General features: G+C 74.4%; 33 protein-coding genes and 1 pseudogene. 14 read left to right on the top strand and 20 right to left on the bottom strand.

The genetic code is table 11. The annotated features are described in order from the left end of the window. Window positions 1–110: 110 nt before the first annotated feature. The 6 genes from ACPC54_RS34295 to ACPC54_RS34270 form a co-directional block, all read right to left on the bottom strand. The gene (locus ACPC54_RS34295) at window positions 111–1,673 is read right to left on the bottom strand and encodes a phage tail sheath family protein (RefSeq protein WP_498970369.1); all 1,563 of its coding nucleotides are present in this window, start codon (window positions 1,671–1,673) and stop codon (window positions 111–113) included. A 143-nt stretch (window positions 1,674–1,816) separates the two neighbouring features. After that, window positions 1,817–2,506, bottom strand: coding sequence for an eCIS core domain-containing protein (locus ACPC54_RS34290; RefSeq protein WP_498970368.1), 690 nt, complete (start codon window positions 2,504–2,506; stop codon window positions 1,817–1,819). A 140-nt stretch (window positions 2,507–2,646) separates the two neighbouring features. Beyond that, a complete protein-coding gene (locus ACPC54_RS34285) occupies window positions 2,647–4,758 on the bottom strand; it encodes an AAA family ATPase (protein ID WP_498970367.1) in 2,112 nt (703 codons plus the stop codon). Next, on the bottom strand, window positions 4,755–5,372 hold the full coding sequence (locus tag ACPC54_RS34280) for a Pvc16 family protein (RefSeq protein WP_498970366.1): 618 nt from the start codon (window positions 5,370–5,372) through the stop codon (window positions 4,755–4,757). Before ACPC54_RS34280 ends, ACPC54_RS34285 begins: the two co-directional genes overlap by 4 nt. Before the next feature lie 4 nt (window positions 5,373–5,376). Beyond that, entirely contained in the window at window positions 5,377–9,036 is a 3,660-nt protein-coding gene (locus tag ACPC54_RS34275; protein ID WP_498970365.1) for a DUF11 domain-containing protein, read from the bottom strand. A 162-nt stretch (window positions 9,037–9,198) separates the two neighbouring features. Next, window positions 9,199–9,867, bottom strand: a complete 669-nt coding sequence (locus ACPC54_RS34270; RefSeq protein ID WP_498970364.1) for a response regulator transcription factor — start codon at window positions 9,865–9,867, stop codon at window positions 9,199–9,201. 203 nt (window positions 9,868–10,070) lie between these two features. On the opposite strand from ACPC54_RS34270, the gene ACPC54_RS34265 reads away from it, so the two are divergent. Then, on the top strand, window positions 10,071–11,372 hold the full coding sequence (locus ACPC54_RS34265; protein ID WP_498970363.1) for a COG1470 family protein: 1,302 nt from the start codon (window positions 10,071–10,073) through the stop codon (window positions 11,370–11,372). 69 nt (window positions 11,373–11,441) lie between these two features. Here the strand turns inward: ACPC54_RS34265 and ACPC54_RS34260 are convergent, their stop codons facing one another. From ACPC54_RS34260 to ACPC54_RS34250, 3 genes and pseudogenes are all read right to left on the bottom strand, one after another. Further along, entirely contained in the window at window positions 11,442–12,086 is a 645-nt protein-coding gene (locus tag ACPC54_RS34260) for a hypothetical protein (RefSeq protein ID WP_498970362.1), read from the bottom strand. A gap of 89 nt (window positions 12,087–12,175) precedes the next feature. Next, window positions 12,176–15,925, bottom strand: coding sequence for a phage tail protein (locus ACPC54_RS34255; RefSeq protein WP_498970361.1), 3,750 nt, complete (start codon window positions 15,923–15,925; stop codon window positions 12,176–12,178). 280 nt (window positions 15,926–16,205) lie between these two features. Next, window positions 16,206–16,484 (bottom strand): annotated as a pseudogene (locus ACPC54_RS34250) (alkaline phosphatase family protein); the annotation flags it as partial. 475 nt (window positions 16,485–16,959) lie between these two features. Between ACPC54_RS34250 and ACPC54_RS34245 the strand changes: the two are divergent. Both ACPC54_RS34245 and ACPC54_RS34240 read left to right on the top strand, forming a co-directional pair. Continuing rightward, on the top strand, window positions 16,960–17,931 hold the full coding sequence (locus ACPC54_RS34245; protein WP_498970360.1) for a helix-turn-helix transcriptional regulator: 972 nt from the start codon (window positions 16,960–16,962) through the stop codon (window positions 17,929–17,931). 70 nt (window positions 17,932–18,001) lie between these two features. Then, complete coding sequence (locus ACPC54_RS34240) at window positions 18,002–18,760, top strand: class I SAM-dependent methyltransferase (RefSeq protein WP_498970359.1); 759 nt, start codon at window positions 18,002–18,004, stop codon at window positions 18,758–18,760. Between the two features lie 89 nt (window positions 18,761–18,849). Here the strand turns inward: ACPC54_RS34240 and ACPC54_RS34235 are convergent, their stop codons facing one another. Beyond that, the gene (locus ACPC54_RS34235) at window positions 18,850–19,719 is read right to left on the bottom strand and encodes a patatin-like phospholipase family protein (RefSeq protein ID WP_498970358.1); all 870 of its coding nucleotides are present in this window, start codon (window positions 19,717–19,719) and stop codon (window positions 18,850–18,852) included. 84 nt (window positions 19,720–19,803) lie between these two features. On the opposite strand from ACPC54_RS34235, the gene ACPC54_RS34230 reads away from it, so the two are divergent. After that, window positions 19,804–20,364 (top strand): TetR/AcrR family transcriptional regulator, encoded by a 561-nt coding sequence (locus ACPC54_RS34230; protein WP_498970357.1) that lies wholly within the window; start codon window positions 19,804–19,806, stop codon window positions 20,362–20,364. Window positions 20,365–20,394: 30 nt separating this feature from the next. Here ACPC54_RS34230 and ACPC54_RS34225 read toward each other — a convergent pair whose 3' ends face one another. Both ACPC54_RS34225 and ACPC54_RS34220 read right to left on the bottom strand, forming a co-directional pair. Next, window positions 20,395–21,924: a CoA transferase gene (locus tag ACPC54_RS34225; protein ID WP_498970356.1), complete on the bottom strand. Its 1,530-nt coding sequence runs from the start codon at window positions 21,922–21,924 to the stop codon at window positions 20,395–20,397. A gap of 144 nt (window positions 21,925–22,068) precedes the next feature. Next, window positions 22,069–23,244, bottom strand: a complete 1,176-nt coding sequence (locus ACPC54_RS34220; RefSeq protein ID WP_498970355.1) for an MFS transporter — start codon at window positions 23,242–23,244, stop codon at window positions 22,069–22,071. A 135-nt stretch (window positions 23,245–23,379) separates the two neighbouring features. Here ACPC54_RS34220 and ACPC54_RS34215 point away from each other — a divergent pair, with 135 nt between their 5' ends. Beyond that, window positions 23,380–23,709 carry an ArsR/SmtB family transcription factor gene (locus ACPC54_RS34215; protein ID WP_498970354.1) on the top strand — a complete coding sequence of 110 codons (330 nt, stop codon included), beginning with the start codon at window positions 23,380–23,382 and terminating at the stop codon, window positions 23,707–23,709. 23 nt (window positions 23,710–23,732) lie between these two features. Next, window positions 23,733–24,149 (top strand): hypothetical protein, encoded by a 417-nt coding sequence (locus ACPC54_RS34210; protein WP_498970353.1) that lies wholly within the window; start codon window positions 23,733–23,735, stop codon window positions 24,147–24,149. Between the two features lie 138 nt (window positions 24,150–24,287). Here ACPC54_RS34210 and ACPC54_RS34205 read toward each other — a convergent pair whose 3' ends face one another. The 5 genes from ACPC54_RS34205 to ACPC54_RS34185 form a co-directional block, all read right to left on the bottom strand. After that, complete coding sequence (locus ACPC54_RS34205) at window positions 24,288–24,731, bottom strand: hypothetical protein (protein ID WP_498970352.1); 444 nt, start codon at window positions 24,729–24,731, stop codon at window positions 24,288–24,290. 6 nt (window positions 24,732–24,737) lie between these two features. Beyond that, the gene (locus ACPC54_RS34200) at window positions 24,738–25,148 is read right to left on the bottom strand and encodes a cupredoxin domain-containing protein (protein WP_498970351.1); all 411 of its coding nucleotides are present in this window, start codon (window positions 25,146–25,148) and stop codon (window positions 24,738–24,740) included. Window positions 25,149–25,219: 71 nt separating this feature from the next. After that, complete coding sequence (locus ACPC54_RS34195) at window positions 25,220–26,026, bottom strand: ferritin-like domain-containing protein (protein WP_498970350.1); 807 nt, start codon at window positions 26,024–26,026, stop codon at window positions 25,220–25,222. Continuing rightward, the gene (locus tag ACPC54_RS34190) at window positions 26,023–26,790 is read right to left on the bottom strand and encodes a ferritin-like domain-containing protein (protein WP_498970349.1); all 768 of its coding nucleotides are present in this window, start codon (window positions 26,788–26,790) and stop codon (window positions 26,023–26,025) included. The genes ACPC54_RS34195 and ACPC54_RS34190 overlap by 4 nt, the downstream gene beginning before the upstream one ends. A 428-nt stretch (window positions 26,791–27,218) precedes the next feature. Continuing rightward, window positions 27,219–28,310 carry an ROK family protein gene (locus ACPC54_RS34185; RefSeq protein WP_498970348.1) on the bottom strand — a complete coding sequence of 364 codons (1,092 nt, stop codon included), beginning with the start codon at window positions 28,308–28,310 and terminating at the stop codon, window positions 27,219–27,221. A gap of 54 nt (window positions 28,311–28,364) precedes the next feature. Here ACPC54_RS34185 and ACPC54_RS34180 point away from each other — a divergent pair, with 54 nt between their 5' ends. Beyond that, window positions 28,365–29,426, top strand: a complete 1,062-nt coding sequence (locus ACPC54_RS34180; RefSeq protein WP_498970347.1) for a Gfo/Idh/MocA family oxidoreductase — start codon at window positions 28,365–28,367, stop codon at window positions 29,424–29,426. Beyond that, window positions 29,423–29,899 (top strand): heme-degrading domain-containing protein, encoded by a 477-nt coding sequence (locus ACPC54_RS34175; RefSeq protein WP_498970346.1) that lies wholly within the window; start codon window positions 29,423–29,425, stop codon window positions 29,897–29,899. Before ACPC54_RS34180 ends, ACPC54_RS34175 begins: the two co-directional genes overlap by 4 nt. Before the next feature lie 31 nt (window positions 29,900–29,930). On the opposite strand, the gene ACPC54_RS34170 is transcribed toward ACPC54_RS34175, so the two are convergent. The 3 genes from ACPC54_RS34170 to ACPC54_RS34160 form a co-directional block, all read right to left on the bottom strand. Beyond that, on the bottom strand, window positions 29,931–30,416 hold the full coding sequence (locus ACPC54_RS34170) for a DUF4231 domain-containing protein (protein WP_498970345.1): 486 nt from the start codon (window positions 30,414–30,416) through the stop codon (window positions 29,931–29,933). Between the two features lie 66 nt (window positions 30,417–30,482). Beyond that, the gene (locus ACPC54_RS34165; RefSeq protein WP_498970344.1) at window positions 30,483–31,583 is read right to left on the bottom strand and encodes a hypothetical protein; all 1,101 of its coding nucleotides are present in this window, start codon (window positions 31,581–31,583) and stop codon (window positions 30,483–30,485) included. A gap of 27 nt (window positions 31,584–31,610) precedes the next feature. Next, the gene (locus tag ACPC54_RS34160) at window positions 31,611–32,174 is read right to left on the bottom strand and encodes a zinc-dependent metalloprotease family protein (protein ID WP_498970343.1); all 564 of its coding nucleotides are present in this window, start codon (window positions 32,172–32,174) and stop codon (window positions 31,611–31,613) included. 346 nt (window positions 32,175–32,520) lie between these two features. Here ACPC54_RS34160 and ACPC54_RS34155 point away from each other — a divergent pair, with 346 nt between their 5' ends. From ACPC54_RS34155 to ACPC54_RS34130, 6 genes are all read left to right on the top strand, one after another. Next, entirely contained in the window at window positions 32,521–34,266 is a 1,746-nt protein-coding gene (locus ACPC54_RS34155) for a hypothetical protein (RefSeq protein ID WP_498970342.1), read from the top strand. 9 nt (window positions 34,267–34,275) lie between these two features. Then, on the top strand, window positions 34,276–35,646 hold the full coding sequence (locus tag ACPC54_RS34150; protein WP_498970341.1) for a peptidoglycan-binding protein: 1,371 nt from the start codon (window positions 34,276–34,278) through the stop codon (window positions 35,644–35,646). A gap of 831 nt (window positions 35,647–36,477) precedes the next feature. After that, on the top strand, window positions 36,478–39,051 hold the full coding sequence (gene lanKC / locus ACPC54_RS34145; RefSeq protein WP_498970340.1) for a class III lanthionine synthetase LanKC: 2,574 nt from the start codon (window positions 36,478–36,480) through the stop codon (window positions 39,049–39,051). Window positions 39,052–39,172: 121 nt separating this feature from the next. Beyond that, on the top strand, window positions 39,173–39,298 hold the full coding sequence (locus ACPC54_RS34140; protein WP_498970339.1) for a SapB/AmfS family lanthipeptide: 126 nt from the start codon (window positions 39,173–39,175) through the stop codon (window positions 39,296–39,298). A 232-nt stretch (window positions 39,299–39,530) separates the two neighbouring features. After that, entirely contained in the window at window positions 39,531–41,294 is a 1,764-nt protein-coding gene (locus tag ACPC54_RS34135; RefSeq protein ID WP_498970338.1) for an ATP-binding cassette domain-containing protein, read from the top strand. An 86-nt stretch (window positions 41,295–41,380) separates the two neighbouring features. Then, window positions 41,381–42,444: ABC transporter transmembrane domain-containing protein (locus ACPC54_RS34130; RefSeq protein WP_498970337.1), on the top strand; the 1,064-nt coding region annotated here is incomplete at its 3' end.

The following is a 42,444-nucleotide window of genomic DNA, read 5'->3' as shown; positions in this document are numbered from 1 at the left end:
AACCGCCCCAGCAGCGCCTCGCGCTGCTGAGACGAGGTGACCACCGGTGGGGCGACTCATCGGACACATGGTTAACCTCAAGCCCGGGACTTTAGTCCCGGGTCGTTGACTCACTCGTTGACGAGGCTGGTGCCGCCGGAGAACTGGGAGAGCCGGAAGACCACGAACTCGGCCGGCTTCACCGGCGCGATGCCGATCTCACAGATCACCTGCCCGGCGTCGATCCCCTCGGCGGGGTTGGTCTCCCGGTCGCACTTGACGTAGAACGCCTCCTCCGGGGTGAGGCCGAACAGTGCGCCCTTGCGCCACTCGTTGACCAGGAACGCCGAGATGGTCCGCCGGATGCGGGCCCAGAGCGCGTCGTCGTTCGGCTCGAAGACCACCCACTGGGTGCCGATCAGGATCGACTCCTCCAGGTAGTTGAACAGCCGGCGCACGTTCAGGTAGCGCCAGCTCGGGTCGGAGGAGAGGGTGCGCGCTCCCCAGACCCGGATGCCCCGGCCCGGGAAGGCCCGGATGCAGTTGACCCCGATCGGGTTGAGCTGGTCGTGCTCGCCCTTGGTCAGGTTGACGGCCAGGTCGACGGCGCCGCGCACCACCTCGTTGGCGGGCGCCTTGTGCACGCCGCGGCTCTCGTCGTTGCGCGCCCACACGCCCGCCATCGCGCCGCTCGGCGGCACGAACCGCAGCCGGCCGCTCCCCGGGTCCGCGACCTTGATCCACGGGTAGTACAGCGCCGCGTACTTGGAGTCGTAGCCCGCCCCGACCGTGCGCCACTCCTTGACCTGCTGCGGGGTCAGGTCGGGCAGCGGGTCGATGATCGCCACGCGGTTGCCCATCAGCTCGCAGTGCGCGATCTGCGCCAGTTGCACGGCCTTGACCTGTTCGGCGTCCAGCGCGCCCTGCTCGTAGGCGCTCATCAGGTCCGGGATCGCCACCATGGTGACCTCGTCGATCGCCTCCAGGCCGCCGAGGCCGGTGCGGTCCTCGGCGCTGCCGAGGTAGTCGGCCGGCGTCGCGGTGCCGGCCGCGTCGGCGGGCGGCTGTGCCGGGGCCGGTACGGCCACCTCCTGGTTGTCCGGGCGGGCGACGGCCTGAGCGGCGGTCTCCTCCAGGGCGATCAGCTTGGAGCGCTCCCGGACCACCGTCACGACGTAGCCGCGCTGGCCGCGCCTGGCGGAGACGTCGAAGCTCTCCTCGACCTGCTCGCCGCGCTTGACCCGCAGCGTGAACGCGTCCTCGGCCGCCGACTCGCCCCCGGCGTCCGCCACCTCGACGGTCAGCCCCTCCCCCGCGCCCGGCAGGGCGGCGACCTGGAAGGCGCCGAGCACCGCGCGCGGCCCGGCCGGCAGCGCGCCCCGGCCGCCGCCCCGCCGCACCGGCGCCGGGGACGGCTGCGCGGCCGCGGGCCCGTCCCCGATCCGGACGACGTAGCAGGAGCCGCCGCCGTTGAGGAAGTAGGCGTAGACCGCGTGCGCGAGGTAGCAGCCCTCGGCGAACTCGCCGAACTCCCTGGTGTACTGGCTCCAGTTGGTCACCAGCGTGGGCGTGTTCGGCACCCCCCGCGGCGCCAGCCCGACGAAGGCCGCGACGGCCGTCCCGGCCCCTTCGATCGGGCGCGAGCCTGCCTCGACCTCTTCGACATAGACGCCCGGCGACAGATACGACGGCATCCCTTCAGCCCCCTTCAGGCCCACCTGGTGACCCACAGCCTGCTGGCCCCCACCGACCAAGGTCATGGCCGTCCGGACGACGGGCGGGGAAGCCGTCCCTGCCCGAACGGGCAACCGGCGGCAGGCGGGTTCCCAGGCCGTCCCTAGGCGGGCGTCTCCTCCTCGTCCTCCGCCTCGGCCCGCTGCACGAACAGGCCCTGCACCGGGGTCTCCTCCTCGTCCTCCGCCGCCTCCCGCTGGACGGCCGGGGCCGGGGCCGGTTCGGCCATGGCCCGGTCGGCCGTGGCGGCCGCCTCCCGCTCGAAGCGGTCGCCGGGGTCGCTCACCGCGATGCCGCCCGGTGCGGCGGTGCCGTCGACTGGTCCCGACCGCTGCTGCACGACGTGGGTCAGCTCGTGCGCGAGTGTCGTGCGGCCCTGGTGCGAGCCCGGGTCGTAGGCGTCGCGCTGGAAGACGATGTGCGAACCGACCGTGTAGGCGTGGGCGTTGACGGCCTTGGCGGAGTCGTGCGCGGCGGCGTCGGTGTGCACGCGGACGTCGCCGAAGTCGTGGCCGAGCCGGGTCTCCATGTCCGAACGGACGTCCGCGTCCAGGGAGTTGCCGCCCGAGGCGACGACGTCGTGCACCGGCGAGCTTTCCTCCTCCAGGGCCGCGCCGACCGCGGCGTTGCCCACCGCGCGCTGCAGCCCGAGCAGTCCGCCGGCGCCCAGCGCCGAGGCACGTCCGCCGGCCGCCGCCCGGAACAGCAGCCCGGTGCGGTCGTCCTGGGGTGCCTGGTCTGTCCGGGGCTTGGCTCCGGCCTGCTGGTCGGCCCCGAGTTCGTGATCGCGCATCCCACTCCCCAACCCGCACGGCCGGCCACCACGGTCGTTCCACCGGACTTGGTCCACCGGTAGTCGCTCCACCAGACTTGCCGCCCGCCCGAGCCGGCCGCCAGGCACGCCGGGGCACCGCCCGGGCAGGCCCGGCTGCCCTATGGGGCATCGCGCGCCAGCGCCACGTACGGCCCGAACTCGCTCTCCAGGCACAGCCGTCCGAGCTTGCGGTACTCGCGGGCGACCGCCGCGATCAGGTCGGCCATGGCCACCGGGCGGCCCGCCTCGGCGGCGAGGTACGCGGCCGTGACGGCGGCCGAGCGGATGTCCCCGCCGGCCAGCTCGAAGGACGTGCCGCAGAATCCGAGGTCGAGATCGCCCGCGCGCGGCAGCAGCGGCCCGAGGCAGCGCTCCCAGAGTGCCGTCCGCTGCTCGGCCTCGGGCCGGGGGAAGTCCACCACGAGGTCGAGCCGGCGGGTGAACGCGTCGTCGAGATTGGCCCGCAGGTTGGTCGCGAGGACGGCCAGGCCGTCGAAGGACTCCATCCGCTGGAGCAGGTAGGCGCTCTCGACGTTGGCGTAGCGGTCGTGGGCGTCCTTGACCTCGGAGCGCTTGCCGAAGATCGCGTCGGCCTCGTCGAAGAGCAGCACGGCGTTGACCCCGGCGGCCTCGGTGAAGATGCGTTCCAGGTTCTTCTCGGTCTCGCCGACGTACTTGTCCACGACAGTGGCGAGATCGACCGTGTAGAGGTCGAGGCCGAGGTCCCCGGCGATGACCTCGGCGGACATCGTCTTCCCGGTGCCCGAGTCACCGGCGAACAGCGCCATGACGCCGCGCCCGCGCCCGCCGCCGGGCCGCATCGCCCAGTCGCCGAGCACCCGGTCGCGGTGGCGGGCCCGGGCCGCGAGCTCGTGCAGCCGGCCCAGCGCGGGCGGGGGCAGGACCAGGTCGGCCCAACCGGCGGTGGGCCGGATCCGGCGGGCCAGGCGCTCCAGCCCGGCGCTGTTCTGCGCCCGGGCGCCGTACAGCAGGTGGGCGGCGGTGAGCGGGCCGCCGGAGAGCACGGCCTGCTGGTGCGCGGTTCGGGCGGCCCGCTCCACCTGGTCCGGGGTGAGCACGAAGGCGGCCGCCGCGTCCTGGTCGACGGCCGTATGCTCCGGCGCCACCCGGCCGAGCGCAGCCCGCCACAACGCGGCGCGGGTGTCGGCACCGGTCCGGGCCACCTCCACGAGGAGCGGGACGGCGGGCGACCACTCGGGCTCCCAGGACACCCGGCCGGTGAACAGGACGGGTACCGGCAGCGCGGCCAGGGCCCGGACCAGGGCGGGCCGTTCGGCCTCCGGCGCCGTCACCGGCCCGGCCACCAGGCCGGCCCCGGCGAGGCCCGCCTCCCGGCCGGCCGCGACGACGGCCTCCGGCGCGGCCGGGTCCCGGGCGAGCTGGGTGAGGTCGAGGGCGAAGGCCCGGCGGCCGGCGACGCGCAGCGCCTCGACGGCGAGGGCGCGGGCCGAGCCGCCGGGGGGCTCCCGCAGGTACGCGAGGTGGAGGCCGGCCGCGAGGGCGGCTCCGAGGCGGTCGGCGGGGCCGCCCTCGCGGCCGTCACCCGCCGTCAGCGGTGCCAGCGGTGCCAGCGGTGCCAGTGGTTCCATTGGTGCCAACAGGTTGGCCAGCCGGTGGTCGGGCGTGTCGTCGCCGAGCAGGTGCGCGGCGACCCGGTCGGGCACCCGCAACGACCGGCCGAGGAACGGCCGTTCCGTCTCCTCCACCAGCAGCAGCCCCCGGGCCACCAGCGGCGCGGCCGGGTGCAGCCGTCCGCGCGCGGCGGCCGAGGCGGCCGGGACCCCGCACAGGGCCAGCGCGAGCCCGGTGGTGGGCCGGCGGCGGGTCACGTCGTCGTTGAGGTACCCGTAGAGCTGCTCGAAGCGGCTGTCCAGGTCGGGGGCGAGGGCGATCAGCAGCAGTTCGACGTCGAGCGGGGAGAGCCTGAACTCCCGGGCCAGGGTGCGCAGTCGGAGCCGCGCGCCGGCCTGCTCGGCGTCGTCGGCCCGGTGCTCGGCGGCCGCCTCGCGCTCCTCGTCGACCACGTCGGGCGCCGGGACGGCGTGCGGCTCGTCGAGGAGTCGTCGGACCGTCTCGTCGGAGAGGTAGAGGCCCCGGAACGGGTCGTCCGGTTCGGGATCGTCGGCCCGGCGGGCGGTGACGGCCCGGCGGACCCGTTCCTCGACCAGCGAGAGGCGTTCCAGCAGGTGGGCGAGGCCGGGGTCGGTCATCTGGCCCTCCGTCGGCCCGGCGCGGGCGCCGTGGCGGGGGATTCGAGCGCGTCGCTGCGCAGGACGAGGCCGTCCTCGACCGGCGGTCCGGCCTGGTAGACCGGGGCCGCGGTGACCGGCACGCTGACGACCACGTCCAGCGAGGGCTTCAGCTCCCCGCCGAGCGCCGTCCAGACGTCGGCGAAGGCCCGGTCCTCGGGCGGCGGCAGCGCGATGCCGAGCGGTATCGGCAGTTCGGTGGCCGCCAGGGCGGGGCCGAGGGAGTCGGCGGGCAGCGCGGGGTGGCGCAGGAAGCAGACGAGCAGCGCGGAGAGCAACCGGTGCTCGTCCTCGGGCCGTTGGGTCCAGGCGCTGATCAGGTAGGAGAGTTTGAAGTAGCGGGGCGGCAGCGTGCGGGCGACCACCGTGCCCTGGTCGTCGTAGACGTTCTGCCGCCCTCGGGAGGCGCGCCTGAGGTCCTCCCTGATGTCGTAGAGGTAGAGGTTGACGGTCGGTGTGTTGCGCCGGGCCGCCCACTCCCGGGTGGGTGCGTCGAGGACCACGTCGACGTCCGCCCCGGCCAGGGCTCCGGCCCGCACCAGCGTGCGCAGCGCCTCGTCGACCTCGTGGATCACCGGCCTACCGCCGTTCCTCGTAGGGCCGGGGCTGGAGCACTCCGGGGACGACGGTGAAGGGGCTGCGCACCTCGCCGAAGGCGGGCAGGTCGGGCAGGGTGGCGACCAGCTCGCGCGGGCCGAGGGTGTCCTGGACGAGCACCAGGGCGGGTGCCGTGAAGGTGCCGTCCGCGGCCACCACGACCGGCGCGGTGTCGGCCGTCACCCCGGCGCTCCAGCGCAGGCGGACGGTGGTTCCGGGCGGGAACTGGCTGCCGTGGGCGAGGGTGACGATCCCGGGCGGACCGACCTTCGGGTCGAGCAGCAGGGTCGGTTGCAGGACGGTGAGGGTGGTGGCGGCGGTGGCGGCGGTGCCCCGGTCGGCGGTCGCGGTGCCGCTGACGGTGGCGTTCCCGGCCGTCAGGCCGGTGACGGCGAGGGTCACGGTGGCCGATCCGCCGGGGTCGAGGGGGCCGAGCGGGCAGCGGCCGGCCGGGCAGGCGGGGGTGGCGGAGTCCAGCCGGAGGCCGGCCGGCAGGGTGAGGGCCAGGGCGGCCCCGGGCGCCGGGACGGCGCCGCCGTTGCGGACCGTCAGGGTGACGGTGGCCTGCTGCCCGGTCCGGATCAGCGCCGGTGCGGCGGTGGCGCTGACGGCGAGGTCGGGCAGCCGGTCGTCGGGCGGGGTGGTGGTGGTCGGGGTGGCGGTGGGCGGGGGTGCGGTCGTGGGGGTGGCGGTGGGCGGGGGTGCGGTCGTGGGGGTGGCGGTGGGCGCGGGGGCGGTGACGGTGACGGCCGCGCCCGCGGTGACCGGTTCGCCGTTGGCGCTGGTGACGGTGCCGGTGACCTGGCCGGTGAACGCGGTGTCGCCGGCCAGGACGAGCGTCGCCGTCGCCTCGTCCTTGGGCCGGAGGTCGCCCAGCGGGCACCCGGTGGACGGGCAGGCGGGCGTGGCCGAGACCACGCGCAGCTGCGGCGGCACGACGGGCGTCAGCGTCACGCCGGCGGCCGTCCCGTCGCCCTGGTTGCGGACGGTGAACGTCACCGTGATCGGCTCGCCGGGCGCTGCCGTGGCCGGTTTCGCCGACGCCGTGACGACCAGGTCGGGCGCGAGCACGGTGATCACGGCCTCGGCGCGGTCGTTCTCCGCCCGCGGGTCGAGGGCATCCGCGCCGACCTGGGCGGTGGCCTGCTGGGCGCCCGCCGTCACGCCCTTGACGGTGATCCGGACGGTGGCGCCGGCGCCCGCGGCCAGCCCGCCGAGCGCGCAGCGGTACGGCGCGGGCGGGCAGCTGCCCTGGGAGGGCACCGGCGCGCCGACGGCCTGGAGCCCCGCGGGCAGGGCCGGCTCGGCGGTGACGCCCCGGGCGTAGCCGGGGCCCAGGTTGGTGACGGTGAGGGTCAGTTCGGTGGTGCCGCCCCGGGAGATCCGCGGGTGGGCGGGCGTCAGGCTGACGGCGAGGTCGGCGGTGGGCTGCCAGGAGGGCCGGGTGTGGCTCGCGCCCGCGCGCACCGGCAGGGTGCGGCCCGTTCCGGTCGCCGGGTCGACGACCGCGATCCGGCGGTAGGTGGACGGGATGCGGCGGGGCGCGACGGCGAGGCCGGGCCGGTCGCCGCCGACCTCGACGTCGAGGGCGAGCTGTTTGCCGTCCGGCGACCAGGCCGGGTCGGCGGGCTGCCGGAGCGGCCCGTCCGGCAGTGGCGTGCCGTTGACGGGGCCGACGTTCGGGCAGCTCGCGGCGGAGGGCACCAGGCTGCGGCAGGCCCTGCCGTCGGCGCCGAGCTTCAGCACCACCCACAGCGGGGTGCGGGCGGGCGTCGGACCGGTGCGCAGGCAGCCGTCGAGGCACGGGGGCGGCGTGGGTGAGGGCGAGGTGTGCGTGGGTGAGGGCGACGGGTCGGGCCGGGCGGCCAGCAGTCGGCGGCCGAACGCCAGGCCGCTGCCGTCCGGGGCGTAGGCCGGGCGGGCGTCGCGGACCGGGCACTTCGGGTCGCCGCACTGGGCGGCGGTGAGGTCGCGCTGGTCGCCGCCCGCGCCGGTCTCGGCCGACCACAGGTGGCGGATGCCGTAGACGGTGTCCGGCGCCGGGGCGGCCTCGGCCGCGGTCAGCTTGATGATCGGGGTGCAGTCGCTCTCGCGGGAGAAGGCGAGCCGGCTGCCGTCCGGCGACCAGGCGGGATCGAAGTCCCGGGAGGTGCACCGGGATCCGCTCTCCGCCCGCGGGGGGACGGTGAGGACCGGCTTGGCCTTGTCGACGCCGTCTGTGAGGTCCACCACGACGATCCGCTGCTCGGCGTTGCACTCGCTGCAGGGGTTCTGCTGGACGAAGGCGAGCTTCTTCCCGTCCGGGGACCAGGCGGGCGCGGACTGTTCCCGGTCCTGGTCGACGCCGGGGCCGGCGAGCACGGTGGCGCGCGTCGGGTCGGCGGCGTCGCCGACCAGGATGCGGGTGGGCACCCGCCCGTCCGGGCCGAAGACGCTCAGGGTGTGGGCGAGCCGCCGTCCGTCCGGCGAGTAGGCCGGGTCCGCGGTGGTCTCCCGCCAGTCCGTCTGGGGCCGCAGGTCCAGCCGGTCCAGCGGGGGCGCCGGGTGGACGCCCTCGATCCGCGATCCGTACGTCAGCGCGGTGGTCAGGATCATCGGCGCGCCGCCCGCCGAGGCGTACCAGCCGGCCGACTCGACGCCGTCGAAGGAGCTGACGTCGACCTTGGCGCCGGGGCAGGTCGGGCAGGTGCTCGCCGGGTCGACGCGGAAGAGGTCGGTGGACAGGAACGCCAGTGACGCCCCGTCCGGGGACCAGCTGACGTCCTCGGTGGCCGCCGGGTCCTTGGCACCCCGGGCGATCGGCTGCGCGGCCCCGCCGCCCCGGGCCGGGACCAGGGCCAGCTGGCGGTACCCGTCCGCGGCGGTGATGAAGGCGATCCGGTCGTGTCCGGCCCCGGCCTGCGGCTCCCAGGCCGGGCGGTGCGCCTCGCCGGTGCCGGTGTCGACCCGCACCGCCGTGCCGCCCGGCGCGACCGGGATGCGGAAGATCTTCCCGGCCTGCTCGTAGGCGAGCGCGCCGCCGTCCGGCGACCAGCTCGCCCAGCCGCCGCCGACCGCGACCCGGCGCAGTCCGCTGCCGTCGGTCCTGGCCACCCAGACCGACGGGGTCAGGTCGTCGCTGCCCGAGCCCGCGGCCTGGTCCGCCGCGGCCGTCTGCCGGCACCAGTCCTCGGAAAGGTCCGTCCCGGCCGGGTTGCCCTGCCAGGAGGTGAAGGCCACCCAGGCTCCGTCCGGGGAGAGGGCCGGGTGTTTGATCCGCCAGCCCTGGCGCTCCAGCAGCACCTTGACCGGCCCGGCGCCCTGGCGCAGCAGCAGGCTCTCGCCGGTGCCGCTGCGGGTGCTGACCCAGACGACGGTGTCGCCCCGGACGGCCGGCTGGCAGTCGTCGCCGGCCCGGCCGCCGTCGAGCAGGGCCGTCGGACGGCCGGTGCCGACCAGGGCGAGGGTGCGGTGCGCCTGGTCGTCGGCGGTGTAGGCGATCCGGCCGGGCGCGGGTTCGGCCGCGGCCGGTGCCGTCGACTCCCGCTGCCCGGAGCCGATCGCCGCGGTCATCGTCGCCAGCAGTGCGGCCACCAGAGCCGTCGAGAGCAGCGCCGGCAGCGGCCGCCGGAGCCGGTCGTGCGTGAGTACGCGTCGTCGCACCGTGTCCCCCCGGACGGTTCCTCCCGCGCGCCCGGGGGGCGAGCCGACGGCATCCGGATATGCCTCCTCAGCGCAACCCTGACCGGCCCCGGCCCGGTCGGCAGCAGCGGCCGGGGCAGCGGTCCGGGTAGCGGTGGCTGCCCGAAGGGGCGGTCCGTACGCTCAGATCAGGCCCTCGCGCATCGCGTACGCGACCGCGTGCGAGCGGTTGCGCAGTTGGAGGCGGGTGGTGACCTCGTGCAGGACGTTCTTCACCGTCCGTTCGGAGAAGGACAGTTCCTCGGCGATCTCGGCGGTGTCGCGGCCCGCCGCCACCAGCCGCAGCACCTCCACCTCGCGCGGCGCGAGCCCGGTGAAGGCGAGGCCGCGCGGGTCGAGCACCTGGCGCTGCAAGCGGCCGACCTGCTCCAGCAGGCGGCCGAGCAGGTCCGCCGGGACGCTCCCCTCGCCGCGTGCCGCCGCCGAGATCACCTGCACCAGGCGCTCGGCCGTCGCCTCCTTCCGCCGGACCACCCCGACCACGCCGCACTCCACGGCAGCCACCAGGCCGGCGTCGTCCAGCTCGGTGCCGACCAGGACGATCCGCCCGGCCGCCGAGCAGCGGAGCTGCCGCAGCGTCCGGAGCTCCTCCTCGCCGACCCGGTCCACCGCGACCAGGACCACCACCGGCTCGGTGCCGGCCTCCGCCGGGTCCGCCGATCCGTCCTCCCCCAGCAGGCGGATCTCCGGGCGGGGGCGCAGCTGGCCCGCCAGCCCCGCGCGGGTGATCGGGTCCTGTGCACTGATCCGGACCGGAATCCAGGTGATGTCGCCGTTGCCGTGATACCGCATGCGTTCCCCGTCCTCCCGTGCCCGGCCGTCGCCGGGCGCCCAAGGTCCACGGGCCGGCGCAGCGCCCGCCGCCCCGTTCCCCGACGAGTCAACACCCGGCAAGTCATCAGGCACTTCACAAGGACTTAACGGGCAGCACAACTGCCCGGAAGTGTGACCGCCGGGCACCTGACCGTGGCCCGGCCGCTTCCTACCCTCGGCGCATGACCACCACATCGGCCCACCTCGACCCGTCCACCATCGCGGTGCTGCCCGGGGAGGAGGCCCAACTCTCGCTGGAGGTGCGCAACGGCGGTGAGCTCGTCGAGGCCTACCGCTTCGAGGTGCTCGGCCCGGCCGGGGCCTGGACGGTCGTGGATCCGGATACGCTCTCGCTCTACCCCGGGACGTCCGGCCGGGTCGTCCTGAAGTTCCGCCCGCCGCGCGACAGTTCGACGGCGGCCGGGCCGGTGGCGTTCGGGGTTCGGGTGCTGCCGCAGGAGCGGCCGGACCAGGCCGTGGTGCCCGAGGGCGTCGTCGAGGTGCTGCCGTTCGACGGGCTGACCGCCGAGTTGACGCCCCGGATGTCGCAGGGGCGCGGGCGCGGGCGGCACCAGGTGGCCGTGGACAACCGGGGCAACCGGCCGGTCTCGGTGACCCTCGCCGGCAGCGACCGCGCCGACCTGCTCACCTTCGCCCTCCCGGCCGCCGCGACCACGGTCGAGCCGGGCCGGGCGGCGTTCGTCCGGGCCGACGTCCGGCCGCGACGCCGGGTGTGGCGGGGCCAGGACGTGCCGCACGCCTTCCAGGTGGTGGTGACCCCGGCCGAGGGCGAGCCGATCCCGCTGGACGGCACGTACCTCCAGCAACCGATGCCGCCCAAGGGGCTGTTGAAGACGGCGATCGCCGTGGCCGTGGTCGCGGGCATGCTGGCGGGGGCCTGGTTCGGGGTGCTGCGCCCGGCCGTCCGCTCCACCGCGAAGAACGCCGTCGCCGGGTCCGTCACGGCGGCGGCCTCGCAGGCCTCGGAGGCGAAGCAGAAGGCCGCCGACGCCCAGGGCGCGGCCGCGGCGGCCCAACAGGCGGCGGCCGGCGCGCAGCAGGCGGCGGGCGGCGGGGCGAGCGGCTCCCCGCGCCCGGCCGCGAGCCCGGGCACCGGCCTGGTACCGGCGCCGGGGGCCGCGCTGTTCTCCCAGCGGCTCAAGGCCACCGCCCCGGCCGGAGCCACCCACGCGGAGGACTACCAGGTGCCGGAGGGCAAGACGCTGCGGCTGACCGACCTCGTCCTGGAGAACCCGCAGGGCGACTCGGGCACCATCACCATCGCGGTCGGCGACACCCCCCTGCTGGCCCCCGCGCTGGAGAACTTCCGGGAGCAGGACTTCCACTGGGCCTCGCCGATCCTGATCGGCGAGAAGCAGAAGCTGACCGTCACCGTCTCCTGCGGCCGCCCCGGCCAGCCGGTCAACGGCCCCGCACCGTCCGACTGTTCGGCGGCGGCCCTGCTGAGCGGGTCACTGGAGTGACGCCCGGCCATCAGGGCCGAGTCGGCCGACCGCGGGCATCGCGGTCGGCCGAATCGTGTTCGAGGACGGTCAGCGCGACCGCTCGGCCAACCGCGCCTCCAGCTCGGCGTAGCGGGGGTCCGGCAGGGCCTCCGCCAGGAAGTCGAGGCCGGTCCGGATGAGGTCGACCAGCGGGGCGTACGCCGGGTCGGCGAGGCGGACGTCCGCGTAGAGGAACTGCCAGCCGTAGAGGCCCCTGGTGAGCAGGAGCGCCTCCAGGTACCCGGGGTAGTCCAGTTCGAGCTCGAAGGCCCCGTGCGGGAACCGGTAGAACCAGGTCCGCGGCGCGATGGTGCCGCCGACCAGCCGGACGGCCGCGAACGCGATTGCCCCGCTGTCCGGCAGGTGGTCGATCACGCGCAGTTCCTTGAAGAGTGCGACCTGCTCGTCGTCGCGGACACTGCCGGCGTCGGGCGGCCCGGACATGAGCGCGTCGACCGGTTCATGAAGGACGAACTCCCCGCCGGCACCGACGGAGGCGCCGGCCTCGCCCCAGTGAACTCCGAGCTCCCAGTAGCGGACGTGGTGGTCCTTGAGACCGGGATCGAGGGCGATGCCGAACACCTTCTCCAGTGTGGAGAAGCCGGCCAGCGAGTCCTCGACGACCGTGCTGATGTCCTTCTTCCGTTCCCCGACGACGTCGATCGCGTCGTTCGTCCTCAGCGATTCGATCAAATCGAGAAATCGGCGCTCGATGGGGGTGGGGTCACGATCGACCATATCCGCTCAGTGCTCCGTCCGCTGGATCCGGCTTGAGATCTGGCTCAGATCTTGATTCGTCCCGCCTGGATGGCGTCCACCAACTTGCTGATCTTCTCCTGAATTCCGTCTATCTCACTCCCGCTTCTCCGGCGACTGTTGGCGCCCACGAGTCGAAGCCTCAGGACGGACATGTCATCCGTGAAGTCGCCGTTCGATTTTTCTCCAATAATCATGTTGCAGAAAGGCGATTCATCCTTCGAGCCGAATATCGCATTGCTGAGGCCTTTCCAGCCGTGCGGGCTGATCGCGTTCAGCATCAGCGGGTTGACCCCGGCCGGCGTCGGCTGACTGGCCGACGAAAGCTCCTGTTTCAGTGCGGAATTCGCCGACTTGGGATGCCAAGCGCCGTCCTTCACCTCGTAGCCGGCCCAGCGCACCGTAATGCTCTCCAGGAATCCCGCCGGGCTGGCATGCGTCTTGACGTCGACCTCGTACCAGATCATGTCCTCATGGCCGCCGCCCAGGGCTTGCGCGGCCGGGTCCTCGACGCCGTAGTGGAAGGTCGTGTTCGTCGTGGCCAGGGCCGGAACCAGGTTGGAGTCGGTGGCTTTGCCGCCAAGGGGATCCGGGAGCAGATGCATCTTCACCCATACGGTGGTATTGGGCGGATTGAGGCCGTTCAGGGCGACGTAGTCCCAGCCGGTCAGGGTCGCACCCTTGTTCTTTTCCGCGGCCTCGCCCGGATGGATGCTCCTGATGTTCCGGGGCAGGAACTCCGCTTTGAATCCCCCGGCCAGCACACCGTTGGAGAACGGCGGCAGCACGGGTGGCGGCAGCGGCGGCTTCGGGCTCCGGGCCGCGAGCAGCCGCGCGAGGGTGGTCATGTCGCCGACCAGCGCGTCGTAGTCCGTCTGCCGCTGCAGGCTGGCCGCGCCGTCCCTGCCCAGGGCGTCCTTCCGCTTCTCGACGTCGTCGGACTTCGCCTTCGCCGCGGCCAGTGCCTGGGACTGCTGCGCCTTCTCCGGGCTCGAATCGGGCAGCTTGCCCACTTCCGTGGCCCACGACTGGAAGAAGTCCGCGATGCGCTGCTCGACGCTGTGCACCTTCAGTTCCGCCGAGGCGCCGCGCCCGGTGAACAGCACCCGGTGCTGCTCCCCGTCGCGGGTGGAGAACGGCTTCGACGGGAGGGGAAGGTCCTTGGCCGGGCCGGCGTCCTTGCCGGGTGTCTTCCGACCGTCACCCTTCTTGCCGCCGAACCTGTCCTTGACCTTCTTGCCGGCCGCCTTGAGCTTGGCCCAGATGGCCTTGCCGAGTTTCACGATCTTGCGGACGATCCAGTCGACGGCCTTCATCACCGGTTTCGACAGGGCCTGGAAGAAGCTCTTGACCTTGTTGGCGATGCCGCCGATGCCGAGGATCGCGGCGAGGGCGCCGATCAGTACGGGGATGGACTTGGCCAGGGCGCCCTCGATCATTCCGGGTACGCCTCCGCCGCCGCCTCCCGCGATGGCGATGACGGAGTCGAGGACGGCGTTGACGAACTCGATGATCTGGGCGCCGCGTTCGACGATGAACGTGATGATGTCGATGATCATCTTGCAGGCCTTGATGAACGCGCTGGCCGGGTTCAGCAGGCTGATGATCCAGGTGATGCCGGCCATGAGCACGGTGGGGATCAGATACGACGAGATCTTGCCGAGCAGGTTCTCCTTCAGGTCCCCGACCTGCTCCTTGATCTCCTCCTCCACCCCCGCGACGCCCTCGGACTGCAGCTTCGCCACCATCGGCACGCCGGACTCGACCGCGCTCATCGCCTGTTCCGGGATGCCCTTCGCGACGATCCGGCCCCGGATCGCCCCCCAGGTGAGCCCGAGCAGGGAGGCGATCATCGTCAGGATGCCGCGCAGATCGAATTTCGCCGGCAACTGCAGTCCCGCGCCGGACATGGTGCCGAGCAGCCAGCCGATGAGGCCCTTCTTCAGATGGGTGCCGATGTTGGCGAGGAAGTTCCGCAGACCGGCGCCGACCGCGGAGACGAGGTGGCCGAGGAAGCCGATCGGGTCCTTGAGGATCGCCATCACCGCGTGCGCGGCCTTGGCGAGGACTCCGAGCAGGAGGTCCTTGAGGTGGAGGATGGTGGTGATGACGCCCTTGACCGCGTCGACGGCCTTGGCGATCAGGCCCTTGTTCTTCTCCTTCTCCGCCTCGATCTCCGCGTCCACCTCCTTGAGCGCGGAGTTGTACTTGTCCGCCAGGGTCTGCACCAGCTCCTGGCCCTTGGCGTCCACGCTCTCCGTGAGGGTGTCGAACCTTCCCGCGAACTGCCCGGCGGCCTCCTTGCCGATCGCCTGCAGGTCCGCCGGCAACTTCCGTACCTCGGCCTGCAGTTGCTGGCGCCCGGTGGCGATCCGCCGCTTCGCCCGGTTCAGTTCGGCGGCGATGACGTCCGCGACCCCGGAGATCACCGACTGCATCCGGGTCACGTAGCCCTGCCGGGCCACGACGAAGATCTGGTCGGCCTCCGCGGGCAGCCCGGCGAACTTGTCCTTGACCCACTTCAGCTTGCCGGTGAAACCCGAGTACCGCTTGTGCTTGTACTCGTCCATGCGGTGCTTGTGGTCCGCGGTGAAGGCGTCCCGCGCGGCCTTCTCGCCCGCGGTGAACGCGTCGTCGACCTTCTTGTCCAGGCCGGACAGGATGGCTTCGACCTCGGTCTTCGTCGCGTCGAAGACCGTCTGCAGTTTCGCGGTGACGTCCGCCCGCTTCTTCTCGTCGCCGGACCGGGTGTCCTGCTGGCCCTGCCGCACCTGGGTGTCGGTCTGCTGCCGGATCGCGGTCAGGCCGGTCATCGCGGTGGCCCCGGCGGTGGCGGCGGCGGCCTTCGCCGTCGTCAGGGTCCTGGCCTCGGCGGCCCGCACCTGCCCCGGGGCGGTGGCGGCGTGCTGCTCGCCGGCCTTCTTGTCCTTCAGCGCGGCGGTGAACGCCGGTTCGTTGGACTTGGCGAGCTGCGCCTCGGTGACCTGGGCGTCGGCCATCTGCTGGTCGACCTGCTTCGGCCCGGCCGAGAAGTCCGTGGCCGCGGGCGGGGCCTTGTCCGGCACCGCGTGCGAGGCGTCGGGGGCACCGGGGTTGGCGGCCGCGGGCTGCGGGGCCAGCGGGGTGACCGGCTTCTCCCTGGCCGCCGAGGTGTCGGGTGCCGCCTTCGTCGTGGTCTCGATGGCGGCGGCCGACTTCTTCCTGCCGTCCGCGACCTGACCCTGCACCTGCCCCTTGACCGCGGCGGCCTTGCCCGAGCGGCTGAACTTGTCCGCCTCGTCGAGGTTCTTGGGGGCCTGTGCGCTGATGGCCTCGTTCACGGCGCGCACGAAGGCGGCCTTGTCGAAGGTGCCCGGCTGGGCGGCGTTCATCTTCTCCGCGTTCGCCGCCTTGCCCTGCGCGATCCTGTCGTCGGCGGGTGGCTTCGCGGCGGCCTGCGCGGCGTTCGCCGCCGTCGCCGGCGGCGGATGCGCCGCGAGGGTCTTCTTCTTGCTCCGGACGTCCGACGCCACCGTCTGGAACTTCGCCGAGGACGCGGCGGGAGCCCGCGCGCCGGCGGCGCGACGCTGCACCGGCAGCGCGGCGGCGGACGGCGCGGCGGCGGACGGCGCGGGTGCGGCCTGCGCCGTGACGCGTGCGGGCCCCGGCGGGCCGGCCTCGGGCCCCGCACGGCGGGACGCCACCATCGCCGCGACCGCGCGGTTGCCCACCACGCGCTGCAGCCGCTGCGCGGTCGCCCGGCTCAACGGCGAGGACGGCCCGGCCCGATCCGGCACCGCCGGCACGGGAACGGCCGCGGATCCGCCCTCCACGCCAGGGCCGGGGGTCGCACCACGACGGTGCGGGACGGCTTCGCCGGCCCCTTGCCGGTCCCGCTCGGCCGAGGTCCCCATCCCCCGATCGTGGCCCGCGCCCGGGGCCTTCCCGTAGCCCTATCAGGCAGCCGAAGGGGCACACCTTCCGGGCCGCCGCGCGAGCCCGGCGCCGGCCCTGCGCGGGACCGGTCAGCGGGGACCGGTCAGCGGGGACCGGGGTCGCTGGTGCCGGGGCAGCCGTTCTGGGCATCGGCGGGACGACGTGGTCGAACAGGCCGTCGTTCTCGTCGTAGTTGACGAGGAAGACGGTCCGGCCCCGGACCTCGGGGTTGGAGGTGAGCGCGTCCAGCACGAGGTTGATGTCGTACGCGCCGTCGGTGGGCGTGGCGGAGGGGTGCTCGCTGTACTTGTACGGCGGGACGATCCAGGAGACCTGCGGCAGCCGGCCCTGCTCGACGTCGGCGCGGAACTCCTTCGTCGTGACTGCGAGGTTGCGAGCAGGCTCGAACCTACGGGCCACGGGCGATCCGTCCACGCTCCGCCGGGGAACAGCGCGTGAGCGTTCGCTCAACACTTGTCCAGCCAACCTCCCCGAGGCCGGGGAGGCGGTTCTTCGTCCCGACCGGAGCGGAGAGCGGGGACGCGTGCGCGGCCGCCCGGTCGAAGCTCATCCGGAACGGCTTGATCGACGCCATCCGTACGCCCTCGCACGTGCCGGTCGCCGCTACCCCGGACGTGGCCGCCGCCTGGGGAGCAGGCCCGCCACCAGGGACGCCGCCCGGATCCCGCGCCGGATGTCCGCAATCGGACCGATCGGATCCGGACAATCTGTCGGCGACCCGACACTTCCCGGCATCAAAACGGCATCGGCCCCCACTCATGTGGGCGCAGATCGTGACGAAGGCGCCGAATCGGATCTTGAGCCGATCACCGAAAGACTGTTTGATGCGACCGGCCGCCCATTCGGGAGGCGGCCGGTAACCCGGGGGGATGCCATGTTGGAAGTACTGGGCCTCACGACCGGCGCGACGACGGTGTACCAGGCCATGCTCGACCATCCCGCCTTCGGCGTGGACGAGATCGCCGCGCACTGCGGCCTGGCGTCCGTCGAGGTGCACGACCACCTCGACGAACTGGCCCGGCTCACCCTGGTCCGGGCCTCCGCCGAGCGCCCCGGCCAGCTGCGCGCGATCAGCCCGGACATCGGCCTGGCCGACATCCTCGCCCGGCAGGAAGCCGAACTCGCCGCCCGGCACGCCCAGTTGGCAGCCTCACGGGCAGCGGTGACACAGCTGGTCGCGGACCGCGCCGAGCACCGCACGACCCACGGCGAACGCCTGCTCGGCATGGACGCCATCCACGCCCGCCTCGAACGGATGGGCCGCAGCGCCACCACCGAGGCCCTCGGCAGCCAGCCCGGCGACCAGCGCCCCGAGGACCTCCTCGCCAGCCGGGCCACCGACACCGAGGCCCTCGCCCGCGGCATCGCCATCCGCACCCTCTACCAGGAGTCCACCCGCAACCAGCCGCACGCCATCACCTACGGCCACTGGCTGCTCAGCCAGGGCGGCGAGGTCCGCACCGCCGCCACCATCCCGCCGCGGATGGTCATCATCGACCGCAGCCAGGCCCTCATCCCGATCGACCCCGTGAACAACCGCATCGGCGCCCTCTACGTCACCGAACCCGGCATCCTCGCCGCCCTGATCGACCTCTTCGACCAGGCCTGGAACACCGCCGTCCCGCTCGGCGCCGCCCAGCCCGAGGACCCCCGCACCGGCCTCACCCCCACCGAACGCGAACTCCTGCGCCTGCTCGGTTCCGGCCTCACCGACGACACCGCCGGACAGCGCCTGGGCATCTCCTCGCGCACCGTCGGCCGCCACATGTCCTCGATCATGGAACGCCTCGGCGCCAGCAGCCGCTTCGAAGCGGGCATCAAGGCCGCCCACAAGGGCTGGCTCTGACGCCCGCGCCGCCGCCGCGGCCGAACGCACCGCGTGGCACGGCGGCGGCCGGCGGGACAGGATGGTCCGCATGACGCGCACGTTCGAGGACCTGGTGGACGAGGCGGCCGCCGCCCCGGTCGACGGGTGGGACTTCTCCTGGCTGGACGGCCGGGCCACCGAGCAGCGCCCGTCCTGGGGGTACCAGCGGCTGCTCGGCGAGCGGCTGGCGCGGGCCTCGGCGGCGCTCGACGTGCAGACCGGGGGCGGCGAGGTGCTGGCCGGGGTGGCCGACCGCTTCCCCCGGACGATGGTCGCCACCGAGTCGTGGCCGCCCAACGTCGCCCGGGCGAGCGCCCGGCTGCACCCGCTCGGCGCGGTCGTCGTGGCCGACCCGGACGAGCCGCCGCTGCCGTTCGCCGACCGCTCCTTCGACCTGGTGACCAGCCGCCACCCGGTGACCGTGTGGTGGCCGGAGGTCGCCCGCGTGCTGCGCCCCGGCGGCACGTACCTGGCGCAGCACGTCGGCCCGGCCTCGGTGTTCGAACTGGTCGAGTACTTCCTCGGCCCGCAGCCGCGGGCGCGCCTCGGCCGGCGCCCGGAGGCCGCCGTGGAGGCCGCCCGGGCCGCCGGGCTGGAGGTGGTGGACCTGCGCTCCGAGCGGCTGCGGATCGAGTTCCGCGACATCGGCGCGGTGGTCTACTTCCTGCGCAAGGTGGTCTGGATGGTGCCGGGCTTCACCGTCGACGCCCACCGCGAGCGCCTGCGCGAGCTCGACGCGCTGATCCGGGCCGAGGGGCCGTTCGTCGCCCATTCGGCCCGCTTCCTGATCGAGGCGCGCCGGCCCTGACCCGCTCCGGCGGAACGGCCGGCCGGACGGCAGCGCCGCTCCGGGGACCGGGCGCCGGCTCAGGTCGGGTCGGCTCAGGCCGGGCCGACTCAGGCCGGGTCGACTCCGGCCGCGTCGGCTCCGGCCGTCCAGACCGGGCGCAGCCGTTCCGCGGCCTCGGCGGCCTGGCGCAGGCCCTCCCGGTAGGCCGGCTCCCAGGCCGTCCGGTCGTTCAGATCCGGGCCGAAGGCGCGCAGCGCCGCCGGGTCGGGCTCGATGGTCACCACGGTGTGCGCCGCGGCGGCCGCCAGCTCCCGCCGGAGCAGGTCGCGGGGGAACAGGTGCGCCTGCGGGTCGATCACGACGAGCAGGCGGGCCCCGGCCGCGAGTGCGGCGTTGGTGGCCGACCGCAGGGAGCCGTCCAGGTAGCGGCGGCCGCCGATGGTGATCGGCGGGTAGATGCCCGGGAAGGCGGTGGCGGCCGCCACCGCGGCGGGCAGCGGTGCGCCACTCGCCCGGTCGAAGACCCTCTGCTCGCCGGTCTCGGCGTCCGTCGCGGGGATGAGCAGCCGCCGGTCCGGCCACTCCTGCGCGCCGACCATGCCGCGCATCCGGTCGACGTGGGCCTCCTCCGGGCCGGTCTCGGCGGCGAGCGCGATCCGCCCCACCCGGCGCCGCGCTCCGTCCGGGTCGTCGGCGGCGTTCCCCAGGACGGCGAACGCCTCGGCCAGCCGGCGCCCGTCCACCTGGGGTCGGGTGCCGGCTGAGCCGGCGGGGCGCACCGGGGTGGCGAGCCGGGCCGGGTCCTGGCCGGCGGCCAGCAGTGCGGCGGTGATCGCGCCGGCCGAGGTGCCGACGAACAGCTCGGCCTCCCCCGGGTCCACCCCGGCGCGGCGCAGCCCGCCGGCGAGCCCGGCCGTCCAGGCCGTGCCGACGAGACCCCCGGCGCCCAGGACGAGCGCCCGGTCGAGTGCGTTCATGACTGTCTCCCTCCCCGTTCTTGAAACAGTCGTACCATATACTGACGCCGGCTCACATCCGCACGAACGAGAGGACGGTCCGCCGTGGGGCGACCACCGGATCCCGCCCGACGGGAGGCCACGCTGGCCCGGGCCACCGACTACGTCCTGGCGCACGGCCTGACCGGGCTGAGCCTGCGGCCGCTCGCCGCGGCCCTCGACACCAGCCCGCGGATGCTGCTCTACGACTTCGGCAGCAAGCAGGAGCTGGTGGCGGCCGTCCTCGCCGAGGCCCGCCGCCGCGGCGCGGCCCGGCTGGCCGAGCACCTCCCCGCGCGCGCCGCCTCCCCGGAGGAGCGCCTGCGCGGCATCTGGGCCTGGATCAGCGCGCCCGAACGCGCCCCGTTCGTCCGCCTGTTCTTCGAGGTGCACGCCGACGGCCTCACCCACCCGGAGAACTACCCGGACCAGGCCGAGGCGATCACGGGCTGGTTCCCCACCCTCGGCGCCGCCTTCCACGAGGTCGCCACCGGCCCGGACGACACCGTCACCCCCACCCTGGTCATGGCCGTCGTCCGGGGCCTGCTGTTCGACCTCACCACCACCGGCGACCACGACCGCACCGACCGCGCCCTGGACCGCTTCTGCGCACTCCTGCGCCCCTGAGGCGAGGCCGGTCGGCCGGGCGCGGGCCGGTCAGGCGCCGTACGGGAGCCAGCAGGGGGCGCTGCTGCCGCGGGGGACGAGGACGGTGCGGAAGCGGCCGGGGGTCCGGGACATGGTCACCTGGTCGGTGACGCCCTGGTAGTGGCCGCAGGGGGTGGTGGCGGTGAAGGTGTCCGGGTCGAGGTAGGCGTGCGGGGAGGCGGGGTCGCCGGCGAGGGCGGTCGCGTGGGCGTAGTCGCGGTCGAAGACGCCGAGGCCGAGGATCCAGACGGCGACGCGGGTGAGGTTGAGGGTGACGCGGTAGCTGCCGCCCTCGGTGGCCCGGCGCACGAGCGCGGCGACCGCGCCGGTGGTGGCGAGCCAGGACAGCAGGTAGTCGTTGACGACGCCGATGTGGGGCATGGCGGGGGTGCTGGTCGGCCCGGCCGCGACACCGTCCGGGCCCTCCATCAGCATGATGCCGGTGAGCGCGCCGGCGACCTGGTCGAAGCCGACCCGCCCGGCCCACGGGCCGCTCTCCCCGGCGAGCGAGAGCCGGACGTGCACGAGGCCGGGGCGGACGGCCGCGGCCTCCTCGGCACTCAGGCCGATCCGCTCCAGGTAACCGGGGCGCCGGTTGGCGTAGAACACGTCCGCACCGCGCAGCAGTTCACGGATCTTCGCCCGCCCTTCGCGGCCGTAGGGGTCGATGGTGCTGGAACGGACGCCCACGTTGGCGGAGTTGTACGCGAGCTCGTGCTCCAGCTCGTCCGGGCGCCAGAGGTTCAGCACGTCCGCACCGTGAAAGGCGAGGTCGCGGCCGATGCCGGCGCCCGCGATGACGTGGCCCATGCCGAGCGCGCGGATGCCCGAGAGCGGCTGGGCCGCGGCGGCGGGCAGGGGCTCGGGCTCGCTGTCGCCGATCTTCTCGATCCTGATGAGCGGATCCCGGGCGAGGACCTCGTACGCGGGCTCGCGCAGGAACTCCTCGGTGGTGCGCAGCATCGGCAGGACGACGCCGAGTTCGGCGCCGGCCCGCTCCAGCTCGGCGGCGTCCCACCAGGCGACGGCCTCGGCGACGGCCTGCTTCTCGGGCCAGGTGCGGAGCAGCCCGTACAGGGCGTTGCGGATCTTCGGGTAGGGGTTGAGCGGCATGACCCAGCGGCCGTCGCGCGCCTGGTAGAACTCGAAGCCCAGCGGGCTCTCCGGGTCCGAGGGCATGCCGCCGGGGTGGCCGTTGAGCAGTTCCCACGTCCGGTCGTAGAAGGGGCACAGCCGGTGCGGGGCCTTGCGCAGGTCCATCGTGATGTCCTGGCCCTCGCCGGTGCGGTGTCGCCAGAGTGCGGCCAGGGCAACGGACTTGGCGGTGATGCCCAGTGCGGCGGCGCCGCCGAGGCGCATCACGCTCGGGACGATCGGGTCGCTGCCGAGGAAGGTGACGCTCCCGCCGCCGTCCTCGGGTCGCAGGCCGGCCGGGGCGAGGACCTCGCGCAGGGCCTGGTGGATGTCGAAGCCGTCGTCGCGGACCAGCGGGTTGGCCAGGGCCTTCCGGACGCGCTCGGTGAGTTGGTCGACGCTCATGGGATCCAGCCTTTGCTTCGTGTCGAAGTGGTCGGGGCGGAGCCGGTGTTGCACTCTGCAACACTAGGCCCGCGGCGACGGCGTTCGGGCGCGGATCGACCTGACGGCCACTCACCGCGGCACGGACGCCCGGCCCTTACGGGCTCAGGCCCGGGCGGGTGCGGCCGCCGCCCGGACGGCCGCGCGCTGGTCCCGGGTGGTGGCCGCCGCCGTCGCGCAGGCGACGAGCGCCAGCGCCGCCGCCGCGAACGGGAACCACCGGGCGCCCAGCACGGCGATCGCCGCCGATCCCGCCGCTCCCCCGGCCGCCGTGCCCAGGTAGAGGGCGCTGCTGTTCAGCGAGATGAGCAGCGGCGCGTTCGCCGGGTCGATCGAGGCCAGCCGGTGCGGCAGCGCGACCGACACCGCCCAGCCGGCCAGCGGCACCACCATCGAGTAGGCGAGCGCCCCCGGCATGCTGCGGCCCAGCCAGGGCAGGGCGGCGAAGGCCGCGGCGGCCACCGCCGAGCCGGCCAGCAGGACGGTGCGCACGCCCAGGCGGTCGACCAGGCGGCCGCCGAGCCAGCTGCCGAGGACGGACATCACGCCGGCGGTGAGCAGGATCAGGCTGAGCCGGTCGGCGTCGCCGCCGGTGGCGCCGGAGACGGCGGTGGCCAGGTAGATGTAGACGCACTGGAAGGCGAGGAAGAAGGCGAGCGTGGTGGCGGCCGCTCCGAGCACCTGGCGGCGGCCGAGCGGGGCGAGGCGGGCCCGGAGGGTGGGGGCGGCGGCGGGGGCGGGCAGGTCGCGCAGCAGGACGGCGAGGCCGGCCAGCGCGGCCAGGCCGAGCCCGGTGACCAGCCACATCGTCATCCGCCAGTCGGTGCGCCCGATCCAGGTGCCGAGCGGCACGCCGAGTGCGGTGGCGACGGTCATGCCGCCGAGCACGGTGGCGAGCGCCCGTCCGCGCCGTTCGGGGGCGACCAGGGTGGTGGCCACCGCGTTGGCGGTCGGCGTGTAGAGGGCGGCGCCGGCGGCGGCGAGGACCCGGGTGGCGAGCAGCAGCGGGTAGTTCGGGGCGAGGGCGCTGAGCGCGTTGGCGGCGCTGAAGACGGCGAGGGCGGTCAGCAGCAGGGCCCGGCGCGGCCAGCGGGCGGTGGCGGCGGCCAGCGGCGGGGCGAGCAGGGCGTAGCCGAGCGCGAAGACGGTGACCAGCTGGCCGGCGGCGCCGACCGACACCCCGAGGTCGGCGGAGACCGGGCCGAGGATGCCGGCGACGACCATCGAGTCGGTGCCCACGGCGAAGGTGCCGAGGGCGAGCAGGAGCAGGCGGACGGGCACGGAAATCCCCCCAAGGATTGTTGGACGAACATGCAACGGTTTGACGCTCGCCAAACAATCATCGATTGGTGGATGATTGTCAAACCATTCCTGTCCCGCCGTCCCCACTCCCCAGAGATCCGGAGCGCCGCACCCATGACCGACGTCGAACGGCTCCCCCAACCCGCCACCGCCGACATCGACCTCGTCACCGTCCTGCACGCCATCGGCGACCCGGTCCGCATGCGGCTGCTGCTCAGCTACGCCGACGACGCCGAACACTCCTGCGCCCCGCGGGACTTGGGCCTGGACCACCTGCACAAGTCGACCGTCTCGCACCACATGCGCGTGCTGCGCGAAGCCGGCGTCACCACCACCCGCGTCGCCGGCCGCAACCGCTTCGTCAGCCTGCGCCGCACCGACCTGGACGCCCGCTTCCCGGGCCTGCTCGACGCCCTCCTCGCGGCGGCCGGCGCCCCGGCCTGACGGGCAAGCCCTACGCTGCGGCCATGGCGAAGATCAGACTGAGCAACACCACCGAGAAGCCCCTCGGGATCTGGGTCGAACCGTGGGGCGAGGACTACTGGATGAAGCCCGGGGAGAAGTTCACGGTCGTCGCGGACACTCCCGAGGACGCGGACCCCGAGGAAGCATCGTTCGAGGTCGTTCTCCACGACCAGGGCGCCAGCGTATGGGTGACCACCGGCCCCCAGCCCTACGTCTACGGCAACGCCGGCAACGAGCTCGACTGCGGGCACCAGCGCCCCCTCGACGTACTGCGCACCTGGACCGAGAACATGGAAGCAGCTGCTGAACGCCCCCATCTGTCACCGAAACTCCGAGACTCGGTACGCGCCGAGGCGGAGATCATGCGGCGGGAGCTCTCCAGGGCAGAGGCTGCCGCGCGGGAGGCGCAGGACGGCTGACCGGGCCGTGACGGGTGCGCACCGCGGCGTAGCGGGAACAAGCCTCACCGCAACCTCACCGGCCCACAACGGCGTGCCGAGGCGGGGAGGGCGCGGCGGGGCGCCCAGGAGGCGCGCGGGCGTGCGAAGCCTCGCGCCTCACAACCGGGGTCGCAGCCGACGCCGTCCGCGGACGAGCAGCAGGGCGGTGAGGGCCGCCGTGGCGACCCCCTCGGCCCAGGCGGCGAGTGTCTTCTCGGCGAACCAGACGGGCTCGTACATGTTCGGCAGCGGTCCGATGGCGCCGACGTCCACGTAGCGGTAGAGCAGCAGCGCGCCGAGCGCGGACGCGGCGACGCTCCACGCGAAGACGTCGCCGCCGCGGTGCCGCCACAGAAGCACCAGGAGAGCGGCGAGGCTCGCGGCGGCGGACTCCAGGCGGAACAGGGTGCCCTGGCTGAGGGAGTCGCCGATGGCGTCGTACCGGTCGGCGAGCCGGGCGTGGACGGCCGCGTCGATCGCGAGTCCGGCCACCGCTACGAGGCGCAGGGCGAGGTGGGCGAGGCTCCGGCCGCGGCGGCGGCCGGCTTCGGGGGTGATCATGGTGCATCAGCCAACGATGAGGGTGCCGTGCATGAACGGGTGGATGGTGCAGATGTACGGGTGGGCACCCGTCTGCTGCGGCGCGGTGAAGGTCGCGGAGGCCCCCGGCGCGATCGTCCCGGTGTCGAAGGACTTGTCGGAGGCCGTGAGCGTGTGGGCGGTGGAGTCCTGGTTGACGACCGTGACGGTCTGGCCGGGCTTCACGGTGAGGGAGGCCGGCGCGAACGCGAAGTTCTTGATCGTGACCTGGAGCGCACCGGTGCTGCTGGGCGCGAGGGCACTGGCAGTGGCGCCGGCGGCCGGGGAACCCGCCGAACCGGTGGTGGGGCCGGCGGGCTTGCCGGAGCTGGAGCAGGCCGCGAGAACCGCGGACAGTACGAGGACGACGGCAGCCAGGAGGGGCCGGGTTCTGCTCACGTACGGTCTCCGTTTCGGGTGGGGGTGGGGCGCGCGCCCGGATGTCCTGCGCGCGCCGGCTCATGGGGTCGTCAGACGGTCAGCAGGTCCGGGTTCGCAGCCTTGTCGGTGGGCAGGAAGTCGTCGGGCACGGGGTACTGGCCGAGCACGTAGTTCAGGATCGCCGCGTGCATGGCCTCGACCGGGGCGACGCTCGCGGCCGTCGCGATGCCGGCCGGTCCGGTCACGCTGTACGTCGTGAAGAGGTACGTCTGGGCGGCCTGGTCCTCCAGTTCGAGCGCGAGTTTGGCCACGTCCCCGACGGACGCCGCCTTGGCGAGGGCCGCCATCGTGTCCGCCTGGTTGGACAGCGGCACGTCGTTGATCGCGGGCAGCCCGGCGCCGGTGAGGGCCGAGTTCCAGGCCTTCGCATGGTCGGCGTGCTGCGCCATCGCGGTGGTGACGAAGGTCGCGACCGCCGGCGGCACGGCGCCGAGCTTGCCCGCGCTCGCGGCGTCCAGGGCGGCCTTGTAGGCGCCGACCGCCTGGTTCTCCAGCGCGACGGCCAGCGCGACGACCCTCAGGTCCCCGGTGTAGCCGCCGGACGGGGAGGGCGAGCCGGGCGTCGCACCGGCCGGGCTGGTCGGCACGGGGTCCTTCACGCTCTTGCTGCCGGAGCAGGCCGCGAGCGTGAGGGCCGCGGCCGCGCCGCCCGCCCCGAGCAGGAACCGGCGCCGGCCCGGATCGGCCGGGACCGAGGCGCGGAGATCCTCCCCGAGGTCACGTGCGGCGGCCCGCATCAGCGGCAGGGTGGCCCGGTGGGCCTCGTCCATCTCCCGGGTGAGGCGGGCCAGTTCGGCCTCGCCGAGGGCGGGCTCCCAGGTGCGGTCGGCGGTCACTGGACGGCCCCTTCGGTGATCGGGGAGGCGTTGTCGGTCTTGTAGAAGGAGTCGGGGAAGCCCACGCTGCCGGCCGCGGCAGGCAGCTTTGCCGGGTCGACCGGGATGACGATCAGATCGGGGGCGTTGCCCGCCAGCAGCGCCTGCACGGCGAGCAGTACGGCGCGGTGCTGCGCCTCGACGGGGGCGACGGAGGCGAACAGCTTGCGCAGGTCGGGGCTGGAGACCTGGCTGACGTTCTTGGTGTAGGTCTGGGTGGCGACGTCCTCCAGGCTGATGGCGAGCTTCACCACGTCGGCCGACGTCTTGATGGTGGGCAGCGTCTGGTCGACCACCGCCTTGTACTTCGGGTCCGGGCCGGTCTGCGCCTTGCCGCCGGCGGCGGTCGCGGCGGCGTTGAACGCCTGGGCGTGCGCCTGGTGCTGCTCGGTGGTCTTGGCGATGAACGCGGCCACCGTCGCGTTCCCGCCCTTGATGAACGGCAGGCCGGCGGCAGTCTGGTAGACGCTCACCGCGAGGTTCTCCAGCGCCGCGCCGGTCTGGAGCGCGCGGATGTCGTCCGCCGTCACCGCACCGGAGACGGAGGACTGCGCGGAGGGCTGCACGGACGCCGAGGGCGACGGCGAGTCGGCCGCCGCCCGGGTCACGCCCAGCAGGCCCACCCCTCCCACCAGGGCGGTCAGCAGGCCACCCCGCCGCCACCACGCCCGCGACGGCCCGGCGGATTCCGCGAAGCCGGTCAGCGCGCCGCGGGTGATCCGCATGGCGTCACTGTTCAAGTCCTGTGACTGCTCAGTGAGTTCTTCCAGCAGTCGGGTGTCGATGCGCTCGTCGGCCATCATGTCCCGTCTCGGTCCGGCGACCCGGCCGGATGCCGGACCGCTTTCCCCTGCCCTTCGGTACGCGCCGGGCCCGGGCCCGGTTCAATGCCCCGGACGGCCCGTATTTTCATTCGCGCAAGTGAACACGAAGGCGCGCGATTGACGTCCCTCGCGTCGATCGACGGCCCTGGGCGAGCTCGGTCAGGTCTGCTGTCGCGCGGGCGCATCACGGTGACAGGCGGGACAGGCCCCGGCCGCCGAAAGGATCTCCGCTCCGCGACGGTCGGCGATGCGTGGCGTTGCCTCACACCGCAAACCGGCATGCGGAGGCGGCTGTGGACGTCGACCACAACCGGCGGACTTCGAGCGGTTCAGAGGAAGAGGCGGCCGAGCGCGAGCTCGGCGGCGCCCCGGGGGATGGCGAGGCGCGGCGCGCGGGTGAGGGTGACGCGCTGCCAGAGCGGGTCGGGCAGGCGGGCGGCGAGTTCGGCGCGGATGGCGGCCTCGAAGGGTTCGGGGTCGTCGAGGAGGGTCGCGCCGCCGAGGCTGACCTCCTCGACGTCGAGCAGCCGGACCAGGTTGGCGACACCGATCCCGAGCGCCCGGGCGGCCTCGTCCGTGCGCCCGGCCCGCAGGGCGGCGAGACAGACGGCCTCCAGACAGCCGCGCGCGCCGCAGGCGCAGGGCGGGCCGGCGGGGTCGACGCACTGGTGACCGAACTCGCCGGCGTTGGTGCGGGCGCCGCGGTGGACGCGGCCGTCCAGGACCAGGCCCGCGCCGAGGCCGTCGCCGAGGTAGACGAAAGCCCGGTTGTCGGGGCCGAGGCGGCTGAGGACGCCGGCGGTGGTGTTCTTCTCGACGATGACGGGCAGCCCGGTGCGGGCCCGCATCTCCTCGCGCAGGCGCAGGCCGTGCCAGCGCGGCATGCCGGTGACCTGGTGGAGGACGCCGTCCCGGGTGTCGAGGGGGCCGGGGCAGGCGAGGCCGAGGCCGAGAACGCGCCCGGCAGCCGCTCCGCCGGCCAGGTCGTGGACCAGGGCGGCGAGCCGGTCGAGGACGGAGCCGGGTTCACCGGCCGGGTCGACGTCCGCCCGGGCCTCGGCGGTGACGGCGCCGCTGAGGTCGACCTGGAGCAGGCGCAGTTCGCGGCGCCCGAGTTGGGCGCCGAGGGCGAACCGCGCCCGGGGGACGAGGCGCAGCAGGGTGCGGGGTTTGCCCGTCTGGCCGGCGACGCGTTCGCGGCCGGCTTCGGTGAGCAGGTCCTCGGCGAGCAGGCGGGCGGTGATCTTGCTGATGGCCTGTGCGGTGAGGCCGGTGTGCACGGCCAGTTCGACCCGGCTGATCCCGTTCCCGGCGCGGGCGCGGACGGCGCGCAGGACGGCGGCGTCGTTGCGGTCGCGGACCAGCGCGAGGTTCAGCGCCGGGGTGGGGGCGGGGAGCGGGGCGGCGGGGTCGGTCGTCACGTGTCGATTATGCGAGCTTGCCAGTTAATCCACGCTGTTGTTTAACTAGCAGGCATGGACTTCCCGCAGCTCAACGTCGGACTCATCGGCTACGGCATCGCCGGTGCGGTCTTCCACGCACCCCTGATCGGCACCACCCCGGGCCTGCGCCTCGCCGCCGTCGTGACCGCCGACGCCGAGCGCCGGGCCCAGGTCGCCCGGCAGCACCCGCGGGCGGCACTGCTCCCCGACCCGGACGCGCTCTGGGCGGCAGCCCCGGAACTGGGCCTGGACCTGGTGGTGATCGCCTCCCCCAACCGCACCCACGTCCCGCTGGCCACCGCCGCCCTGCGGGCCGGCCTGCCCGTCGTGGTCGACAAGCCGCTGGCCGCCACCGCCGCCGAGGGCGAGCGGCTGGCCCGGCTGGCCGAGGAGCGGGGGCTGCTGCTCAGCGTGTTCCAGAACCGGCGCTGGGACGGCGACTTCCGCACCGTACGGCAGCTGGTCGACTCGGGCCGGCTGGGCCGGGTGAACCGGTTCGAGTCCCGTTTCGAGCGCTGGCGGCCGCAGCTCAAGGGCGGCTGGCGCGAGCTGGCCGACCCGGCGGAGGCCGGCGGCGTGCTCTACGACCTCGGCGCGCACCTGGTCGACCAGGCGCTCGTCCTCTTCGGCCCGGCGACGCAGGTGTACGCCGAGCTGGACGTGCGCCGTACCGGCGCCGGGACCGACGACGACAGCTTCGTCGCCCTCACCCATGCCGACGGCACCCGCTCGCACCTGTGGATGAGCGCCATCGCCGGAGACCTGGGCCCGCGCTTCCGGGTGCTGGGCTCGGAGGCGGCGTACGTCACCCACGGTCTGGACGGCCAGGAGGACGCGCTGCGCGCCGGCCGCACCCCCGCCGATCCGGACTGGGGCGTCGTCCCGCCCGAGCGCTGGGGCGCCCTGCGGGCCGGCGACACCGCCGAGCCGCTGCCCACCCTGCCGGGCGCGTACCAGGAGTACTACGCGGGCCTGGTCCGGGCGCTACACGGCCAGGGCCCGGCCCCGGTCGAGGCCGGCGACGCCGTCGAGGCGCTGCGCGTTCTGGAGGCGGCGCAGCGCTCCGCCCGTACCGGGCAGGCGGTGGCCCTGTGAACCAGCACGGTGCCGAAACCCCCGATATCGCCGAACTGGAGCGCCAGCAGCGCGAGTTGCAGTTCCCATCGTTCGACCTCGACGACGCCTGGCGGCTCGGCTCGCTGATCGTCGCCGTGGCCCGCGAACGGGCGCTGGCGGTGACGGTCGACATCCGGCACGGCGAGCAGCAGGCCTTCCACGCCGCCCTGCCCGGCACCAGCCCGGACAACGACGACTGGATCCGCCGCAAGGCCGCCGTGGTCCGCCGCTTCGGCGAGGCCTCGTACCTGGTGGGCGAGCGCTACCGGGCCAAGGGCCGGGCCTTCGACCTCGACCCGTCCCGCTACGCCGCGCACGGCGGCTCGTTCCCGCTGTCGGTGCGCGGGACGGGCCTGGTGGGCACGGTCACCGTCTCCGGGCTGCCACAGCTGGCGGACCACCGGCTGGTGACGGAGTGCCTGGCCCGCTACCTGGCCGGGCCCACGCAGTAGCGCAGCTCCCCAACTCCCGGGAGCTGTTGCCTCATTGGCTCCCGGACGAGGCCGCGAGCGCCCGCCGCTCCCGCAGCCAGCCCTCGCTCAGGTCCGCCCAGACGCGCTGGTACTCGTCGAAGAGCGGCTGGAGCCGGTCGTGGGTGAGCTCGGCAGCGGGCGTGGCGGCGACGAGGTACTCGAGCTCGTCGGCGAGGCGCTGGAACCGGTACTGCGTCTCCTCCATCAGCACCCAGCGCGAGCGCCAGTTGAAGAACGACTCGACGGCCCCGAGCAGGGTGACCACGGCCACCAGGGCAAAGGCCAGGCCCGCCCAGAAGTCCAGGTTCTGCAGGCCGAGGATGATCGTCGAGGCGGCGGACAGCGAGAGGGTCAGTACCTTCAGGCCCGAGGACGCCAGCCGGAAGCGCTTCTTGCGCCCCCGGGCGTACGCGTTCCCCTGCCGGATCTTCTCCAGCAGGTGGCCCGCCGTCTCCACCGGGGCCAGCCCCGCCCCCACAGGCCCGCCGGATCCCATGTCTCCCCCATCCCGCCGCCGCGCCCTGCGGCTGCGGACCGTAGCGTCTCACACCGCGCGGCAGCCTCAGGCCGTCGCGCCGGTGCCGTCGCCGCTGCTGCTCCCGGTGCTGCTCCCGCTGCCGTCGTCGTCGAGGGTGGCGTCCTGGCGGTCGGTCACGATCTGGTCGCTCACCTGGAGGTCGCCGCCGAGGCCGACGCCGGCGGGCGCGGCCGTCACGGTGACGGCGATCGGGCCGGCACCGGGCCGGTCGACGGCGGAGAGCGGGAAGGTGGCGGTGCCGTCGGTGATGTCCGAGGCTGCCGGGTGCCCGTAGTAGGCCGGGGTGCCATCGGCGTCGCAGAGCAGGACGTGGGCGCCGTTCGACCCGTCCGGCCAGGTGAGCACCAGGTGACGGACGCCGTACGAGGTGCCGTCCTGGTCCCGCTCCGCGACCAGGCCGGCCAGCGCCGGGCCCTGGAGGACGGAGTTCGGCAGGCCGTCCAGGACGGCGGGGTCGAGGGCGAGCAGCAGGTGCTCGCCGCAGTCGATGGCGACGGTCGCCCGCTGCTCGGGGCCGATCAGGTACAGCTCGCCCGCCGTCAGCTTGCCGAGCAGCGCGAAGTCCTCGTCGGTCGGCGCGGACGCGGTGATGGCGGAGGTCGCCTGGCCGGCCGGGATGGCACGCAGGGCGCTGTCGGCGGGCGGGGTCGGCTCGAATCCGGTCTGCCCGCCCCGGTGGGCGATCACCGTGAGTGCGAAGGCCGCCTGGTCGCCGACGACGTCGCCGGGCGAGGGCGCGAGCTGGTGCAGGGCGTCCAGGACGTCGGCCTTGGCGATCTGTTCGAGCGTGGCCCAGGCGGAGAGCGCGATCAGCGGCTCGCTGTTGGACACCGCACCCTGGACCAGCGGCACCGCGCCGTTGCCGAGGCAGGCGGCGAGCGCGAGCGCGCCGGCCACCACGAGCGGGTCACTGTCCGTCACCGCCCGGCCGACCGCCTGGGCGAGCGCGCCGTCCGGGCTCGGGTCGGTGAGGGAGAGGAACGCCATCGCCCGCATGCGGTTCGGATCGTCGGCAGCGAGGGCGCGGTTGAGCAGATCGGTGCGGTCGTCGTCGCCGAGGGCGGCCAGCAGCGCCGCGTCCAGGGTGTCCCTGGCGGCCATCAGCTGGTCGATGTTCGCGGTCATGGTGCTGTCACCGGCTCTCGACGGAACTCACGGCTTGACCGCGCAGTGCGACTTCATCTTGGCCGCCTGCGCGGAGGTGATACCGGTGAACGGACCGGAAGCCGCGAACATGAAGTCGTTGGAGGTCCCGGCGCAGGACGGCGGGTCGTCCTCGCAGTGGCGCAGGCCGAGGAAGTGGCCGAGCTCGTGGGCGAAGGTGTTCCCGCTCTGGGGTATCCCCTCCTGGATCGACACCACCGGGGCTCGCATGGGGTGCCCCTTCGTACGGTTCTTGCTGCAGCCGGCGCCGATGGGTGACAACCCATCGAACCCCGGATCGGTGATCAGACGGACCACGAAGAGGTCGATCGCGTCGTTGTTCACCCACCACAGGTTCGTGAGCGCCCTCGCGTCCGCGCGGCTCCGGATGATCGCGAAGCGGCCGGCCTTGGCGGAGCCGATGCTGTACTTCCTGACCGTGCCCACCTCCGGACCGAAGGTGGCGAAGACCGTCTTCATGATCCCCACCGAGAGGTCGATCCGGGTCAGCTCCGCCGGGGTGAACGCGTCCTTGGCGACGACGATCACGTTGACATCGAAATGCGGCGCCATGGCGGACTCCGATCCTGGCCCGCCGCCGGACTTGGCATGGGCCCCCAAGTCGCCCGGATCGACGGCCCGTTACCTCGATCGTAAGCCCGGTACGGACGCGCGGCGCGGCAGCGCCGGACGGCCCGAACGGCGTCCGATGGCCGATGCCCCCGCCGACTGGCAGACTGAGGGCAGACGATGTATGTGCCGGTCACGGCCCTCCTGGACCGGTGCGATGCCGCCGAGCGGGGGCGAGTGACCTGCCCTCGTCGCCCGCCGACGTCCGGTCGCGCCCGCGCTCCACTCTGCCCCAAGGCGCCGTCCTCCCAAGCTCGTTGCGACTTCCACCTCCTCACAGGAGGGCATCATGACCCAGCCCGCCACAGGCGTCACCCAGACTTCCGGCGAGATGGCCGCCGCGCTGCAGGCCCTGCTCGCCACTCTCGTGCAACAAGCCCTCGGTTCGCAGGTGTCGGACAAGAACGGCCAGCCGCTGCGTCAGGTCTGCTACATGCAGTTGCACAACGGCCAGTCGATCAGTCCGAAGTACTATGCCAACCCCTGGGAACCCGGGGGTACCGTGACCTCCACGTCAACGAGCCCGCCCGCCGGCGCACCGCCGCCCTCGGGCACGACGCCGGCCGCCGGGACGGCCCCGCCCAAGGCGGGCGCAGCCCCGACCGACACCTCGAAGTCGGCGGCGTTCAGGACCGCGAACCTCGTCGACAGGCGGCTGCTGGCCACCACCGACGGCACCTACAGCCCGGGCGCCGACGTGATCAGCACCGCGTACCAAGGCCTGATCATGAAGGCGCAGGGCGTACCCGCTCCCCCGCCTCCCCAGGCCGTCCAGGACCAGATCAACGCGGCCCGAGCGGTGCTGTACGTCCTCGACGCCAAGGGCCAGAGCACCGGCAGCCAGACCCCAGCCTTCACCAAGTACCAAGCGGAGTCGGTCGCGTGGGGACAGGCCCGTACGGACTTCGCCACCGCGGAGGCCAAGGCCAACGCCGACCCGGCCCTGGGGCAGGCCTGGCCGGAGGCCTCCGCCGTGTACCAGCAGAAGGTCGACAACGCCTGGAACGCCTGGCGCGGAGACAACGCCGACGCCATCGAGAACGCTCTGGAAATCGTCGGATCACAGGGCGGCAGCCTCGGAACCTTCTTCGTGTCCGAGGCCAAGAACCTCTTCCAGGGCTGGAGCCTCGGCCTCGGCGTCGTCGCCGAGCCCACGCCCTACTCGTACGTGGATCCGGGCGACTGGTACGACCCGACCGCCACGGACAACGGCTTCACCACGATCACCACCACTGCCAGCGACTGGACTTCGTCGAGCAGCGACCAGAGCACCCAATACGCGAACAACTGGTACCAGAGCCACAGCGAGTCCTCAGGTGGCGGCGGCGAGGCGATGGTGTACGGGGTCACCTTCGGCGTCGACGAATCCTCCGGGTCGAGCACCGATGCCTCGCAGGCCCAGGCCGGCGGCAGCAGCATGGTCGCCTTCAGCGACCAGATGTCGGACATCAGCATCACGTACAGCTACGGCATGTGCACCATCTACCGTCCGTGGTTGCTGTCGGAGCTGTTCCTCGTCGACGGCTGGTACCTCCCGGGCGAGCCGGTGGACACGGTCAGCGACGGAACTCTCGACGGTGCGATCAAGATCCAGAACGCGCAGGCCCAGGGCCAGGTCGGCCCCGAGGCGCTGCCGATGATCCCCACCCAGTTCATGGTGCTCCGCAACGTGAGCATCACCGCGAGCAACTGGGGGGACGCGGGTGACCAGATGAACGACTGGTGCCAGAAGGCATCGCAGTCCGACCAGTCCAGCAGCAGCAGTGTCAGCGGGAACCTCGGCTACATGGGGTTCGGCGGCGAGGCCCACGAAGCCCAGGCCGACGCCTCCGGCCAGGCGGCCGGCTCCGCCACGGCGGACAACAGCTGGTGGTTCAGCGGAAGTTCCTCCAGCGGCACGCTCTCGATCAACGGCTGTCAGATCGTCGGCTGGGTCGGCGAGATCCTGCCGCCCTGCCCGCGCGTGGACGGCGTCAACCCGCCCACCGGCGCGACCACGGCGAGCGGTACGGCACCGGCGGCGAGGGGGAGTTGAGGCCGCGCGATGACCACCCCCACCTCCGCCCTCGACCAACTGGGCGCGGCGCTCGACGCGTTCATCACCGGCCAGTTCCAGCAGCCGGACGGCAGCCCGGCCGCGCTCGCGTTCCTGCCCGGCGCGGTCGCCGTCCACCCCGAGTCCTTCTACCAGTCGGGGGTGGTCAATCCGGCGCTGGTCGCCAACTGGCTCGCGGCGGTGGCCGACCGGGTCGCGCCGGTCCTCGCCGCTCAGATCAGCGCGATCGGGCTCAGCGCGAGCGACGTCATGACATCGGTGGCCCAAGCCGCCACCCCGACCGCCCCGATCGGCAGTCCGGCGGCGAACAGCTTCGCGCAGTTGAAGTCGGAGGCGGCCCAGGCGCTGGGGCCGGTCGGCTCGCCCAAGACCATCCGCACGGCACCGCTGGACTGGTACGACCCGGACCAGGTCGACAACTGGCCGCAGTACCAGCACAGCGTCGGCGGTGGCGACCAGGCGGACGGCGGCCAGGCCGACAGCAACCAGGCGAGCACCGGCCAGGACTCCGGCGACCAGGGCACGGCCGCCGGCAGCTCCCTGTGGAGCTGGCGCAACGCGGAGACACTCGCGCCCGCCCTGTCGGCCGCGGAGGCGACGTCGGGGGACGGCGCGCCGGGTGGGGACTCGGGCGACGGCTCAGGTGGCGACTCCGGCGGCAGCTCCGGCGGGGCCACCGGCCAGCCGGTCGGCGCCTCCTCCCTCACCCTCACCATGAACTACCAACAGGTCACCCTCTCCCGCTCGACCTGGTGGAACGACGTCCTGCTGAGCAACCCGCTCTGGTACTTCCCGGGCGAACGCGCCGGCGCCCTGCTGCCCGACGGCCGCCCCGCCGGCACGCCCTTCGGCCTGCCCGTCGCCATGGTCCTCACCGCGAACGTGCAGATCTCCGGCCAGTGGAGCCCGGGCGACATGACGGCCGCGAGCACCAGCACGCACCTGGGCCCCTGGCACATGTCCGCCCAGCCCTTCGGGACCGCCGACGCGAGCGGGGGCAACGCCACCCTGAGCATCCCCGACATGCAGCTGATCGCCTTCGTCTGCGAGATCCTGCCCATCCTGCCCCCGGCGACCGACCCGGCGCTGCCCGCTCCGCCGCCGCAGTACCAGCCGTTCCCCGGCGCCGACTTCTTCACCGCCGGCCGGCGCAGCCCGATCGTCGCCGCGATGCACAACCGGCTGGTCGCAGTCGGCTGCGACCGCTACCGGAGCACCGGCGACGAGGACGTCTGGGGCAGCGGCGACGTCGCCTCCTACCAGGCCTGGCAGGTCAAGCTCGGCTTCCAGGGCTCCGACGCCGACGGCACTCCCGGCCAGTCGAGCTGGGACCGCCTGCAGGTGCCGCAGGTGGCGTGAGCCGTACGGCGGCCTCGCAAGCCTGACCGGACGGCGCATCGGAGCAGGCCTCCCCGGTCGGGCCGGAAGGGCCCGACCGCGCCGCCGGGCGCCGGTCAGCCGGTACGCCGACCTTCCGTGTACCGGTCGCTCGCCGGGGCCGCTCCCCGGCGTGCGCCGGTCGGGCGGGCCGGCGCGCCGACGACTGCGCGGTGAGCGCCGGGAGGAATCCGGCCACGGGTCGGTTCCTCCGGCCGTCCGGCGCCGCCGAACGAAATGCGCCGAACGGGTGAACGCGGCAACGACGGAACGGGCCGCACCGCCCCGGACGGCCGGCGGCGGGGCGGCCCGGTGGCACGGCCGCCCGACCTGCGTGCCGCCTCCCCGGCCTGGTGCGCGACGGCAGCGCGGCGGAGCCGTTCGGGCACCCGGAGCGATCACCACTGGTCGCAGGGGATGCCAATCGTCCCGACGAATCCACCGATGGGATATTCAGCCAAACATCCTGTATCCACTGGCGTCCGCCCCGACGCCCGCCGCAGACTCTCCACCGGGCCGCCCACAGGCGGTCTCGGGCCCCCAACGCCCCGGCCGCCCACCCAGGCCCGTACCGCACCGCCGGCCCACACGTTCCGGGCCGTCCCTCGTCCCGGGCGCCCCCCGTCTGCCAAGCCCGTCCGTTCCAGGCGCTCCCCGATGTCCAGGCCTCCGTCACAGGCCGTCCCGTCCCGGGCCCCGCCCGCGGCCCCTCCTCTCCCAGGTCTCCCCGCCCCGCGGCGCCGCGTGCCCGCGGTGCGGTGTGCGGTCCCCCGCTGCTGCTCGACGCTGCTCGACGCTCCCTGGAGGAATCCGATGGACATGCGCTACGAGGCCTACTCGTACGCCGATCCGCACTTCTACGACTCCCCGGTCCGCTGGGCCACCCTGGAGGAGTTCCCCGCCGCGGGTGAGCCGGCGCCGTCCGGCTGGGCGCGCAACACCCGCGACGTGTGGGTCGGATACCAGCCCGTCGACCTCCAGCTGCCCGAGCAGGGCTGGAAGGTGCACGTCTCGGCCCGCATGGACAACGCCCCGCGGATCCTGGACACCGTCCGGAGCTACTGCTTCGAGCACCGCATCGCCTTCAAGTTCCTGCGCAGCCCGTCCCTGGTGCAGACGCAGAACGCCAAGTACGCCGCGCGCAGTTCGAGCGGGAAGTTCATGACGCTCTACCCGGTCGGCGACCAGGAGCTGGAGCGATGTCTGGTCGACCTCGACACCGCACTCGACGGCGAGCCCGGGCCGTACATCCTCAGCGACCTGCGCTGGCGCCAGGGGCCGCTGTACCTGCGCTACGGCGGATTCGTCGAGCAGTTCTGCCGCACCGAGACCGGCGAGCTCGTCCTCGCCTTCCGCGAACCCTCCGGCGCACTGCGCCCGGACGTGCGGCGCGCCGTCTTCGAGGTGCCCGAGTGGGCGCCGGTGCCCGCCGTCCTCACCCAGGCGCTCGCCGACTCCGCGCAGAACAGCATGGACGACTTCCCGTACACGGTGGAACGCGCCCTGCACTTCTCCAACGGCGGCGGCATCTACCTCGCCCGGCCCGCCGGCGGCGGCCCGCAGGTGGTGCTCAAGGAGGCCCGGCCGTACGCCGGCCTGGACCAGCGCACCGACGACGCCGTCCAGCGCCTCGGCCGCGAGCACGAGATCCTGCGACGGCTGAGCGGCCTGGACGCCGTACCGGAAGCGCTCGACTACCACACCGCGTGGGAACACCACTTTCTGGTCCAGGAGTTCGTCGAGGGCGAGCCGCTGCACCGCTGGTTCGGGCTCAACTACCCGCTGGTGCACCCGCACACGGACGACGCGGCCGTCGCCGACTACCGGGCGAAGGCGCTGCGCATCCTCGACGGCATCACCGAGGGCCTGCGGGCGATCCACGAGCGCGGCATCGTGTTCGGCGACCTCCACCCGCGCAACCTGATCGTCCGGCCGGACGGCGGCGTCACCTTCGTCGACTTCGAACTCGCCTCGCCCGTCGACGAGTTCGTCCGCCCGGCACTCGGCGCCGCGGGCTTCGCCGCGCCCCCCGAGCTGACCGGCTTCGACGTCGACGAGCACGCGCTGGCGGCCCTGCGGCTCTGGCTCTTCCTGCCGCTCACGCCGCTGACCGTGCTCAGCCCCGGCAAGGCCGGCACGCTCGTCCGCGCCGCGCGCCGGCGGTTCGCGCTCTCCCCGCAGGTGCTGCCCGACCCGCCGGCCTCCCTCCTCGCGCCGACTCCGCCGACCGCCACGACCACCACCGAGGAGTCCGACCGCGCGTTCCAGGACCTGCTGAGCGGCGAGCCCGCCACCTGGCCCCGGCTGCGCGCCGAACTCACCGCCGCGATCACGGCCTGCGCGACCCCGGAACGCACCGACCGGCTGTTCCCGGGCGACCCCGGCCAGTTCACCCACGACGGGCTCGGCCTGTCCTACGGCGCGGCCGGCGTGCTCTGGGCCCTGCACACCACCGGCGCCGACGTCGACCCCGGCCACGTCGACTGGCTGCTGGCCGCCACCGACCGGGAACCCTGCCGGCCCGGCCTGTTCCTCGGCGCGCACGGCGTCGCGTACGTCCTCGACCTGCTCGGGCGTCGCGGCGAGGCGCTCGACCTGCTGGAACGCCTCGGCAAGAACGACCTCGACGGCCTCGGCCCCGACCTGGCCGGGGGCCTGCCCGGCGTCGGCCTGACGCTGCACCACTTCGCCCGCGCCACCGGCGACCGCGCCCTGCGCGACGCCGCCCTGGACGCCGCCGAACGCGCCGTCACCCTGCTCCGCCTCGACCGGCCGGCCGCCGCCGCACCGCCCGCCGAGGCCCGGACCGGCCTGATGCACGGCCCCACCGGCACCGCCCTGCTGCTGCTCCACCTCCACGAGGACTCCGGCGACAGCGCCCTGCTCGACCTCGCCCAGCAGGCCCTCGACCGCGACCTGGCCCGCTGCGTCGTGGCCGAGGACGGCACCCTGCAGGTCGACGACGGCGCCCGCGTCCTGCCCTACCTGGAGTCCGGCAGCGCCGGCATCGCCGCCGTCCTCGCCGCCTACCTGCGCCACCGCCCGGACGCCGAACTGGCCGAGCGCCTGACGGACATCCGGGGCGCGGCCGAGCCCGAGTTCATCGTCCAGTCCGGCCTGTTCAACGGACGGGCCGGCCTGATCGCCCTGCTCCGGCAGGCCCAGGGCAGCGGGACGGCGCACGCGGACGTGATCCGGCGCCACGTCCAGCGGCTCGCCTGGCACGCCGTCCCGTACCAGGGCCGGCTCACCTTCCCCGGCGAGCAGCTGCTGCGGCTGTCGACGGACCTCGCCACCGGCACCGCCGGCGTGCTGTCCGCGCTCGGGGCGGTGTTCACGGACACCCCCGCGATGCCGTTCTGGCCCTCCCCGGCCGCCCCTGCCTGACCACCCCCGCGGCACGCCGGACGCATCCCGCGCCACCGGCCGCCCACCCCGCGGCGACACCGCCGCCCACGAGTTCCGGCACCTGCCGGAAGCACCGCATCACAACCGATGGGAGACCACCATGTCCATCCTCAGCCTGCAGGCCCTGGAGACCGTCGAGGAGAGCGTCGAGTACCGCTCGGTCATCAGCTCGCTGAGCGTCGTCAACTGCACCAACAGCACGGTCAGCACCATCCTCTGCGTCTGAGCAGACGCTGACCGCGGGCCTGCCCCGCGGTCGGTGCCCTCGGCGGGCCGGCCCCCCCTCACCGGGCCGGCCCGCCGGGGGCGACGCCGGGCCCCGGTCCACGACCGGGGCCCGGTGGCCGTTCCAGGCCCAGGGCCCAGTGGCCGTTCCAGGCCCAGGGCCCGGTGGCCGTTCCAGGCCCGGCGGCTCCAGGCCCGCCCGTGCCGCGCGAGGCACCCGTTCGGAGGATCCCGTGCCGACCGACCCCTCCCCGCCCCCGACCACCGCGGCCGCGGACCGCGCCACCGCCCCTTCTCCGCACGGAAGTTCGGCCGCACGGCCGGCGCGGCCCCCGAGCGCGCTGCGACGGGTGCTCGGCCTCGGCCGCCGCTGGTCGGCCGTCATGGCCGTCGCGGTCGCGGCCAGTACGGGCGCCACCCTCGCCTTCCCCGCCGCCCTCGCCCACGCCGTCGACGCGGCCCTGACCGGCGCGGGGACGACGGGCGTCCTCCCGCTGGCCGCGGCGCTCGCCGTCCTGGCCGGCTCCGAGGCGCTCGGCCAGTACGCCGGGCCCCGGATCTCCGCCGACACCACCGCCCACCTGCGCGCCGACGCCGTCCGCCGGGTGCTGGCGGGCAGCCCGCTCGGTGCGCACCGGCTGCCGGTCGGCGACGTCGCGGCCCGGCTGACCGGGAGCGCCCCGCAGGCGGCCCTCGCCGCACCCGCCGTGATCTACTCCGTCACCCAACTCGCCATGGCAGCGGTGGCCGTGGGCGCCCTGGCGCTGCTCGCCCCGGCCGCCGCGCTGGCCTTCCTCGCCACCGCGCCGCTCGGGTACGCGGTGATCCGCCGCCAGCTGCGCCGCACGGCGACGCTCGGCGAGGGCTACCAGCGGGCCCAGGCCGACATCGCGACCCGGCTGCTCGACGCCGTCTCCGGCAGCCGCAGCATCGCCGCCGCCGGCGCGGTGGACCGCGAGGTCGCCCGCGTCCTGCAGCCGGTCCCCCGGCTGTCGCAGCAGGGCAGGGACCTGTGGGACAGCCAGCGGCGAATCGCCTGGTGCTCCGGCCTGCTCGCCCCGGTGACCCAACTCGCCGTCCTGGCCGCCGCCGGAGCGGCCGTGGCGATGGACGCGCTGTCCGTGGGCGGGCTGCTCGCGGCACTCGGCTACACCGCCATCGGCCTCAGCGGCTTCGGCGCCACCCAGAGCCTGCTCGACGTCTCCCGCGCCCGCGCCGGAGCCGACCGGCTCGCCGACCTGCTCGACGCACCGGTACGGCCCCCGGGCACCCGGCCGCTGCCGCCCGGCGACGGGGCCCTCGACCTGCACGGGGTGACCGTCCACGGACCGGGCGGCGCGGTGCTCGACCGGCTCGACCTGACCGTCCCGGGCGGCAGTTGGATCGCCGTGGTCGGCGCCGACGACGCCGCCACCTCGGCGCTCGCCGCCGTCGCCGCCGGGCTCCAGGAGCCGGACGGCGGCGCCGTACTGCTCGACGGCGTCCCGCTCGCCGACCTCCGCCCGGAGGAGCTGCGCGGCGCCGTCGCCTGCGCCTTCGCCGACCCCGTCCTGCCGGGGCACACCGTCGAGGACGCCATCGGCCCCGGGCTGCCCACCGAGCGGGTGCGCCGGGCGGCGCGGGCGGCGCGGGCCGACGAGTTCGTCCGGCGGCTCCCGGACGGCTACCGCACCCCGCTGGCCGAGGCCCCGTTCTCCGGCGGGGAACGCCAACGCCTCGGGATCGCCCGGGCGTTCGTGCGCGACGGCCGGCTGCTCGTGCTCGACGACGCGACGTCCTCGCTGGACGCCGCCACCGAAGCCGCGATCCTGGACGCCCTCCGGCAGCAGGAGGGCCACCGCACCCGGCTGGCGGTCACCCGGCGGGCCGCGGTGGCCGCCCACGCCGACCTGGTGGCCTGGCTCCAGGACGGCCGGATCCGGGCGCTGGCCACCCACGAGGAGTTGTCGGCGCTGCCGGGCTACCGGGCGGTCTTCGGCGCCGAGGAGGACGGGTGACCCGGCCCGATCCGGCGGTGAACTCCGGTGCGGGCAACGAGTGCAGGCGAGCAAGAGAGTGCACGCGAGCAGTGGAGGCGACCCCGATGACCCCGTCCCCCGCCGACCGACCGGGCCGGGCGGCCCTGCGCCTGCTCCGCTCCGCCCTCGGCCGCAACCGGTCCGCCGTACTCCGGCTGCTCGCCTGGTCCCTGCTCTCCGCCGCGCCCGCCCTGGTCGCGGGAAAGGCGCTGGCCCTGGCCGTCGACCGCGGCTTCCTCGCCCACCGGGCCGGGCCGGCGGCGGGCTGGCTCGCCCTGTTCGCCGCCGTCTCGGCGCTGGGCGCCTGGGCGTCACGCCAGACCTACCCGTGGCTGGCGGAGGTCGTCGAGCCGATGCGCGACCGGCTGCTGGGCGAGGTGGTCTCCGGCATGCTGCACCGGGCCGTCGCCACGCACGGCCGGGCGGACGGCTCCGGGGCGATCGCGGTGGCCCGGCTGACCCGCCAGGTCGAGGCCGTCCGGGACACCATCGCCGGGCAGTTGCTGATCGTCTCCCACTTCGCGCTGACCGCGATCGCCGTCATCGTCGGCAGCGCCGCCCTCGCCCCGGCCGCCGCCGCCCTGATCGCCGGCCCCCTCCTGCTCTCGCTGGTCGCGTTCGCGGCGCTGGCACCGGCCACCGCCCGGCGCCAGCGGGAGGCCTTCGCCGCCGAGGAGGAACTGGCCCGCTCGTGCGCCGACGCTCTGCAGGCGCTGCGCGACCTGGTCGCCTGCGGCGCCCGGGAGGCGGCCGAGCGCGAGGTGCTGGCGATCGTCGAGGCGAACGCGCGGGCGGGCCGGGCGCTCGCCCGGCTGGCGGGCGCCCGCCGCCTGATCGTGTCCCTGGGCGCGCACCTGCCGCTGCTGCTGGTCGTCCTGGCCGCACCCGCCCTCGTCCGGCACGGGCTGACGGCGGGCGCCGTCGTCGGCGTCCTGGCCTATCTGACGAGCACGCTGGAACCGGCCCTGCGCCTCCTGGTGCAGGGCGCCGGCGCCTCCTGGCTCCGGCTGGCCGTGGGCCCCCCCCCCCCCCCCCCCGCCGCCCCCCCGGGGGCCCCCCCCCCGCACCCCCCCGGGGCCCCCCGCGCCCCCCCCCGGGCGGGGCCCTACACCAAAACCCCCGCGGCTTG

Source organism: Kitasatospora sp. NPDC094028 (assembly GCF_049543595.1).
In the GTDB taxonomy this organism is placed as follows: domain Bacteria; phylum Actinomycetota; class Actinomycetes; order Streptomycetales; family Streptomycetaceae; genus Kitasatospora.
This window is presented reverse-complemented; position numbering and strand designations above follow the sequence as displayed.

Excerpts from the sequence above, each read along its gene's own strand:
- ACPC54_RS34285 (WP_498970367.1), bottom strand. The coding sequence starts at position 4,758 with ATGACCGACCCCGGCCTCGCCCACCTGCTGGAACGCCTCTCGCTGGTC.
- ACPC54_RS34150 (WP_498970341.1), top strand. The coding sequence starts at position 34,276 with ATGACCACCCCCACCTCCGCCCTCGACCAACTGGGCGCGGCGCTCGAC.
- ACPC54_RS34155 (WP_498970342.1), top strand. The coding sequence starts at position 32,521 with ATGACCCAGCCCGCCACAGGCGTCACCCAGACTTCCGGCGAGATGGCC.
- ACPC54_RS34170 (WP_498970345.1), bottom strand. The coding sequence starts at position 30,416 with ATGGGATCCGGCGGGCCTGTGGGGGCGGGGCTGGCCCCGGTGGAGACG.
- ACPC54_RS34190 (WP_498970349.1), bottom strand. The coding sequence starts at position 26,790 with ATGCGGATCACCCGCGGCGCGCTGACCGGCTTCGCGGAATCCGCCGGG.
- ACPC54_RS34140 (WP_498970339.1), top strand. The coding sequence starts at position 39,173 with ATGTCCATCCTCAGCCTGCAGGCCCTGGAGACCGTCGAGGAGAGCGTC.
- ACPC54_RS34225 (WP_498970356.1), bottom strand. The coding sequence starts at position 21,924 with ATGAGCGTCGACCAACTCACCGAGCGCGTCCGGAAGGCCCTGGCCAAC.
- ACPC54_RS34235 (WP_498970358.1), bottom strand. The coding sequence starts at position 19,719 with ATGAACGCACTCGACCGGGCGCTCGTCCTGGGCGCCGGGGGTCTCGTC.
- ACPC54_RS34265 (WP_498970363.1), top strand. The coding sequence starts at position 10,071 with ATGACCACCACATCGGCCCACCTCGACCCGTCCACCATCGCGGTGCTG.
- ACPC54_RS34295 (WP_498970369.1), bottom strand. The coding sequence starts at position 1,673 with ATGCCGTCGTATCTGTCGCCGGGCGTCTATGTCGAAGAGGTCGAGGCA.
- lanKC (WP_498970340.1), top strand. The coding sequence starts at position 36,478 with ATGGACATGCGCTACGAGGCCTACTCGTACGCCGATCCGCACTTCTAC.
- ACPC54_RS34270 (WP_498970364.1), bottom strand. The coding sequence starts at position 9,867 with ATGCGGTATCACGGCAACGGCGACATCACCTGGATTCCGGTCCGGATC.
- ACPC54_RS34245 (WP_498970360.1), top strand. The coding sequence starts at position 16,960 with ATGTTGGAAGTACTGGGCCTCACGACCGGCGCGACGACGGTGTACCAG.
- ACPC54_RS34160 (WP_498970343.1), bottom strand. The coding sequence starts at position 32,174 with ATGGCGCCGCATTTCGATGTCAACGTGATCGTCGTCGCCAAGGACGCG.
- ACPC54_RS34215 (WP_498970354.1), top strand. The coding sequence starts at position 23,380 with ATGACCGACGTCGAACGGCTCCCCCAACCCGCCACCGCCGACATCGAC.
- ACPC54_RS34205 (WP_498970352.1), bottom strand. The coding sequence starts at position 24,731 with ATGATCACCCCCGAAGCCGGCCGCCGCCGCGGCCGGAGCCTCGCCCAC.
- ACPC54_RS34290 (WP_498970368.1), bottom strand. The coding sequence starts at position 2,506 with ATGCGCGATCACGAACTCGGGGCCGACCAGCAGGCCGGAGCCAAGCCC.
- ACPC54_RS34240 (WP_498970359.1), top strand. The coding sequence starts at position 18,002 with ATGACGCGCACGTTCGAGGACCTGGTGGACGAGGCGGCCGCCGCCCCG.
- ACPC54_RS34210 (WP_498970353.1), top strand. The coding sequence starts at position 23,733 with ATGGCGAAGATCAGACTGAGCAACACCACCGAGAAGCCCCTCGGGATC.
- ACPC54_RS34165 (WP_498970344.1), bottom strand. The coding sequence starts at position 31,583 with ATGACCGCGAACATCGACCAGCTGATGGCCGCCAGGGACACCCTGGAC.
- ACPC54_RS34180 (WP_498970347.1), top strand. The coding sequence starts at position 28,365 with ATGGACTTCCCGCAGCTCAACGTCGGACTCATCGGCTACGGCATCGCC.